This is a genomic window from Polaromonas aquatica (assembly GCF_042659145.1).
Lineage (GTDB): Bacteria > Pseudomonadota > Gammaproteobacteria > Burkholderiales > Burkholderiaceae_C > Polaromonas > Polaromonas aquatica.
On the sequence record NZ_JBHSRS010000013.1, the window covers coordinates 1 to 55,666 of the forward strand.

Sequence of the window (55,666 nt, forward strand, 5' to 3'; positions counted from 1 at the left end):
TGGAGTGAACCCCTTGGGCTGGACCACTGGGTTCATCAGAATTAAGCCGCCTCCTGAGCGAGTTGCAATTCAAATTCGTTGGGTGAACGGTAGCCGAGTGCTGAATGAAGCCGCTTGGCGTTGTAGACCTCTTCGATGAAGCGAGGCAACCGTGTTGCCACATCCGCGAAGGTCTCGTAGCCGGCCAAGTACACCTCCTCGACCTTGAGCGTCTTCATAAAGCTCTCAGCTTGAGCATTGTCATACGGATTGCCAGGCGAGCTCATTGAGCCGCGAAGCCCCGCCTCCTGCAGTGCTCGCCGGTATGTGTCGCTCGCGTATTGACAGCCGCGATCCGTGTGATGGATGCAACCCGGTGATGGTCGTCGGTTCTCAAGCGCGCAGCGTAACGCTGCCAACGCCAGTGGCGTGTCAATGCGGCGGGAGATCGCGTAGCCCACGACCTTGCGACTGCACGCATCTAGGATGGCCGCCAAGTAGCAGAAACCGGTCTCGATGCGGATGTACGTGAAGTCGGCGACCCACACCAGATCAGGGCGGCTCGGGATTACATTGCGATAGAGATTCGGGAAGATCAGCGAGTCGTGATTACTGTCGGTGGTGCGCACGAAGCGCCTGCGAGGCTTGATGCCCAGGCTGTGCGCCTTCATCAAGCGCGCCACGCGCTTGTGATTGACGACATGGCCACGTCGGTGCAACTCGTGCGTGACCCGTCGGTAGCCGTAACCGGGCATCTCGTCTTGAATGGTCTGAATGAGCTCAACCAACTGGTCATCTGCTAAGCCGGTGGTATTTGCCACGGCGCGGTAATAGAAGGTGCTGCGCGGTAGTTCCATCACTTGGCACCCCCGCCGGACGGAGCAGGCTTGGGGCCGGTGATGATGGAGGAGCGCTCGTTGTCGCTCACGAGGCGCAGGCGCGGAGTTTTTTTGACCAGTTCCAGCTCCATCGTGAGCTGCCCTACTTTGCGCTCCAGGGCGGCGATCTTGGCCTCGTACTCGGCAATGGCGTCCGCCTCAACCTCCTCGGTGCTGAGCTCACCGCGATCGAACTGCGTCAGCCACATCTGGATGAGATTGGCAGACAGTGCATACTTCTTCTGCGCGTCACGGCGCCCGAGCGCGCCTGAACGAATGTCGCTGCACAGCTGCAGCTTGAACTGCGCAGTGTGCCTGCGGTAGGGACCTCTTGATGACATGGACCTTCTCCTTTTATGAAGGCCCAGAAAGCGTATCAGTTCATCTGTTCCCAGTGGTCCAGCCCAAGGGGTTCACTCCACACGTAAATCCCACCTTGATTTCCGACTGAGCCAGAATAAACAGTCGTCCCGGCTGGTATTTTTATAGCGTAAACCACATTAATTGGTGAGGAACCTGTAATCTCGCCAGTTCTTGGATTTATCCATTGCGGCTTAACAGCGGTATCTATCCTTACTTGCGCTGCCGAGGTAGGAGGTGTCGTACTAAACCATTGCCCCAATGCCTTACCTTGTGAGTCACCCCCGCGATAGAAAATGACATCGTCCGTCAAGACAGAGGATGAATATTTTCCAGCAGGAAAATTTGAAGCTGGGTTGCCGGGCAAATAAGCCAATGGGCCAGGGTTACTCACCATATCGTAGGTTCCCTTAAGTTCACCTAGCGACTTGCCGCCATTTTGATTGGCATATACATTTTGCAAATCGGCGTTGATGTTGTTTACTATCTTCGTCTGCTCCACTTGCTTGGCCTGCGCCGCTTTGTAGGCCGCGTTCTCAATCAGGGCTGTAATTGAATTGTTGACCTTACCGATTGCGCGAATCTCTGCAGTCCCCGCGGCATCAAATGCAAACCCCATCGCGACGATTTCCTTGTCGGTCATCGTTGAGATATCAAAGTTGCCGCCGTTCATCGTCATAAAACCAACACGGATGGCGTTGTTGGCCGATGCGATCTGGTTGTCCACCACCCTGATCTGATTACCCAAGTCCGCCTTGATGTTGCTGTCAATGGCTTGCGCTTGTTGTCTCTGAAGGTCTTCTTTGTAAGTTCGCAAATCACCAATGTCGGCTGTGGCCGAGGTAATTGTTGACACGCAGGACTGCGCTGAGGAGAAGCAGGCGTTTTCTATGATGGCGCTGTTTTTCACGCCCGTGGTCTGCCGCTCCTTCACAGACTGACCCGGTTTTTGCAGGTCAGCCACTGTCAGGTAGTTGTTGACGGTGTCCGTGAAACCACTGATCGCGCCAGAGGTGCCACCCACTGCGGCGCCAATCGCGGTACCGATAGCGGCCGCCAACGTTTCTTTCAGCGCAATAGGCAAATCAGTTTGCGCAATCTGCTTGCCGATCTCATCTATGGTGGCTTGACTAATACCCGCACCCAAAGCACCCCCGACCCCGCCATTTAATGCTCCCGCCAGCGTATGCAGCAACACCCTGTATCTGCCACCTTCATCCCACGTGCCAGCTTCATCGAGAAGTGCCTGTTTTTTTGCAGGATCAGTCTCTGCGTTGGCCTGCGCTTTTAGATCAGCCATCTGGCCTGCCGAGAAGCTGGCTACCGCCTTGGGCGCTTCCTTCGTGAAAGCCTGCATGATCTGGACCTGCGCATTGATCTCAGCTTGAACCTTGGCCGTATCAAAGATCGGTTTGAGTCCAGTCTCTGCGTCACCCGTTCTGACCGCTGTGTTGCCCGCAATACCGCTGATGCCCGCCGTGGTCACGCTGCTGGCTTCTCCCTTGGCGCTACCGATACCAACGCCAACACCGTTAACCCCAGGCTTGTTGGGCTGCGTCCCCACATCCACACTGATGCCTGCCGCACTGCCGTTGAAGCTCGCGCTGTTCTGGATATCACTTGTCGTGAGCGTGCCACCAGTGGTGAAGCTGTTTTTGCTGTTATCCACCGCAGCCTGGGTGCTGGCAATCACACCACCCTTGAGGTCGGTGTTGTTATTGACACTGACCTGAAACCCCCCATCCCCGGCCTTGATACCGCTTTGCTGTCCCACACTTGCAAAGTTGCTGTCGATCTTGCTCTGGCTGGCGCTGATGCCTCCGCCGGCGATGTCTCCCGAGCCGAAACTGACTGAGCCGCCTGCGCTACTTTGCTGGCTCTTGTAGGTGCTGGTGTCCTGCAAACTCTCGATATTGAGGTTGCCGCCCACGTCGGCCCTGACGGTGTTGGCCGTAACGACTGCGCCCTTGAGGTTGGTGTCCCCACCGCTTTGCACGATGGCGGTGTTGCCTGCAACAACCTGGGTGTTGGTGTAGCTGGTGTCGCTTCCATTGGCTTGCCCCGAGCCTTTGCTGGCGCTGGCGTTAAAGCTCGGGCCGGCGCCGCCGGGGCCGACACCAAAGCTCACGCCCACGCTGCCCGAGCTACTGGAGTTGGTGCTGCTCTGGCTGGCGGTGTTCTGTGCGGCGAGCAGCTTGACCTGGTTGTCTGCGGCAAGNTAACCGGGTCAGTTTTCGACGGCATTCAACACGCAAAAAACATCGTGTCAGTTTTAACGTTGTGCTGACGCCGGCGAATGCCAATATTCGCGTTACCCGGCAGTGGTTGGCGAACAAGCTTGATGATGAAGAGCTGATGCTGGAGGTCGAGGGTGTTGTCTCGATCTACGATGACCAGACTTTGGCTGCCTCCGGCTATTGGGCCAAGGAGGACTACGAGCTGTTGCATCAGAGCATCGTTGACGGTTTTTCGGATGGGCAGGCCTTGATGTTTCGCAGCGTTTCTTCAAAGGCCATGGATTTCATTCAATCGCTCAAGAACCAGCGGCCATCCTCGGCGCTGGGTCAAAAATGCGGGATGGACGATCCACACCAGCTGGCGGTGGATCTGAAGGGCAATGTCATGACTTGCCAGAACACGGGGGCCAAGGGCAAACACAAGATCGGGCACGTCAGTGCCATGAAAGATGTGAGGCTGACGACTGCAACCCATTGGTCGCACAGGGAGAGTTGCCGTCATTGCCCGGTTCTTCAGCTTTGCAAAGGCTCATGCATGTTTTTGAATGATGACTTGTTTGCGCAGTCTTGTGAGAACGAATACCACTACAACATGGCTATTCTTGCGGGCGTGCTGCAGAGCGTCACGGGTTTGTGCCTCAAGTCGGTGACTGGTGACATACGCCGGCCAAAGCTAAAGCGAGTTATTAGGGTTGCGGCTGTTTAGCGCATTCGCTTTGCCGGGGTCAATTGATTTTGGAAATCCCCGAGGGCGATCGTTCCGGCGGCGTTCGATATTCCGGCTACTGCAACGCTTGTTTTGATAACGAGGCTCAGGCGGTACAGGCCTGATACGCGGGATGTTGTCTAGGCTTGGGAGGAGCTTGTTGGGTGCTGATTACTAGCCTCAAATTTCATAATTACGGGTAATTACTAGAAATAATGTGACTTTGCCCGTGTTAACGTGTGCTCTACAAGCCCAAAACAGCTAGCTTAATCATTTATCTTCCGTCAACCAGCTCTCAACCGGCCCGTACCATGCGTCTAGTCCAAAACTCATTGCATCAGGAAGTCGCCGATACCTTGCGTGAGCAGATCTTTGACGGTTTGCTGGCGCCGGGCAGTTTTGTGGATGAGGTGGCGCTGTGCGAGCGGCTGGAGATTTCGCGCACGCCTTTGCGTGAGGCGCTGAAGGTGCTGACGTCCGAGGGCTTGCTGCGCCATGAGCCGCGGCGGGGCTGTTTTGTCAATGAGGTGACGGAGCAGGACCTTGACGAGATTTTTCCGGTGATTGCGTTGCTGGAAGGGCGCTGTGCTTATGAGGCGGCGCGCAACGCGACGGATGCCGACCTGGTGGAGCTGACGGCGCTGCATGAGCGGCTTGATGCCCATGCGCAGGCTGGGCGCATCACGGACTACTACGCGACCAATTTTGCGATTCATGAGGCGATTATTTTGTTGGCCAACAACCGATGGCTGGCGCAGGCGATTGCCGATTTGCGCAAGATATTGAAGCTGTCGCGGCTGCAGTCGCTGGGTGCGCCTGGCCGGCTGGCGCAAAGCCTGTCGGAGCACATGACGGTGTTTGCGGCGCTGAAGAGCCGTGACAGTGAAGGCGCCGAGGCTGCCATGCGCACGCACCTCACGCGCCAGCGTGAAGCCCTGCGTGAACTGGCGCGCAGCCAGCGTTCGAGGTTTGCATCATGACGGGCCCGGGCTGGCTCAACCGCAGCGTTTCCCGCCTCGCGGGCGAGAAAAAAGAATCAAAAATGCCCGTGGCCGCCGTGGATGACGCACAGCATGCTCCTAAAAAGATAGTGAATTCGGCGCCGGCCGATGGTTTGCCGGTGGGCCGCTCGACGCGTGAGCGCCTGAATGCGACTTTGCGGAAAAAAGAAGAGGCACTCTCGCCGCGCGTTTTGCGCCGCACGCTCCTGGAGTTGCAGGCCATCGTCGATCCGCGGGTCAGCGAGGTGGAGGGCGGGCGCCGGGCCATGGGCGTGGCCGGCTGGTATGCGAAGGCCGCGCCCAACGAGCGGCGCGACATGTGGCTGCTGATGAGTGAGCAGTTTGTCGCGGATGCGCAAAAAACAAAGCTGGCGCAGGAGCAGTTTGCAGCTGCGGTGGGCACGCCTGACGAGGCGGCGGCCGAGGTGCGTTATCGCCGTGCCACGGTGTCGCCGCGCCGGCGTTTGCTGCAGCGCTTCAGCGCCTTCCCGGAGGGGATACGGTTTCTTGTGGATTTGCGCGCCGACATGCTGCCGCACCTCAAGGCCGACAAGCGCCTGCAGGCGCTGGATGTCGAGATGGAATACATGTTCTCAACCTGGTTTGACGTGGGTTTCCTTGACCTGCGCCGCATCAGCTGGGACTCGCCCGCGTCGCTGATTGAAAAGCTCATCAAGTACGAAGCGGTGCACGACATCAAGAGCTGGTCCGATGTGAAGAACCGGCTGGACTCGGACCGCCGTTGCTACGGGTTCTTTCACCCGCGCCTGCCCGATGACCCGCTGATTTTTGTGGAGGTGGCGCTGATTGACAAGATGGCCGGCAGCATCACTCCGCTGCTTGACGAGTCGGCGGATGCGGCGGATTTGAACAAAGCGACGACCGCGATTTTTTACTCCATCAGCAACACGCAAGGCGGTTTGCGCGGTGTGAGTTTTGGTGATTCTCTGATCAAGCGTGTGGTTGAGACGCTGAAAGATGAATTCCCCAAACTCAAGGTGTTTGCCACGCTGTCGCCTATCCCGGGCTTTCGCAGCTGGTTGAACAAAAATGCCGGCGCCATGTTGGACAAGCTGGATGACAAGGCGCGCTCGGCACTTGGCCGCGCCGTGGGTTTTGAGCCGCCGTCTGCCGGGCATTTTCTCAGTGCCGCCGACGATGCGCTGGCACTGCCCGAGAAGTCGCCTGTGCGTTTGATGCTGTTGCGTTGTGCGGCGCAGTACCTTGGGCATGTCTCGGACGATGCCAGGCCGGCCGATGCGGTGGCGCGCTTTCACCTTGGCAACGGTGCGCGGGTGGAGCGGCTCAACTGGGCTGGTGATCCTTCCGGCAAGGGGCTCAAGCAGTCGTACGGCTTGATGGTGAACTACCTGTACGACCTGAAGCGGCTGGACAAGCACCGGGCCCTGCTCGCGCAGGGGAAAATCCCCGTATCGGGGGAAATTGAAGATTTGTATATTTGATTCGCAGAGATCGAATGTATACGTAGTATTCGTGGCAGGTGGTGGTTTCGGTTTTCAATTTAATAACGACAGGAGACAAAAATGAATTTCAAGCTTGATATGACGGTGGGCCTGGTAGCCAGCCGGCGTGATGTGTTGCGCACGGGCGCAGCAGGGCTGGCGTTGCTTTCCATGGGCAGCTACGCGCAGTCCACCTGGCCGTCCAAGCCCGTGACGGTGATCGTGCCTTTTCCTGCTGGCGGCGGCACCGATGCATTTGCCCGGCCGCTGTCCGGTCAGTTTTCCAAGCTGACCGGCAAGCAGCTCATCATTGACAACCGTGGCGGGGCAGGCGGCACGCTGGGCGCCAGCATTGCGGCCAAGGCTGTGCCGGACGGCTATACCCTGTTCATGGGTGCGGTACACCACACCATTGCGCCGTCGATGTACCCGAAGCTGGACTACGACATCGAAAAGGATTTTGTGCCGCTGGCCCTGCTGGCCAATGTGCCGCAGGTGCTGGTGGTTAACCCAAAGAAAATGCCATTCGCGGATTTCAAGTCTTTTATCGAAGCGGTGCGCAAGGCTCCGGGCCAATACAACTACGGCTCTGCCGGCGCGGGTACCTCGCACCATCTGGCGGGCGAGCTGTTCAAGCAGCAGACAAAAACGTTTATCACGCACATTCCCTACCGCGGCGCTGGCCCGGCCTTGCAGGACTTGATCTCCGGCAACGTTGACATGATGTTTGACGGGCTGGGCTCGTCGGCCGCGCACATCAAGGGCGGCCGCATCAAGGCGCTGATGGTGTCCGGCACCAAACGCAACCCGGCTTTTCCCGATGTGCCTTGCGCTGCGGAAGTGGGCCTGCCCGACTACACCGTGACCACCTGGTACGGCATGTGGGCGCCCAAGGGCACGCCTGCCGATGTGCAGGGCCGCATCGTTGAAGATATTCGCAAGGCCGCAGCCACGGATGAGCTCAAGGCCATCTGGGCCAGCAACGGTGCGGAATTCGGCAACCTGACACCACAACAGTTTGGCGCCTTTGTGAGCGGTGAAGTCAAGCGCTGGACAGCGGTGGTAAAAACCTCCGGTGCCAAGCTGGAGTAACCTGGCGCCATTCCTTTTTACCGTTCTCCCTGAGCTTGTCGAAGGGCTTCGACAGGCTCAGCCTGAACGGGTTTTGAGTAATCTCTATTTCTGTAATGACTGCAACTGTTTCCCTGGATATTTCCGGCGCGCTTGCGCGTGTCACCCTTTCCCATACCGGCAAGTTCAACGCCATGTCGCGTGCGATGTGGGTGGAATTGCGCTCTGTTTTTTTGTCTATCCAGAACGACCCGGCAATTCGTTGTGTGCTGATAAAAGGCGAGGGCGGGCACTTTTGCGCGGGTGGCGACATTTCAGAATACGCCGGTTTCCGTTTTGCGGAAGCGTCCCTGCGCGATTTTCATGAAAACGATGTGTGGGGCGGCTTGCAGGCCATGCTGGATTGCGATGTACCCGTCGTGGCGCAGATAGAGGGCAACTGCATGGGTGCGGGCCTGGAGATTTCCAGCTGCTGCGATATCCGCATGGCCGCTGAGTCGGCCCGCTTTGGCGCACCGATTGCAAAGCTCGGTTTTCCGATGGCTCCGCGCGAGGCTGCGCTGGTCTTGCGTGCGGTGGGTGAGCTGACAGCGCGCGAGATGCTGCTGTCGGCCGCCGTGCTGGATGCGGCGGAGATGAAGCAGCGCGGCTTCCTGAACAGTGTTGTGGCCGACCCCGAACTTGCTGCGGCCGTGCATTCGTGTGCGGAGCGTATCGCCAGCCTGGCATCGGGCGCCGCACGCCTGAATAAACAGTCGTTCAGGGCCCTGGCCGGCGTATCGCCTGCGCAACCGGCTATAGATTTAATAGCAAATGCCTATGCTTATGCCGATGCACCGGAGCACCGCGAAGGCGTGAGGGCATTTATTGAAAAACGCCAGCCCCGTTTTGGGCGCTAGGCTTTTGTCTGAATTCTTTTTTTGCAGTTTGAATCATGAAAAACCATAACCTGTTTGCCGCGTTGCGTGCTGCCTTTCCCGCATCGCTGGATTCGATTGCCGTTGAAGCCGATAACGGCCTGAACTACTCCTGGCGCGACCTGGACCGCGCCACGGCCATGATGGCCAACCTGCTTGAATCGCTCAAGCTGCCTGCGGGCGCACGCGTGGCGGTGCAGGTTGAAAAGTCGGTCGAAGCCATGATGCTGTACCTGGCGACCTTGCGCGCGGGCTATGTGTTTCTGCCGCTCAACACCGCCTACCAAAGCGCCGAGATCGAATATTTCATAGGCAACGCCGAGCCGGCCGTGGTCGTGTGCAGCAGCAAGAACTTTGGCTGGATCAGCAAGATTGCCTTCAAGGCCGGCACACAAAACGTGTTCACGCTGGATGAGGACCGCACCGGCTCGCTCCTGGAGCGCGCCGCGCATTGCAGCGACAGACACGAGATGGCGGTGGTCGCGAACGGGGATGCGCTGGCCGCGATTCTCTACACCAGCGGTACCACCGGCCGCAGCAAGGGCGCCATGCTGTCGCATGCCAACCTGCTGAGCAATGCTTTGGTGCTCAAGGACTATTGGGGATGGAAACCCGGTGACGTGCTGATACACGCCTTGCCTATTTTTCATGTGCATGGCCTGTTTGTCGCGTTGCACGGTGCATTGATCAACGGTAGCAAGATGATCTGGCTGTCCAAATTCGACCCCCGGCGTGTGGTGCAGAAGTTGCCTGAAGCCACGGTTTTCATGGGCGTTCCCACGCTGTATGTGCGTTTGCTGGCAGAGCCTGGGCTGGACAAACATGCCTGCCGCAACATGCGCCTGTTTATTGCGGGCTCCGCGCCCCTGTTGATCGAAACCTTTACTGAATGGCAGCAGCGCACCGGCCACACCATCCTGGAGCGCTACGGCATGTCCGAGACCGCCATGCTGACGTCTAACCCCTATGCGGGCGCTGAGCGGCGCGGCGGCACCGTGGGTTTTGCGTTGCCGGGTGTGAGCCTGCGCGTGCAGGGTGATGATGGTCAAACCTTGCCGGTTGGCGAGATTGGCGGCATACAGGTCAAGGGCCCGAATGTTTTCAAGGGCTACTGGCGCATGCCTGAAAAAACCAAAGAAGAGTTCACCGCGGACGGCTATTTCAAAACAGGCGACGTCGGCAAGATCGACGAGCGCGGCTACATCACCATCGTGGGCCGCAGCAAGGATCTCATCATCAGCGGCGGCTACAACGTCTACCCGGCGGAGATCGAAGGCTACATCAACGACATGCCCGGCGTGGCCGAGAGCGCGCTGGTCGGTGTGCCGCACCCCGACTTTGGCGAGGTGGGTGTGGCCATCGTCATCGCCAAGCCGGGCATCACGCTGGATGCCGGCTCCATCGTCACCACGCTCAAGTCAAAGCTCGCCAATTTCAAGATCCCCAAGCAGTGTTTTGTGGCGGCAGAATTGCCACGCAACGCCATGGGGAAGGTGCAGAAAAATGCCTTGCGCGAGCAGTACAAAAATCTTTTTACCTGAATCAGCAGCCGCCAGCAGCGGGCTGGCGCTATTGATTCAGGAGCTGGTTGCGCGCGTTACCAAAGGGCTACAGGCAGATTTACCTTAAAACAAGCACCGGTATGTGCGAGTGCGTGAGCACATGCGTGGTCTCGCTGCCCATCAGTACCCGTTTGAGGCCGCGACGACCGTGTGAGGCCATGACGATCAAATCGCACTTGTGCTTTTTGGCCATGGCGATGATGGATTCGGCGATCAGGTCCGATACCTTGGTGACGGCCTTGGCCTTGACGCCCCGGGCCTCTGCGGTGGCCTTGACTTCCTCCACCACGGCAAGCGCGGATTCTGCCCATTGCTTTTCGATGGCGGCAATGTTCCTGTTGTTCGGATTCAGGGATGCGCTGCCTTCGAAATAACTTACCGGGTAACGCGGGATCACCTTGAGTGCAATCACTTGAGCGCCCGTGAGTGCCGCCAGCTCAAGGCCGGTGTCAACCGCCTGGCGGGAAAGCGTCGAGCCGTCGGTTGCAATAAGAATCCGCTGATACATGGCGAGTCTCCTGAAGTGGAAGGGAGTCTTGACTTTAAACCTGTTGATGGCTTCGCGCTTGATCCATATCAATGTGTGTTGCGCTTGCTGCCATTAGTCTTGCCGCATGCAAGCTGCTGCGCTTCCGTTTCCACCTGCTTTGGCGCAATCAGGGTCGTCCTGCGAACCTGACGCGGATCGACTGGCCCTGCTTGACAGCCCGGATGAGTGGGCCGTTTTCAGCCAGCCCTGCGAGCCGTCTGCAGAGTCCGCTCGGGAGCTTTGGGAGTCGCAGGTGGTAGTGCGGGGCATGCACTGCGCGGCTTGCTCCCTGACGCTGGAGCAGTCGCTGCTGGGCGTCAGGGGCGTTGTGCGCGCGCAGGTCAGCGCGGCGAGTGGGCGTGCCAGTGTTGTCTGGTCTGCAGCGCTGACCCGGCCCTCGGAGTGGATGGCCGTGCCGCAGGCGCTGGGCTACCGGCTTCTGCCGGCCTCCGATGCGTTTGCGCCTGACCATGGCCGAAAGGAAGCCCGCCTGGCGCTTTGGCGCTGGCTGGTGGCCGGGTTCTGCATGATGCAGGTCATGATGTATGCCTTCCCGGCCTACATCACGACCCCGGGAGAGATCACGCCGGACATTGAAAAGCTGTTGCGCTGGGCTTCATGGGTTCTGAGCCTGCCGCTTGTGTTCTTCTCAGGCGCGCCATTTTTCGGCAATGCCTGGCGTGACCTGAAGCACCGCAGCATCAGCATGGACTTGCCGGTGGCCCTGGGTATCCTGATCACGTTTGCGATCAGCAGCGCCGCGACCTTTGAACCCCAGGGCTGGTGGGGACGGGAGGTTTATTTTGACTCGCTGAGCATGTTTGTTTTCTTTTTGCTGACCGGGCGCTGGCTGGAGCGGCGCTTGCGCAACCGCACCGCAGGCGCCCTTGACAGCCTGATGCAGAGGCTGCCTGACAGCGTGGAGAGGCAGGGTCAGGATGGCCATTTCGAGCGGGTGGCTGTGCGCCGCCTGCGCGCCGGTGATGTCATCCGTGTGCTGCCGGGGGAGGCCTTCCCGGCGGATGGTCAAGTCATTTCCGGCAACACATTTGCTGATGAAGCGCTGTTGACGGGAGAGTCGCGGGCGGTGGCCCGTCCACAGGGGGCATCGGTGCTGGCGGGCAGCCACAATCTGTCCGCAGCGGTACAGGTGTGCATTGAGCAGGTCGGGCCGGCGACGCGTTACGCGCAGATTGTGTCCTTGATGCAGCGAGCCTCGGTGGACAAACCACGTCTGGCGCTGCTGGCGGACCGTGTCGCCAGGCCCTTTTTATGGTTTGTCTTGTTTGCGGCTTTTACGGCCGCGGTGTTCTGGTGGGGCACTGATCCGGCCCGGGCTCTGATGGCGGCGGTGGCCGTGCTGGTGGTAACCTGTCCATGCGCATTGTCCCTGGCAACACCGAGCGCCATGCTGACAACTGCCGGCCTGCTGGCGCGCAACGGTGTGCTGGTGCGTCGCCTGCAAGCCATTGAGTCGCTGGCGGCTGTCGATACGGTTATTTTCGACAAGACGGGCACCCTGACCGAGGCTCATATGGCCTTGCACAATGTGCAGGTCCGTGCGGGCGTCACTGCCGCGCAGGCCCTGCAGCTGGCCTCTGCCATGGCGCGGCATTCCCTGCACCCGGTATCGCGTGCGCTGGTGGCGCAGGCCGGCAAGTCCGGCCTGCCGGAGCCGGGGCCGGTACAGGTGACGGACGTGGTCGAGGTGATGGGGCAGGGTCTTGAAGGCAGGCTTGCGCCTTCCTCATCTTCGCCTGGGCCTTGCTGCATGGGGCACGTGCGGCTGGGATCAGCCCGGTTTTGCAACGTTGAAAGCCGGCCGGGCGAAGGCATGCTGGTGTATCTTGCGGACGGGCTGGGCTGGCTCGCCCGGTTTGAGTTTGGCGAAGCCGTTCGTGCAGATGCCGCGCTGGCTGTCGCTGCGCTGCAAGCCGTGGGCATGGATGTCCAGATGCTGTCGGGTGACAGGGAGGCCACTGCGCTGCGCATGGCTGTCCGCTTGGGCATTCGCCAAGCGCAGGGCGACTGCACCCCGCAAGCCAAGCTGGCTCACCTGCAGGCACTGCAGCAGCAGGGACGCAAGGTATTGATGGTGGGTGACGGCCTGAACGACGGCCCGGTGCTGGCCGGCGCGCATGTTTCCATCGCCATGGGCCTGGCTGCGCCGCTGGCGCAGGCGCAGTCTGATTTTGTGATCCCCGGCGGGCAACTGATGCTGCTGCCCGCCATGTTTGGCCAGGCCCGCCGCACCATGCGCGTCGTACGCCAGAACCTCCTGTGGGCCGCAGCCTACAACGCAGTTTGTGTGCCGATTGCCGTCGCCGGGTGGATGCCCGCATGGCTGGCCGGCCTGGGCATGGCACTGAGTTCACTGCTGGTTATCGCCAATGCAGCGCGCCTGGCGCACAGGATGCCGCAGGAAGCGGGAAGCTGATGGACATCCTGTTCCTCCTGGTTCCCCTGTCTGTGCTGCTGGCGCTGGCGGTGATGGCATTGCTGGCCTGGGCTGTCTGGTCAGGCCAGTTTGAAGGGCTGGAGAGCGAGGGCCAGCGCATCTTTCTGGAAGAAGAGTCCTTGAACCAGCGGAACGTGCCGGTTGACAAGGATGCTTGATCCACATCAATACAGGCGCGGGCCGTCATTGGCACACTGCGTTATCAGCTTGGACAACAGAGCAGAGGGTTTTTGATGAGTGCAGTACTTTCGACAACATCGACGCGGTTTCCCGCCATTCGGTGGGCGGCTTCGAGTGCCGGCGTATACAACGACAAGGTTGTGCGCCAATTTACCGTGATGGCGGTTGTGTGGGGCGTTGTCAGCATGCTGGTGGGCGTGTTCATTGCTGCGCAAATGGCGTGGCCGGAGCTGAACTTCGGCATCCCGTGGCTCTCGTTTGGCCGCTTGCGTCCCCTGCACACCAATGCCGCCATATTTGCATTTGGCGGTTGCGCGCTTTTTGCCACCAGTTACTACGTGGTCCAGCGAACCTGCCAGGTTCGCATCATCTCCGACAAGCTTGCGGCCTTTCACTTCTGGGGCTGGCAGGCCGTGATTGTGGCCGCTGCCATATCACTGCCCATGGGTTTTACGCGCGGCAAGGAATACGCCGAGCTTGAATGGCCTATCGCCATCCTGATTGCCCTGACCTGGGTTGCCTATGCGGTGGTTTTTTTCGGCACCATAGGGATTCGCAAGGTCCGGCATATTTATGTCGCCAACTGGTTTTATGGGGCTTTCATCATCGCCGTTGCGCTGCTGCACATCGTGAATGCCGCCGCCATACCCGCAGGCTGGATGAAATCGTATTCGGCCTATGCGGGTGTGCAGGATGCGATGGTCCAGTGGTGGTACGGCCACAATGCCGTGGGCTTCTTTCTCACGGCGGGCTTCCTCGGGATCGTCTATTACTTCATTCCCAAGCAGGCCGAGCGGCCGGTGTATTCATACCGCCTGTCCATCGTGCATTTCTGGGCGCTGATCTTCACCTACATGTGGGCTGGCCCGCACCATCTGCATTACACCGCGCTGCCGGACTGGACACAGTCCCTCGGCATGGTGTTTTCGCTCATCCTCCTGGCGCCAAGCTGGGGCGGCATGATCAACGGTGTGATGACCTTGTCCGGCGCATGGCACAAGCTGCGCGACGATCCCATCCTTCGTTTCATGATTGTGGCGCTGTCGTTTTACGGTATCGCTACCTTCGAAGGGCCGATGATGTCCATCAAGACCGTCAATGCGCTTTCGCATTACACGGATTGGGGCATTGCCCATGTGCATGGCGGCACGCTGGGCTGGGTGGGCTTTATTTCGATGGGAGCGCTGTATTACCTGGTGCCACGCATGTTCGGGCAGGCCAGGATGCACAGCATCAAGGCCATTGAGCTGCATTTCTGGATTGCCACCATGGGCATCGTGCTGTACATCGCTTCGATGTGGATTGCTGGCGTGATGCAGGGCCTGATGTGGCGCGCCATCAACCCGGACGGTTCCTTGACCTACACCTTTGTGGAAAGCGTCAAGGCCACCTTTCCGTTTTACATGGTTCGTTTTTTTGGCGGTCTGTTGTACCTGTCGGGCATGGTGTTGATGGCCTGGAATGTGTTCATGACCGCCCGGGCCGGAAAACCGGCTGAAACCGCCATCCCTGCCGCTTTGGCGCATGCCTGAAAGAAGAAGTCCGTCATGTCTTTCTCACACGAAAAAGTTGAAACCAACAACCTGCTGATGATTGTCCTGATCCTGTTTGTGGTGGCCGTAGGCGGCATGGTGGAGATCGTTCCGCTGTTCTTCCAGAAGTCCACGACGCAGCCGATCAAGGGCGTGGTGCCTGATTCGCCTCTGAGGCTCGCGGGCCGCGATATTTATGTGCGTGAGGGCTGCTACAACTGCCACTCGCAGATGATCCGGCCGCTGGTTGCGGAAACCCTGCGTTATGGCCACTATTCGGTGGCGGGCGAGTACGTCTACGACCGCCCGTTCCAGTGGGGCAGCAAGCGCACCGGCCCGGACCTGCACCGAGTGGGCGGAAAATACAGCGATGAATGGCAGCGCCTGCACCTGGTGAGTCCGCGCGACCTGGTTCCCGAGTCCATCATGCCGGCCTACCCATGGCTGGAAAAAACGCCAGCGGATGCGGGATCGATCCAGCAGCACATGCAGGCCTTGCGCGTGGCGGGTGTGCCCTATACCGATGCCGAAATCGCCGCAGCACCTGCACAGCTCAAGGACAAGACCGAGCTTGATGCGATGGTGGCTTACCTGCAGGGCCTGGGCCTCGCGCTCAAATAAGGGAGCTCATCAAATGGATATCAATGTACTGCGCAGCCTGGTGACCGTGGCTGCATTTGTTGTGTTCATCGGAATTCTGGTCTGGGCTTACCTCCCCTCCAGAAAAGAACAGTTTGAAGATGCGGCCCAACTGCCGTTCCGGTCTGAATAGGGGTTGTGGCGATGAGCGATTTCACGAACGGATTCTGGCCCTGGTATGTGGCGGCCATCAGCCTGGTGTCCATCCTGGCCTGTGCGTTGCTGCTGTGGCTTGCTGGCAAGGCGACCGTCAAGGTTCAAGCCGGCCAATCCAATGACAACACCACCGGCCACGTGTGGGACGGGGACTTGCGGGAATTGAACAACCCCCTGCCGCGCTGGTGGATGTGGCTGTTCATCCTGACCGTGGTGTTTGCGCTGGGCTACCTCGCCATCTTTCCGGGCCTGGGCAGCTTCAAGGGCTTGCTGAACTGGTCGGCGGACAGCGAACACAGCCAGGATGTCACGCAGTTTCGCGCGGAGGTTGCACCCCTGTATGCCGGGTTTTCCGCCCAGCCTGTCGAGGCGCTGGTAAAAGATGCACGCGCCCTGGCGGTGGGAGAGCGCCTGTTCATGAACAATTGTGCGCAGTGCCATGGCTCGGACGCCCGGGGCAGCAAGTCCTATCCCAACCTGACCAACGCAAATACGGCTTGGCTTGGCGAACGCAGCGCCGCACACATCGTGCAGACAGTGACCAATGGCCGCACCGGCGTGATGCCGCCCATGGCAGAGGCCGTAGGCGGGGAGGCCCAGATGAGCGAGTTGGCCAACTATGTTCTGTCGCTGTCCGGCAGTCCCCACAACGAAATCAAGGCATTCAGCGGCAAGGCCAGGTTTTCGGCCTGTGCTGCATGCCATGGTATCGACGGCAAGGGCAACAAGACCCTGGGCGCACCAAATCTGACGGATGACTACTGGCTACACGGCTGGGGGGAGGCCGCCATTGTCAACATGATCAAAAACGGCAAAACCAATGTCATGCCGGCTCAGGCGCCCAAGCTGACGGCTGACCAGATCCATGTGGTGGCGGCCTATGTGCTGAGCCTTTCCGGCAGCAGTTTCCCTGCACCTGCGGCCACCCCTAAACCCTGAAAATACAGCGTCGCGTGGCACCTCATTCAGACAGATTTTCCCCGGGACAGCCAGTCATTCCGATAGCGGCCGTGAGTAGCCGGGATGCGGCAGTCGCGGCAGATGACTCCTCCGGCATCGTGTCGCTGTACCAGTCAGAAAAGAAGATCTACGCAAAAGGCGTTTCGGGCTGGTTTAACCAATGGCGCTGGGCCATGGTCTGGGCCACGCAACTGGTGTTTTACGGCTTGCCCTGGCTGACTATCAACGATCGGCAGGCCATGCTGTTTGATCTGGGGGCGCGCCGGTTTTATATCTTCAACCTGGTGCTTTACCCGCAGGACCTGATTTACCTGACAGGCCTGCTGGTTATCAGCGCGCTGTCGCTCTTCCTGTTCACGGCGGTGGCGGGCCGGCTTTGGTGTGGCTACGCCTGCCCACAAACGGTTTATACCGAAATTTTCATGTGGGTGGAGCGCAGGATTGAAGGTGACAGGATAGCCCGGATGCGCCTGGATAAGGGCCCCTGGAGTATTGCCAAAATTTTCCGCAAGACTGCCAAGCATGCGGTCTGGATAACGATTGGCTTGTGGACGGGCTTTACGTTTGTCGGTTATTTCACGCCGATTCGCGAGCTGCTGGGCGCGGTTGGAAGCTGGGCTCTGGGGCCGTGGGAATTGTTCTGGGTGCTTTTCTACGGCTTTGCGACTTATGGCAATGCCGGCTGGATGCGCGAGCAGGTGTGCAAATACATGTGCCCTTATGCCCGCTTCCAGAGCGCGATGTTTGACCGCGACACGCTGATCGTTACCTACGACGGCGCGCGGGGCGAGCACCGGGGCTCACGTCGGCGCAGCGAAGCACTGGCCCAGTACCGCGCCAAAGGTCTGGGAGACTGCATTGACTGCGGCCTGTGCGTGCAGGTTTGCCCCACGGGCATAGACATTCGTGATGGCCTGCAATATGAATGCATCAGCTGCTCGGCCTGCATCGACGTGTGCGACAGTGTCATGGAAAAAATGAACTACCCGCGCGGGCTGATCCGCTACAGCACACAGAACGGCATGGACCAGAAACTGTCCCGTTCCGCGATGTTTCGCCGGGTGCGGCGGCCCCGGGTTCTTGTGTACACGGCGGTGCTGGTGGCCATCGGTACGGGGATGCTGTGGGCCTTGCTGGTTCGGCCTTCGTTCAAGGTGGACGTGGTGCGCGACCGTGGCGCGATGGCCCGCCAGGTGGGCCAGGGTCAGATTGAAAATGTTTACGGCCTGCAGATCATGAATGCAACCGAGCATGATCAGCAGTATGTGCTCAAGGTGGAGGGGATGGCGGGAGCCCGGATTGTGTCCGACGCGCAGGTGGTGGTCGACGCCGCCGGTGCGCGCTGGGTTCCGGTGCGGGTGCAGGTGCCGCCCGATGCCGTGGCTGCGGGCTCTCATCCCATTACCTTTGTGATTTCGAAGCAGGGCGCTTCGCAGGATGAAGTCGTCGAAAAATCGGTTTTCCTGGTACCGCGTTAAGGTGTTTTCCTAATATCCTTGTGGAGGACTTTTTCATGAACCCCGCCAGTAGAGACAGTGCAAACATGCTGCATTCGCCTGAAGTCCGCCCATGGTGGAAAGAGCCCTATGTCTGGATGGTGATTGCCGGGCCGCTGTCGGCGGTGCTGGCCTGTATCGTCACTGCGTTCTACATCATGCAGGGGCCGGACGCCGTTGTATCAGAGGACTCTTACCGTGAGGGGCTTGAGATCAGCCGGGAGGTGAATGCGGCAAAACCGCTGATGCAGCCGGCCCAGACGGGCCGCAACCACAGCGCAACCGGGGGAAAAAGCAATGAAAAACCATGACCAGCCTGAAGCCCAGGGTCTCAAACGCTGGGGACTCATCATCTGGCCGGCCTTTTTGGCGGCCTGCCTGCTTGAAGTGCTGGTTTTTTCGATGATTGACCCTGGCGAGATTCATTGGCCAGGCCTTGAGCTGCAGGCAAGCCGCAAGGGCGTTTATACGGTGGCTTTTTTTATGTTTTGGTTTATCGCTGTGATCAGCAATGGCCTGGTGTTATGGCTTGCCGAGCCTGACGCCATCAATCAATGACACTGGGGCACATTGACAATGCGCTTTAGCGCATCGGCGTCCAGGATGTGGATGTTGCGCTGCTTTACCGCAATCACGCCATCATCGGCAAATTTTGAAAACGTGCGGCTCACGGTTTCGAGTTTCATGCCCAGGTAGCTGCCGATTTCCTCGCGTGTCATGCGCAACACCAGTTCGGATTTCGAAAAACCACGTGCCTGCAGGCGCTGCACCAGGTTGAGCAGGAAGGCGGCCAGCCGCTCTTCGGCCCGCATGCTCCCGAGCAGCAGCATCACGCCGTGGTCCCGCACGATTTCCCGGCTCATGATCTTGTGCACGTGGTGCTGGAGGGCATTGACCTCCCTTGAGATTTCCTCAATGCGGTCGAAGGGCATCACGCACACCTCGGCGTCTTCAAGCGCCACGGCATCGCAGGTGTGCTGCTCGTTGACGATGCCATCCAGGCCGATGATTTCACCGGCCATCTGAAAGCCGGTGACCTGGTCCCGTCCGTCTTCAGTCGTGATGCCGGTTTTGAAGAAGCCGCTGCGAATGGCATACAGCGAGGTGAATTTTTCCCCCGTGTGGAAAAGTGCCGCGCCGCGCTTGACGGTCCGCCGGGTTGCCACCAGTTCGTCAACACGGATCAGCTCCTGGGTGTTTAGGCCAACAGGCATGCACAGTTCGCGCAGATTACAACTCGAACAGGCTACTTTGATGGTTTCTTTGAGCATTTGGGGGCAGTGTGAACAGTCCGGTTGGTGTTTAGGTCGTTTTTCCGTGAAAGAGGCGGCATCCGTCGCGAACGCAACGAATCCATGATGTAGATCAGATTATGCCGATGTGGGACTGCGGAGGGTTTGATACAGGTCAAGGCGAGGGCTGATATTTGGCGGCACAGTGTGCATTCTTCCAAGGAAATCAGTTCATGAGTGTTGTTTCGCCCGACCTGCTGCGCAGATTTGACCTGAACGGGCCGCGTTATACCTCCTATCCGACAGCGGACCGCTTTGTCGAGGCCTTTGCTGCGGATGACTATGCACAGGCGCTGTCGCAACGCCATGGCGGCGCCGCAGCCATGGCGTTGCCGCTGTCCCTGTACGTCCACATTCCGTTTTGCGAGTCCCTGTGTTACTACTGCGCATGCAACAAGATCATCACCAGGCATCACGGCAAGGCCGATGAATACCTGCGTTACCTGGGCCGCGAAATCGATTTGCAAGTGGCCCATGCAGGTATTGGTCAGGTCGTGAGCCAGCTGCATCTGGGTGGAGGCACGCCGACTTTCCTGAACGACATGCAGCTCAGGGCATTGATGGCCCTGTTGCGCCGCAGTTTTTCATTTACCCCGGGTGGTGAGTATTCGATTGAAATTGATCCGCGAACCGTCGATGAGGCCCGGCTTGCAGTGCTGGCCGAACTGGGGTTCAACCGGCTGAGCTTTGGCGTGCAGGATTTTGATCCGGCCGTACAGCGGGCAGTGCACCGTGTCCAGCCAGCGGAGCAGGTGTTCGGCCTGGTTGACGCTGCCCGTTCGAAAGGTTTTGAGTCCATCAATGTTGACCTGATTTATGGCCTGCCCATGCAGACGCCGGAATCATTTGACCGGACACTTGAGCAAGTGACGGCATTGCGGCCTGACCGGGTTGCGCTTTATGCCTATGCGCACCTGCCGGAACGTTTCAAGCCGCAGCGCCGCATTGCAACGGCTGAATTGCCCGATGCCTCCGCCAAGATGGCCATGTTTTCCCGTTCACTGGCGGCGTTTGACGCTGCCGGCTATGTTTATGTGGGCATGGATCATTTCGCCTTGCCCGGCGATGCGCTGGCTGTTGCCAAACGGCAGGGCCGCTTGCACCGAAATTTCCAGGGCTACAGTACCCAGCCCGACTGCGACCTGATTGCGCTGGGCGTTTCCGCCATAGGCCGCGTTGGTGCCACCTACAGCCAGAATGCCAAGACGCTGGAAGAGTATTACGACCATCTCGATCAGGGGCGCCTGCCGGTTGTTCGCGGCCTGGCCCTGTCGCGCGATGATCTGCTCAGGCGCGCCGTCATCATGGCATTGATGTGCCAGGGGCAACTGCAGTTTGAGTCCATTGAGCTGGCTTACCTGGTTGATTTCCGGAGTTACTTTGCGGCAGAGATGGAGGCGCTCGCAGCGCTTGCCGATCAGGGACTGGTTCGTTTGAGTGATTCCGGTATCGAGGTAAGTGCCCAGGGCTGGTTTTTTGTGCGCGCTGTCGCCATGGTGTTTGACCGCTATTTGCAGGCTGACCGCAACCGCGCCAGGTTTTCGAAAATCATTTGATGTCTGCGACCCTTCTAGCCACGGCCTTGCTGATGGGGCTTGCCGGAGGGCCTCACTGCGTGGTGATGTGCGGTGCGGCTTGCGCGGGTATGGGACGTGCTGGCGGTGGGGCCAGCACACTGGCCATCTGGGGTTTTCAGGCGGGCAGGGTTGTGGGGTATTCCACCCTGGGCGGCCTGGCTGCTGCATCAATGCAGGGGCTGGGCTGGCTCAGCATTCATTCCGCGGCCCTCAGGCCCGTCTGGACGCTTTTTCATGTGGCTGCGGCCCTGCTGGGGCTGATGCTGCTCTGGCGGGCGCGCCAGCCTGCGTGGCTTGAGGATTCTGCGCGCGCGGTCTGGGGCCGGGTGCGTTCCATTGCGGGCGGCCAAACCGGAAGGGCTGGGCTTGGTGCGCCGATCCTGCTGGGTGCATTGTGGTCCTTGCTGCCTTGTGGTTTGCTCTACTCGGCCTTGCTGGTGGCTGCGCTGGGCAGCAGCATGCAGGAAGGCGCTGCCGTCATGGCACTGTTTGCCCTGGGCAGCGGTGTTTCCCTGATGGCCGGGCCATGGCTGTGGCTTCGGCTGCGCGGGCAGGGTTCGGGGCAGTGGGCCATCCGGCTGGCCGGCCTGGCGCTGTTCGTGACCTCCCTGGGCGCGCTGTGGATGGGCCTGGTGAACAACACGGCACCCTGGTGTCTGACGCCTTAGAGATGCACCAATCGCGTGCGGCGACACAGCAGGACGTGGCCGCAAGAAGGCCAGAAATAGCTCTTACAATCCGTTTTCCCGGGTGAAGTACAAAGCCCCGGGCGTCTGTTTTCTGACATTCTTCACGGATTTAAAAAGACATTATGAAAAAGCAGTTGTGGTGTTTTGCGTTCTCGGCCATCGCATTGGTAGCTTGCGGCAAGAAGGATGAAGCACCCGCAGCTGCGGCGCCGGCGACGGCCGGCAGTGCACCTGCCGTAGTCGCCAACGCCGAAGATAAAGTTCTCAATATCTACAACTGGCCCGACTACATCGCCAAAGACATGGTGGCGAATTTCGAGAAAGAAGCGGGCATCAAGGTCAACTACCAGACCTTTGAAAACAATGAAGCCCTGCAGGCCAAACTGGTGGCGGGCAACACGGGCTATGACATCGTGGTGCCCGGCGCGGTATTTGCCAAGCCGCAGATTGACGCCGGGCTGCTGCAGAAGCTGGACAAAACCAAACTGGCCAACTACGGCAACCTGGACCCAGCGCTCATGAGCAAGCTGGACGCCATTGACCCGGGGAATGCGTATCTGGTGCCCTGGGCCTGGAGTTTTGTCACGGTAGGCATCAACAAGGCCAAAGTGGCCAAGGCGCTGGGTGACACGCCCATGCCGGGCAATGCCTGGGAACTGGTCTTCAACCCGGTGTACACGGCCAAACTCAAATCCTGCGGCATTGCCTACCTTGATTCCCCGACCGAGGTGATTCCGCCGGCCATGCACTATCTCGGCAAAAATGCCTATTCCAATGATCCTGAGGACCACAAGGCTGCCGGTGAAATGCTCGCCAAGGTGCGCCCGCATATCCGCCTGTTCTCCAGCACCATGATTGACGACCTGGCGGCCGGGAAGGCCTGCGTTGCACTGGGTTGGGCCGGTGACATCAACATCGCGCGCGGCCGTGCCATGGAGAACAACAACGGCAACGAGGTGGAAGCCCTGCTGCCCAGTACCGGTGGGCTGATCTTCTTTGACAACCTGGCCATCCCCAAGGACGCCAAACACCCCAATAATGCGCTGGCCTTTATCAACTACTTCCTGCGGCCAGAAGTATCCGCGTCGCTGACCAATGAACTGGGCTACGCAACGGCCAACAAGGCCAGCCTGGCCAACGTCAAACCCGAGATAGTCAAGGACCAGGCGGTGTTTCCTGATGCCGCGAATTTACAGAAGATGGTGCCGCCTGCGAGCTTCAGCAATGAAGCTCGCCAGTCCATGAGCAACGTCTTCACCCTGTTCAAAAAAGGCGCCTGAGTGACAGGGGGGTTGCCGGTGGACGGCTTTTTGCGGACTGAGCAGCTGGTCAAGCGTTTCGACGGCGTCGCCGCCGTTGATGACGTCTCGCTGTCCATCAACAAAGGCGAGATTTTTGCATTGCTGGGCAGCTCTGGCTGCGGCAAGTCCACTTTGCTGCGCATGCTGGCCGGGTTCGAAAAACCCACCTCGGGCGCGGTGGTGCTGGATGGCGTGGATATCGCCTCGATGCCGCCCTACGAGCGGCCGATCAACATGATGTTCCAGTCGTATGCGCTGTTTCCGCACCTGAACATCTGGGACAACATTGCTTTCGGCCTCAAGCGCGAAGGCATGCCCAAAGACCAGATCGCTGCGCGGGTTGAAGAAATGCTCAAGCTTGTGCAACTGGAAGCCTTTGCCAAACGCAAGCCGCAGCAGCTTTCGGGCGGGCAGCAACAGCGTGTGGCGCTGGCCCGCAGCCTGGCGAAAAAACCGCAGTTGCTGCTGCTCGACGAGCCCCTGGGCGCGCTGGATAAAAAGCTGCGTGAACGTACACAGTTCGAGTTGGTCAATATCCTGGAGTCGGTGGGTGTGACCTGCGTCATGGTGACGCATGACCAGGAGGAAGCCATGGCCATGGCCTCGCGCATCGCGGTCATGAGCCACGGCCGCGTACTGCAGGTAGGTACGCCAAAGGAGATTTACGAGCACCCGAACTGCCGTTTTGTGGCTGACTTTATCGGTAACGTCAATCTGTTCGAGGGCGAGTTGACCGTCGACCAGGCAGACCGCTGCGAAGTAACGACCGCGCACGGCATCGTGAATGTGGGGCACGGCATCAGCGGCGCGCTGGGCATGGCCGCAGCGATTGCGGTGCGGCCAGAGAAAATCCATATCTCCAGGTCAAAGCCTGCAGGAGTGACTGGCAACCTGTTCACCGGCAAGGTCCGGGAGATTGCCTACTTCGGCAGCTACAACACTTTTATCGTCGAAATGGCGGGCGAGCGGACCGTGAAGATCACGGAGACCAACACCACCCGGCACGACAGCAGCGTGATTACCTGGGACGACCAGGTGTTTTTCTGGTGGGACGACACCGCGCCCGTGGTGTTGACCCAATAAGGCCAGCATGAAGATAGCAGCAGGTTTGCGGTTCACTCCGGGGCGGCGTTTTGTCATTGCCGTGCCGTATGTCTGGCTGCTGGTGTTTTTTGTGCTGCCTTTTTTGATCCTGTTGCGCATCAGCGTGACGGACATGGGCAGCGGGGTGGACCCTTTTGCGCCACTCATCGAGGCAGCGTCGGGCTCCTGGCGCATCATGCTAAAGCACGACAACTACCTTTCCATCTTCAGTGATGGCGCGCAGGGGGCTGGCGGTTTCGGCGGCACCATTTACGTGGATGCCTATAAAACTTCCCTGAAATACGCCTTGCTGACGACTTTGTCCTGCCTGCTGATCGGTTACCCGTTTGCGTATTTCCTGGCCCGCTCGCGGCCGTCTATCCGGCCGGCCTTGCTGATGCTGGTGATGTTGCCGTTCTGGACATCATTTTTACTGAGGGTGTATGCGTGGAAAGGCATCCTTGCAGACCAGGGCGTGCTGAACAACCTGCTGTTGTCGCTGGGCATCATCCATGAGCCGCTGGTGATGCTGTACACCGATGTGTCCATGCTGGTGGGCATGACATACGTGTACTGCCCCTTCATGATCCTGCCGTTGTATGCCAACCTGGTGAAGATGGACGTGCGCCTGCTGGAGGCCGCGCATGACCTGGGCGCGAGTGCGTGGAAGGCGTTTTGGCTGGTGACGGTGCCGCTGAGCAAGTCCGGCATCATCGCCGGCTCCATGCTGGTGTTTATTCCTGCCGTCGGCGAGTTTGTGATTCCTTCGCTGCTGGGCGGTGCGGAAAACATCATGATAGGCCGCGTGGTGTGGGACGAGATGTTCAGCAGCAACAACTGGCCGCGTGCAGCGGCATTGTCGGTGGTGATGATCGTCGCCATCCTGGTGCCGCTGGCCTGGTATTACCGCTCCAGCGCCGGGCGCGACACCCGGGCAGAGGCTGGGCACTGAGATGAAACGCCCGGGCCGCGCCATCGCGACTTCTGTTTCGCGCTTTGCAGAAAACCATGTTGGCCGGCTCTGGCTGGTGATGGTCTTCCTGTTCCTTTACATACCGCTGTTTTTCCTGATTATTTTTTCTTTCAACAGCACCCGGCAGGATGGCGTGTTCACAGGCTTTTCATTGCGCTGGTACCAGGCGCTGCTGGACGATCCACGGTTGGTGGAGGGGTTCTTTTTATCGCTCAAGGTGGCGCTGATCACCGGAACGCTGTCTGTCGTGCTGGGCAGCTTTGCCGCTTTTGTGCTGGTGCGCTACAGGCGCTTTTCGGGCCGCACCTTGTTTTATGGGCTGGTCAACGCGCCTCTGGTCATGCCGGAAGTCATTATTGGCCTGTCCCTGCTGTTGCTGACAGTGGCCGTGCAGCGTACGTTCGGCTTTCCCGAGCGCGGCTTCATCACCATTGTGCTGGGCCATACGCTGCTGGGCATGGCCTATGCGACGGTGGTGATCCAGTCGCGTCTGAGCGAGATGGACCGCTCCATCGAAGAGGCCGCCATGGACCTGGGCTGCCGGCCCATGCAGGTGTTTTTCCTGGTGACCCTGCCCAATATCGCGCCGGCACTGGTGTCCGCCTGGCTGCTGACGTTCACGCTGTCGTTTGACGATGTCGTGATTTCGGAGTTTTTGTCCGGCCCTGGCGTGACGACCTTGCCGCAGGTGATCTTCAGTTATGCGCGGCGGGGCGTGAACCCGTCGATCTACGCGGCCGCGACCATTCTTATTGCTGTGGTTTCGCTGGGCATCATCAGCTACAGCGTGTTCATGATGCGGCGGCAAAAACGCCTGGACAAAGAATTACGCTAACAGGCCCTAGTGCGGCAGCACGCTCTGGCCCGTCCCCGGCCGGCCCCGCTGCGGCAAGGTAGCCAACACCACCCCGACCAGTGCAATGGCAAAGGCGCCGATTTGTGTGCCATTGAGCTTTTCCCCCAGCACGATCACACCCGCGGCGGCGGCACTGACAGGCAGCAGCACGGTAAAAACACCGGCCTGGTTGGCGGGAACGGTTTTCAGCCCGGTCATCCACAGCCATACCGTCCACACGCTGGCCGCGAGCGAGTAAAACAGCAACAGCAGCCAGCTTGAGCCTGCAACCGCCCGGAAGTCAAAGCCCCAGGCCATCCACAAACCGAGCGGTGTGACCAGCACAAAACCCCACAGGTTGATGAGCGCGGTGATACGCTTGGGGCTCAGGGCGCCCGTGAGTTTTTTGCCTATCACTGCGTAGGCGGCCTCACACAACACGGCGCCGACCAGCAACAGATTGCCCAGCCAGGCATTTTTTGAAGCCAAATCGGCCCCTGGCCCACTGATAATGGGCGCTACCGGCTCCTGTTTTGATAGCGATACCAATGCCACGCCGAGCACGGCGCAGGCGACGGCCAGCCAGACGCGCAGGCTGATGCGCTCACGCAGGAAAAGCCAGCTCATGACAGCCACCGCAGCCGGAATGGACGCCATGATGACACCGGCGGCGACTGCGCTGGTCAGGCTCACGCCAAACAACATGCAGATTGAAAACAGGAAGTTGCCCAGGAATGACTCCAGGAACAGCAGGCGTTTTGTCTGGGAGCTCATGGGCGCTTCAAACGCGGGTTTTTTTAGCCAATGCAGCATGGCGGCCCCGCCTATGCCGAAGCGCAGCCACGCCAGCAAAAAGACGGGCAGGGCGGCCACCAGCGGTTTGGAGAGTGCTACATAGCTGCCTACCAAAGTCATGCTGAGCGCGAGGCAGGCATAGGCCACAATGCGGTTCATTCGGCTGGCTTTTCCATGGCGTCGGCGCTGCGGCCGACATGTTTGTTGCTTTACTTGTATTTGCCGGCCTGAGGGACGGGCGCAGGTTTAAATGATGCCTTACTTTGGGTTTTAAGAGATGTCCTTGTCACCCGCCCGTCATGTCTTTGTCTACGGCACCCTGCGCCGGGGTGAGCAGCGCGACATCAACTTGCTGCAACCGGCCCCCGAGTGGGTCGGACAGGCAAGCCTGCCAGGTGTTCTGTACGACCTGGGCACCTATCCCGGCATCTTGCTGGGCGGGGATAGCCTGGTGCACGGTGAGGTGTACCGCATCAGCCGGGCACTGGAGCTGCAACTCGATGAGATTGAGGAAGTCTGGCCCCAGCAGACCGGTGAATACGCGAGGCGCGAAGCCGAGGTCAGGCTGGACCCGCAGCGGCCTCCCGGCGCCGGGATTGAGCCGGACGCGGTGACTTGCCTCGTCTATGAAATAGCGTCCCGGCGTACACAAGGCAAGCCCGTCATTGGCTGTGGCGACTGGGTGCAGTACCGCTTGTCCAGGGGTTCCTGAGGCGCGACACTCCATCGCTTTGCGCTGGCAGGGGGGGATGGCGCTTTGGATTTCATAATCCAATATTTATATTCCTTAATATGAAATGTTGAATTGCTGCGCTGCAAGAATATTTCTCAATACAAGAAATTAAATTTCATATTGCGGTTTAATTTTAATAAGTCTTTGATTTAATTGATATTTAAATTTTGTCTTATATAAGACATAAGAGATGTTTAGGTCTTGTACAAGACTTAAACTGGCGTCAGTTCTTTTAACGCTACTTCTCTTTAATTCTCTTTAACCACCGGAGCTCACCATGCCACAAAGCCTCACAGAACAACTCAGCCGCGAACAGCAGATCAGTGCCCTGGAAAAAGACTGGGCCACCAACCCACGCTGGAAAGGCGTCAAGCGCGGTTACAGCGCCGCCGACGTGGTGCGCCTGCGTGGCTCGCTGCCGATTGAGCACACCCTGGCCAGGCGCGGCGCTGAAAAGCTGTGGGACAAGATCAACGGCAGCGCCAAGAAGGGCTATGTGAATGCGTTCGGTGCGATCTCTGCGGGCCAGGCCATGCAGCAAGCCAAGGCCGGCCTGGAAGCCGTGTACCTGTCCGGCTGGCAAGTCGCCGCTGACGGCAACACCTCCGAAACCATGTACCCCGACCAGTCGCTGTACGCCTACGATTCGGTGCCCACCATGGTGCGCCGCATCAACAACACCTTCAAGCGCGCTGACGAAATCCAGTGGGGCCGTGGCGTCGAGCCAGGCAGCAAGGAGTTCATCGACTACTTCCTGCCTATCGTTGCCGATGCAGAAGCCGGTTTCGGCGGCGTGCTGAATGCGTTCGAGCTGATGAAGAACATGATCACAGCTGGCGCTGCCGGCGTGCACTTCGAAGACCAGCTGGCCGCCGTCAAGAAATGCGGCCACATGGGCGGCAAGGTGCTGGTGCCCACGCAGGAAGCCTGCGAAAAGCTGATCTCGGCCCGTTTTGCCGCTGACGTCATGGGTGTGTCCACCATCGTGCTGGCCCGTACCGACGCCGAAGCCGCCAACCTGATCACGTCCAACCATGATGCCAACGACCAGCGTTTCCTGACGGGTGAACGTACGCCAGAAGGCTTCTACCGCGTCAAGAACGGCCTGGAGCAGTCCATCAGCCGTGGCGTGGCTTACGCTCCCTATGCCGACCTGGTGTGGTGCGAAACCGGCGTGCCTGACATCGGCTTTGCCCGTGAATTCGCCCAGGCCGTGCATGCCGCCTGCCCTGGCAAGCTGCTGTCGTACAACTGCTCGCCTTCCTTCAACTGGAAGAAGAACCTCAACGATTCGCAAATCGCTTCGTTCCAGGAAGACCTGTCGGCTCTGGGTTACAAATTCCAGTTCATCACACTGGCCGGCATCCACATCAACTGGTTCAACACCTTCAAGTTTGCCCACGCCTACGCCAACGGCGAAGGCATGAAGCACTACGTGAACATGGTGCAGGAGCCCGAGTTTGCTGCGCGCGAGCAAGGCTACACCTTCGTGTCGCACCAGCAAGAAGTGGGCGCTGGTTACTTTGACGACGTGACCACGGTGATCCAGGGGGGTTCGTCCAGCGTCAAGGCGCTGACCGGCTCGACCGAAGAAGAGCAGTTCCACTGAATCGTGCGTTGAAGCGGCGGCCGGGGCTTCGTCAGAAGCCCCAGGCCGACAAGCCCGGGCAGGCCCTTACAGGTTTGCCCGGGCTTTTTTGTGGGCCGGTTTTCACGTAGAGTGCCGACTGCCTCATACAAAAACTGACCACTTGGATGTGGAGGAGACCGCGATGTCTGACTTGACGGTGGGTTTCAAGCGGATTCCCTGTTCCGATTGCAATGGCACGGGGGAGTTGCGCATTGAAAGCGAAAACATCAACGAGAATTTCGATGTCGAAAAGCAGACCGTCATCACCGAGTGCCCGCTTTGCCTGGGGCTGGGTTTTATGCTGCCGGCAGGCCCGCAGTAGTTGTTTGGCGGGCCACAGGCGAATGCTTGCCGACCTGCCGTAAAATAAAGCCATGCAATCCATCAAACTGAACAACCAGGAAACAGGAAGGATAGTTCGGGTTATGACACCGCGAACTACGACCTCGTCCGTTTTCTGGAGTCATTCAGGGCGCTAGTCCGCATCCCCCGGTGACTGATAGCTATTGATTCCATAGCGTCCATCCATATTCCCCAGATCAAAGCGCGGCAGGTTCCGCGCTTTTTGTTTTTCAGTCCATTTATAAAAAAGTCGTTCCCATGATTCAAATCACGCTCCCCGATGCTTCAAAGCGCGAATTTCCCCAGGCGGTGACGGTTGCCGAGGTTGCTGCATCCATAGGCGCAGGCCTTGCCAAGGCGGCCCTGGGTGGCAAGGTGGACGGCAAGGTGGTCGATACCAGCTATCTGATTGAAAAAGACAGCAACCTTGCCATCATCACGGCCAGGGATGCCGATGGCCTGGACCTGATCCGCCACTCCACGGCCCATTTGCTCGCGTATGCGGTCAAGGAGCTTTTCCCGGATGCGCAGGTCACCATCGGGCCGGTGATTGAAAACGGCTTTTATTACGACTTCGCTTACAAACGTCCGTTTACGCCGGAAGACCTGGTCGCTATTGAAAAGCGCATGACGGAGCTGGCTGCCAAGGACGAGGTGGTGACGCGCCGTGTGCTGCCGCGCGATGAGGCCGTGGCGCATTTCAAGAGCATTGGCGAGTTGTACAAGGCCGAGATCATTGCCAGCATCCCCGCGGACCAGGATGTGTCGCTGTATCGTGAAGGCAATTTTGAGGACTTGTGTCGCGGCCCGCACGTGCCCAGCACGGGCAAGCTGAAATTCTTCAAGCTCATGAAAGTCGCAGGCGCCTACTGGCGCGGTGACCATCGCAATGAAATGCTGCAACGCGTTTATGGCACGGCCTGGGCGACGAAAGACGAGCTGCAGCAGTACCTGACCATGCTGGAAGAGGCTGAAAAGCGCGATCACCGCAAGCTCGGCAAGGAGCTGGACCTGTTCCACATTGATGACCACGCACCCGGACTGGTGTTCTGGCATCCCAAGGGCTGGACGGTCTGGCAGGGCGTTGAACAGTACATGCGCAAGGTCTACCAGCACAATGGCTACCAGGAAGTGAAGGGGCCACAAATCCTGGACAAAACGCTCTGGGAAAAGACCGGCCACTGGGACAAGTACCGTGACAACATGTTCACGACCGAGAGCGAAAAGCGCGAATACGCGCTCAAACCAATGAACTGCCCCGGCCACATCCTGATCTTCAAGCAGGGCATCAAGAGCTACCGCGACCTGCCGCTGCGTTACGGCGAGTTCGGCCAGTGTCACCGCAACGAGCCGACGGGTGGCTTGCACGGCATCATGCGTGTGCGCGGCTTCACGCAGGATGACGGCCACATTTTCTGTACTGAAGAGCAGATTCTGAAAGAGTGTGTCGACTACACGACCCTGCTGCAAAAGGTTTATACCGACTTCGGCTTTAAAAACATCATCTACAAGGTAGCCACGCGGCCCGAGGCGCGTATCGGCTCCGACGAAAGCTGGGACAAGGCCGAGCATGCATTGATCGAGAGCCTGCGCGCTTCCGGTTGCGAGTACGAGATTTCCCCCGGCGAAGGTGCGTTCTACGGCCCGAAAATCGAATACACGCTGAAAGATGCGATTGGCCGGCAGTGGCAGTGCGGAACCATCCAGGTCGATTTCTCCATGCCCGAGCGCCTGGACGCCGAATATGTGGGCGAAGACGGCAACCGCCACCGCCCGGTAATGCTGCACCGCGCGATTGTGGGCAGCCTGGAGCGTTTTATCGGGATTTTGATCGAGGAACATGCCGGCGCACTGCCGACATGGCTCGCGCCCGAGCAGGTTTCGGTCCTCAATATCACCGATTCCCAGGCGGATTACGCCCGGGAAGTGGCCAAAACGCTGCAAAATCAAGGGCTTAGGGTCAACCTCGACCTGCGCAATGAGAAAATTACGTATAAAATACGGGAGCACTCATTGCAGAAGCTGCCTTATATCCTTGTTGTTGGCGACAAAGAGAAGGCCGCCGGAGCTGTTGCAGTGCGCGCCCGGGGTAACAAAGACCTTGGAGTGATGTCCCTCGAAGCATTTGCCTCGCAAATTGCCTCTGACATTGCTCAAAAAGCCTGATTTTTGACTCTTTTGTTGATGATTTTGGCCTCTCGTCCTTGTCAGGCGGGCGCAAGCCGCTATAGCTTTTATAGCAAGCATTGAAGGATATTGACCATCGCTACTGAATTTCGTGACCGCCGTCACCGCGAAGAACGCAAGCATCGCTTGAACCGTGAAATCATGGCCCCTGAAGTACGTCTGTCAGGGCCTGACAATGAGCCTTTGGGCATTGTCAGCCTCATGGAGGCCTTGCGCCTCGCCGGTGAAGCGGATGTGGATCTTGTTGAAATCTCCCCCACGGCGGTTCCGCCGGTGTGCCGGTTGATGGATTACGGCAAGTTCAAGTATGCCGAGCAGAAAAAGGCGGCGGAAGCGAAATCCAAGCAAAAAGTGATCGAGATCAAGGAAATCAAATTCCGGCCCGGCACTGACGATGGTGACTACAACATCAAATTGCGCAATATCAAGCGCTTTTTGGAAGAGGGCGACAAGTGCAAGATTACCCTGCGCTTTCGCGGTCGCGAGATTACGCACCAGGAACTGGGTTTGGCCCTGCTGGCGCGGATTCGCGATGAACTGGCTGATTTGATCGTGGTGGAGCAGTTCCCCAAGCTTGAAGGCAGGCAGATGGTCATGATGATCGCACCGGGCCGTAAAAAGCCAGGGGCAAAACCGGCCGCAGAAGCTGCGCCGGCCGCTGCGACCTAAGTCGCAGTAAAAGTTTCAGGGGATGCCGCAAGGCGCTCCGGTGAAGGCAGGTGACAAGCCAGCTTTCCAAAAGTGAAGGGGTTAAACCCTTTGCGCACCGGCGGCAAATTTAATTATTGGCAACCGGTAAGTGGTGGAGTTAATAACTCGCCACTAAAAAGTGGCTCGGGGCCATCAAGTCTGCGGAAGGTTCGCGGCGCCTCACGAGCACAAATGAAAAGGAGCATTTATATGCCCAAAATGAAGACCAAGAGCAGCGCGAAAAAACGTTTCCGCGTTCGTCCGGGTGGCACCGTCAAGCGCGGTCAAGCCTTCAAACGTCACATCCTGACCAAGAAGACCACCAAAAACAAACGCCATTTGCGTGGTGCAGTGACTGTTCATGAGACCAATATGGGTCACATGGCACAGATGCTGCCAGGCCGTGGCATTTAATTAACGACGAACAAGGAGTACTCACATGCCTCGCGTCAAACGTGGTGTAACGGCTCGCGCCCGCCACAAAAAAGTTTTAGCCCTTGCAAAAGGTTTCCGCGGCCGCCGCGGCAATGTCTTCCGTATCGCCAAAGAAGCGGTAATGAAGGCCGGGCAATATGCCTACCGTGACCGCCGTACCAAGAAGCGCGTGTTCCGCCGTCTGTGGATCACCCGTATCAATGCTGCAAGCCGCGCCTGCGGCCTGACCTACAGCCAGTTTGCCAATGGCCTGAAAAAGGCTGGTATCGAGATCGACCGCAAGGTGCTGTCCGATATGGCCATCCATGACAGCGCTGCTTTCGGCGCTATCGTGGAGCAGGTCAAGGCCAAGCTGGCTGCCTGATTTTCAGGGCATGATGCTATTAAATTAGTAGCTGATTGCGCACGAAAATAAAGGGCTGGAGCTTGAAAAGGCTCTGGCCCTTTTTTATGGCCCTTTTCCCGGCCCTTTCTGCAGCGCTGATTTGACGAGAGTGTTGCCGAAAGCGCCCGAGCTGTTTTGTATTTTGAACAAGAGAATGTATGAACCAACCTGATGCCCTCAATGAACTGGTCAGCAGCGCCAAGGCCAGTTTTGAGCAAGCCGTGACACCGGCCGACCTGGAAAACGCCAAGGCGCTGTTTCTGGGGAAATCAGGCAAGGTCACCGAGTTGATGAAGGGCATGGCAGCTCTTAGCGTGGATGAGAAGAAATCCCGCGGTGCCGCCATCAATCTGGCCAAGCAAGCCATCGAAGCCGCGCTGAGCGAGCGCCGCCAGGCGCTGGCCGATGCCGAACTTGAAAAGCAGCTCAAGGCCGAGGCGCTCGATGTCAGCCTGCCCGGCCGTCAGCGCACGCAAGGCGGCCTGCACCCCGTGTCCCTTACGCTGGAACGTATCGAGGCGATATTTGGCTCCATGGGTTTTGATGTGGCCCAGGGTCCGGAGATTGAAACCGACTGGTTCAATTTCACCGCGCTCAATACGCCCGAAGACCATCCGGCGCGGTCCATGCACGACACCTTTTATGTCGAAGGCGGCACCGAGGCCGCCCCCAATTTGCTGCGTACCCACACCAGCCCCATGCAGATCCGCTATGCGGTCCAGCATGTCAAAAAACACCGCGCCCTGATTGATGCAGGTGGCCGCATGCCCGAGATCCGCGTCATTGCGCCAGGCCGCACCTACCGTGTCGACAGCGATGCCACCCACTCGCCGATGTTCCACCAGTGCGAAGGCCTGTGGATTGGCGAGAACGTGAGCTTCAAGGATTTGAAGTTCGTGTTCACCGATTTCTGCCGCACATTTTTTGAGAGCGATGACCTTGTGCTTCGCTTTCGGCCCAGTTTTTTCCCGTTCACGGAGCCCAGTGCCGAGATTGACATCCAGTTCCAGACCGGACCGCTCGCCGGCCGCTGGCTGGAAGTGGCGGGCTCCGGGCAGGTGCACCCGAACGTGGTGCGCAACATGGGCCTGGACCCTGAAAAGTACATCGGCTTTGCTTTTGGCATGGGGCCGGACCGCCTGACGATGCTGCGTTACGGCGTGAACGACCTGCGCCTGTTTTTTGACTGCGATATCCGCTTTCTTTCGCAATTCCAGTCATAAAAATAACAAGAACAACAAGGTAAGACCATGCAATTCCCAGAATCCTGGTTGCGCGAATTCTGCAACCCGTCGCTCACAACCGAGCAACTCGCCGAAACACTGACCATGGCCGGGCTTGAAGTTGAAGAACTCAAGCCGGTGGCGCCACCGTTCACCAAAATCGTTGTCGGCGAAATCAGGGAAGCTGTTCAGCATCCCAATGCCGATCGCCTGCGCGTATGCCAGGTGGACGTAGGGCAGGGCAGCATGCTCAATATTGTTTGCGGCGCGCCGAATGCCCGCGTGGGTATCAAGGTGCCTTGCGCGATGGTGGGAGCCGAGCTGCCCCCTGGCGAAGACGGCAAACCCTTTCTCATCAAGGTCGGCAAACTGCGCGGTGTGGAAAGCCAGGGCATGCTGTGCTCGGCACGCGAACTCAAACTCTCGGAAGACCATGGCGGCCTGCTGGAGCTGGCCGCTGATGCGCCACTGGGCCAGGACATCCGCGAACATCTGCAGCTTGACGACACGCTGTTCACACTCAAGCTCACGCCGAATCTGGCGCACTGCCTGAGCGTTTATGGCGTTGCACGTGAAGTCGCAGCATTGACAGGTGCGCCGCTAAAAGCACAGGCATTTCCCGCTGTGGCCGTAGCTGATGCGACGCGCTTGCCCGTCAGGATCAGCGCCCCGGATTTATGCGGACGTTTCTCGGGCCGTGTGGTGCGCAATGTCAACACCAAAGCAGTCACGCCGCAGTGGATGGTGGATCGCCTGGCCCGTTGCGGCCAGCGCAGTGTGACGGCGCTGGTTGATATTTCCAATTACGTGATGTTTGAGCTGGGCCGTCCCTCGCACATCTTTGACCTTGACAAGATCCACGGCGGCCTCGATGTCCGTTGGGGCAAGCCCGGCGAGACGCTCAAGCTGCTCAATGGCAACACCGTGACGGTAGACGAGAAGGTTGGCGTGATCGCCGATGACGTCCAGGTTGAGTCGCTGGCCGGCATCATGGGTGGCGACGCCACAGCCGTGTCTGACGACACGAAGCATGTTTACGTCGAAGCCGCCTTCTGGTGGCCCAAGGCCATTGCTGGCCGTTCGCGCCGCTACAACTTCTCCACTGACGCCGGCCACCGCTTTGAACGGGGCGTGGACCCGGGCCAGACCGTTGAGCACATAGAACGCATCACCCAGCTGATCATCGACATCTGCGGCACTACTGAAACCGTATGCGGCCCGATGGACGACCAGCAGGGCAATCTGCCCAAGGCTACGCCTGTTACCCTGCGTGTTGCGCGCGCAGCCAAGGTGATCGGCATGCCGCTCACACCGCCGCAGTGCCTCGATGCACTCCAGCGTCTCGGTTTGCCTGTGACCCAGGGTGAAGGCACCCTGACGGTAACGCCGCCCAGCTACCGCTTTGATCTGCAGATCGAAGAAGACCTCATTGAAGAGGTGGTGCGCATGGTGGGCTACAACGAATTGCCCGAAACGCCGCCGCTGGCGCCCATTACCGCAAGGATTCGCGCCGAGGCCGAGCGCAGCCCGTTTGCCGTGCGCCGCGCGCTGGCCGCATTGGGCTACCAGGAAACCATCAACTTCAGTTTTGTTGAAGAGCGCTGGGAGCACGAGCTTGCCGGCAATCCGAACCCTATCAAGCTGCTGAACCCGATCGCCAGCCAGATGAGCGTGATGCGTTCCTCACTGCTGGGCTCGCTGCTGCAGGTGCTCAAGTTCAACCTGGACCGCAAGGCGCCCCGTGTCAATGTGTTTGAGCTGGGCCGTGTATTTTTGCGCGATGCGCAAAGCCAGAACACGGACACCACGGTGGCCGGGTTTAACCAGCCCATGCGTGTGGCCGGCCTGGCCTATGGTCCGCGTGCCGCACTGCACTGGGGCCAGTCCGACAAGGTGGTGGACTTTTTTGACATCAAGGGTGACGTTGAAGCCCTGCTGGCACCGCTGCAGGCTGTGTTTGCGCCCGCCAGCCACCCCGCCATGCACCCTGGCCGTTGCGCCAGTGTTTCTGTGAACGGCAAGCAGATTGGGCATGTTGGTGAGTTGCATCCGCAGTGGCGGCAGGGCTATGAGCTGGTGCAGGCACCCCTGTTGTTTGAGCTGGAACTGGATGCAGTGTTGCAGCGCAAGGTACCGGTCTTTGCGCCGGTCAGCAAACTCCAGCCTGTCGAGCGCGACATTGCCGTGATCGTGCCCGAGGGCGCGACGCACGCCGCTCTGATGGCTGCGATTTATGGCGCCGACACCCGGGGCCTGCTCAAAGGCGCCATACTGTTTGACGTCTACCGGCCGCAGGCGGGGAACACCAGCATGCAGCAGGGCGAGAAAAGCCTTGCCGTGCGCTTGGTGCTTTCCAGCGACGCCGCTACACTGACCGATGAAGACATCGACGCGGCGGTCCAGGCAGTGCTGGCCCATCTCCAGCTTCAATTGCAGGCCCGTTTGCGCGCCTGATGTTTTCCAAAAAAGAATAGCTACCTGGAGGAGCATGCGCATGGAATTTTCTATTGAGAGCCTGGAAACCCCGGCGCTGACCAAGGCGCACCTGGCCGAGCTGCTGTTTGAGCAAATCGGGCTTAATAAACGCGAGTCGAAAGACATGATCGACGCATTTTTTGACCTCGTCTCGGACAGCCTTGTCGACGGCAATGACGTGAAAATTTCCGGTTTCGGCAACTTCCAGATACGCACCAAGGCGCCGCGCCCTGGCCGTAACCCGCGTACCGGCGAGGCCATCCCCATCCAGGCCCGCCGTGTGGTGACCTTTCATGCCAGCCACAAACTCAAGGACCAGATACAGGGCCACGGTATCGCTTCTGTCGAGTGAGGCGGAGTACAGCCGTAGCCGTCTGGCCGCCGCACCCGGCGAGTTGCAAATTGTCAGGGCGTGTTAAATGTGTGAGGGCGCAACACATTTCAAAAAAATATGGCAACCCTTTGCGCTAAGTTTCGACTTAGAGTAGATTTAGAGCTTTCCCTTTTAGCGCATTGATTTAATTGGAGAAATCCCTCCCTCCCATTCCAGCCAAACGTTACTTCACCATCGGTGAGGTGAGTGATTTGTGCGGCGTCAAACCTCACGTGCTCCGTTATTGGGAGCAAGAGTTCACGCAGCTGCGCCCGATGAAACGTCGCGGCAATCGCCGCTACTACCAGCACCATGAGGTGCTGATGATCCGACGGATCAGGGATTTGCTGTACGACCAGGGTTTTACGATCAGCGGTGCGCGCAACAAACTGCATGAGATCGTGCAAACCGAAGCAGACAAGCGCCGCAACGGCGAAGTCATGCTGGAAGGTGTGGACGTGATTGACGGGGCAGATTCCGGGCTCGGCGATTTTCCTGATTCGGCTGACTTTGAAGACAGTGAGCCGGTCAATGAAGGCGCAGACCTGCCCAGCGGCAGCCTGGCCCAGCAACGGTTGCAACTGGTTCGCCGGGAGTTGTACGAAATTCGGGACTTGCTGAGCGCGAGCTACTAAGAACGGGCGTTGGGCGCGTTATAATCTAAGGCTTGTCGGTGTGTGGCGCAGCCTGGTAGCGCACTTGCATGGGGTGCAAGGGGTCGAAGGTTCGAATCCTTTCACACCGACCATTACTCCAGTGAAAAGCCCGTGATTTTTATCACGGGCTTTTTTATTGCCAAAACCGTTGTGCTTTTGTATGGCGCTGTTTCGCGCGATGTGTGTCTGGGGCTGATTGCTATCAGGACGATAGCGCTTCAGATGCGATCTTCTTCCACTGCATGGCAAGCGATCTTCACGCCCTGAATGCTCAGGAGCTGTGGTCGCTCGTTGCGGCAACGTTCGTCGGCATGCGGGCAGCGCGGATGAAAAGTGCAGCCGGTCGGCGGGTTCAGGGGATTGGGAACTTCGCCCTGTACCGGCGTGCGGGCCTTGCCGCTGTCGTGCATCTTCGGAATCGCGTCCAGCAGCATGCGGGTGTAGGGATGGCGCGGGCTGGCGAACAATGTTTGTTTGTCGGCCAGCTCCACCAGCCGCCCCAGGTACATCACACCGACCTGGTCGCTGACGTGGCGCACCACGGCCAGGTTGTGCGAGATGAACAAATACGTCAGACCCCGCTCGCGCTGCAGGTCTTTCATGATGTTGAGCACCTGGGCCTGCACGCTCACGTCCAGCGCCGAAGTCGGCTCGTCGCACACCAGGAACTCCGGCTCGGTGGCCAGCGCGCGTGCAATCGAGATACGTTGGCGCTGCCCGCCCGAGAACTGGTGCGGGTACTTCGACATGTCCAGCGGGGACAGACCCACCGACTTGAGCAGTTCGCCCACGCGGGTTTTGAGTTCTTCCTCGTCGGTGATCAGGCCGTGTTCCTTCAGCGGCTCACCAACAATGTCCTCGACGATCCAGCGCGGGTTCAGGCTGGCGTACGGGTCCTGGAAAATCATCTGGATGCGGCGCCGCAGTTGCCGGCCTTGCGGCGTCCTGAACGCGGCATGCGCATCCTGGCCATTGAAGTTCATCCCGCCATGGGTGGGCTCGTACAAACCCACCAGCAATTTGGCGACCGTGCTTTTGCCGCAACCGGACTCGCCGACCAGCGCCAGCGTTTTGCCTTTTTCAATCTCGAAACTGACGCCGTCCACGGCCTTGAGCATGAGTTTGGGCTTGCGTTCAATCACGCGGTTCAGCCAGGGTGGCGACACATCAAAGGTCTTGGCCAGGTCGCGAGCCTGAACAAGCGGCGCCCCCACGCTCGGGATTTCGTTCATAGCGCACTCCCGGCATGCAACCAGCAGGCAGCGCGCGTCGCGCCGGCGGCCAGCAGATCGGGCCGCTCCTGCTTGCAGCGGTCAAACACCTTGGGACAGCGCGGGTTGTAGGCACAACCGGTCGGGATGGCATTCAAGCGGGGCATGGCACCGTCAATCTGGTTGAGCCGTTCACGGTCCAGGGTGATGTCGGGAATCGCCGCCATCAGGCCTTCGGTGTAGGGATGGGACGGGCGGTTGATCACTTCGTGAACGGGGCCGATCTCGGCGATCCGCCCGGCATACATCACCGCGACGCGGTCGCAGGTTTCGGCAATCACCCCCATGTCGTGGGTGATCAACATCACGGCGGCGCCGCGCTTTTTGCAAACGCTTTTGAGCAGGGTGATGATTTGCGCCTGGATGGACACATCCAGTGCGGTGGTCGGTTCGTCGGCGACGATCAGCTTGGGTTCGGCGGCTAACGCCAGGGCAATCACCACACGCTGGCGCATGCCGCCCGAGAACTGGTGTGGGTAATGCTCGATGCGTTGCTCGGCCGCCGGAATGCCGGTGTCCTGCAACAGCGAAATGGCACGCCGGCGTGCCTCCGCCGCACTGACCGGCAAATGGGTTTGTATGGTTTCTATCAGTTGCCGGCCCACCGTGTACAGCGGATTCAGCGAGGTCAGCGGATCCTGAAAAATCGCGCCTATCTTGCGCCCGCGGATGTGGCGCATCTGCTCGTAAGGCAGGTTGTCGATACGCTGGCCTTCGAGCAATATCTGGCCGCTGCCTATACGCCCGGGCGGCTCCAGCAGACCGATGATGGCGGCGCCGGTCAGCGACTTGCCGGCCCCGGATTCACCGACCACACCGAGAATCTCCCCCGGTGCGATCTCAAAGGAAATGTCGTCCAGCGCACGCAACGTGCCGTGCCGGCCTGGAAACTCGACAACCAGGTTCTTGACTTGTAGGAGGCTCATGGGGAATTATTTTTCCATTCAGCGCCGCGGCATGTGTCTCAGGACGGTTTAGCGCAGACGCGGATTCAATGCATCGCGCAGCCAGTCGCCCAGCAGATTGACCGACAGAGCGATCAGCACCAGGACCAGGCCGGGAAACACGGTGATCCACCAGTTGCCGGAAAAAAGAAACTTGTTGCCCACCTGGATCAAGGTGCCCAGCGAGGGCGAAGTCGGCGGCACACCCACCCCCAGAAAAGACAAGGTTGCCTCGGTGATGATGGCCGTGGCCACCTGGATGGTGGCCAGCACCATGACCGGCCCCATCACATTGGGCAACACATGGCGGCGCATGATGCGCATGGGCGTCACGCCGGTGACGCGAGCGGCCTGCACATATTCCTTGTTGCGCTCGACTAGGGTCACGCCGCGCACCGTGCGTGCATATTGAACCCAGCCGGACTGGCCCATGGAAATCGACAAGACCAGCACACCCAGCGCGACCCAATGGCCCGCATCCGGAAACACCGCCTTGCCCACACCGGCAATCAGCAAGGCTACCAGAATGGGCGGGAAGGAGGACATGACGTCGCAGATGCGCATCAGGGTGGCGTCTATCCAGCCGCCGCGAAAGCCGGCCAGCAGGCCCAGCGACACGCCGGCCGCCACCGACAGGGCCACCGAGGCAAACCCCACCAGCAGCGAAATGCGCGCACCATACATCAGGGCCGACAGGATGTCGCGCCCCTGGTCGTCCGTGCCCAGCCAATATTTGGGATTGCCGCCTTCCATCCAGGAGGGCGGCAAAAAAGCATCCGACAACTCCAGCGTGGCCAGGTCCATCGGATTGTGCGGCGCCACCCAACCGGCAAACACCGCACAGAAGACACAGACAAAAGCGATCACGGCCGCCACTACCGCCATCGGGGATGTGCGAAAGCTGTAGCCGACGTCGCTTTGCCAGGCCCGATGGGCCCAGTTTCCAGTCAGGCTTGTCATCACTTGACGGTCACGTATCTCCACATCATGCCGTTATCCGGCCACTGGACCAGGTCAACGTTTTTCTTCGCGCCCCAGTTCAGGGTCTGCGCATGCAGCGGCAGGTGGCCGATGTCGTCCTGGTGGATCTTGATGGCCTCGTGGATCATGTCGTTGCGTTTTTTGATATCGGTTTCCGAGGCAATCTTGTCGGTCAGTTCATCGAACCTGGCATTGCTGTAAGCCCCCAGGTTGAATTGCCCGCGGCCGCCGTCACCCGGCGTGGACATGATGGCGTAGAGCACGTTATGGGCGTCCACGGTGCTGGAAGTCCAGCCCAGCATGTAGAAGCTGGTGTCGCGGCGCAAAATCTTGGGGAAATAGGTGCCCTTGGTCTCGACCTCGAGCTTGATCTTCACACCGACGCGGGCCATGTTGGCGGCCACCGCCTGGCAGATCGCACCGTCATTGACGTAACGATCGTTCGGACAGTTCATGGTGACTTCAAAACCGTTGGGGTAACCAGCTTCGGCCAGCAGCTTCTTCGAAGCTTCCGGGTCGTAAGGCAGGCGTTTTTCCAGGTCTGGCGCATAACCGCTGACCTGTGCCGGGAACATCTGGGCAATCGGCACGGACGCGCCGCGCATCACCGTGCGCTTGATGCCTTCGATGTCTATGGCCTGGTAAAAGGCCTGGCGAACACGTTTGTCCTTGAAGGGGTTTTTGCCCTTGATGTTGGAGAATTGCAGTTCGTCACGCTTCTGGTCCATGCCCAGAAAAATGACACGCAGCTCGGGGCCTTGCAAGACCTTGAGGTTCGACGCTGCCTTGATGCGACCCACGTCCTGTACAGGGATCGGCTCCATCGCGTCGATCTCGCCGGAGATCAGCGCGGCGACGCGGGTAGCGTCGTTGCCAATCACGTTGAAGATGACTTCATCCACGTTGCCTTCGATCTTGCCCCAGTAGTTGCCGTTGCGTACATAGGTGGTGCGCACATTCGGCTGGCGCTCGCGCAAGCGATAGGGACCGGTGCCGTTGGCGCGGAAGGAGGCCGCATTTTCAATGCCCTTGCGGCGGTCCACCGGCTTGGTGGCCTGGTTGGTTTCACACCACTTCTTGCTCATGATGTTGAAGTGTGTGAACAGCTCGGGCAAGATGGGAAAGGGGGCTATGGTGATGATGTCTATGGAATGATCATTGAGCTTTTTTATCTCCTTGATCTGGCCGACATAGGTTTTCATGTCGGAGCCGTCGCTCTTGGCGCGCTCGTAGCTGAAGATCACGTCATCGGCAGTGAATGGCGTGCCGTCGTGAAACTGCACACCCTTGCGCAGCTCAAACCGCCAGACCGTGGGCGAGGTTTGCTTCCAGCTGGTCGCCAGCGCGGGGGCGAGTTTGTAGTCACGGCCCCGTGTGACCAGTGGTTCGTAGACGTTTTCATTGACGCTGATCTGCAGCGACTCGTTGAGCGAATGCGGGTCCATCGATAAGGCATCACCCTGGTTGCCGACCCGCAAGGTGACCGCCGACGCTACCAAACTTGTAGCTGCCAGCGCAGTTCCTGCCATGGCTAGGGCTGCTTTTTTCTTGAAGTTCATGAAGTTCTCCTGTTGAAATGGAAAGGGCTGGCGTTAAGTGGACAAAGGCATGGACTGCTCCACCAGGCCCGCATGCAAAGCGGCGCCCAGCGGCAAGATGTCGTCGTTGAAGTCGTAACGGGTGTTGTGCAGAAAGCAGCTGCCGACGCCGTTCTCGGCGCCCTGGCCGATGCGCATGTAGGCGCCTGGCTTGACCTGCAGCATGAAGGAGAAATCTTCTGCGCCCATGCTGGGTGCCATGTCGCGTACCACGTGGTCGGCACCCACCAGGGTTTCGGCCACATGGGTGGCGAACCTGGTTTCGTCGTACGAGTTGATGGTGGCCGGATAAATGCGTTCGTAGTTGATGCTGGCTGTCGCGCCAAAACCCAGCGCCACGGCACTGCACAACTCACCCAGGCGGCGCTCGACCATGTCCTGCACATCCTGGCTGAAGGTGCGCACGGTGCCGACCAGCGTGGCCTTGCCGGGCACCACACTCATGGCACCCAGGTCGCCGGCCTGCATGGCGCAAATACTGATCACAGCGCTGTCAATCGGATTGGCGTTGCGCGACACAATGCTTTGCACCGCGGTGATGATGTGTGCAGCCACCAGCACCGGATCGACTGTCATGTAGGCATGAGCGCCATGGCCGCCGCGTCCGGTGATGTCGATGGTGATGCGGTCCGCCGCCGCCATCATGGGCCCCGGCCGGATGCCTACGGTGCCCGGCCGCATGGCCGGCCAGTTGTGCATGCCGTACACCGCTTGCACCGGGAAACGGTCAAACAGGCCGTCCTCGATCATGATGCGGGCGCCGGCGAAACCTTCTTCACCTGGCTGAAAAATCAGCACGGCCGTGCCGTCGAAGTTGCGCGTGGCGGCCAGATAGCGTGCGGCACCGACCAGCATGGCGGTGTGGCCATCGTGGCCGCAGCCATGCATCAGGCCGGTTTTGGAGGACTTCCAGGCAAACTCGTTGTGCTCCGTCATGGGCAGCGCGTCCATGTCGGCGCGCAGACCAATCATCTTGCCGCTGTTGTTGCGCTGCCCCTTGATGACAGCCACCAGGCCGGTCCTGCCAATGCCTGTGTGTATCTCGTCCACGCCGCAGCGCTGCAGGGCTTCCTTGACCCGCGCGCCGGTATACAACTCTTCAAAACCAAGCTCGGGATGCGCATGCAGGTCGCGCCGAAAAGCTGTCAACTCCGGGTGGAATTCGCTGATCTGGGCAAAGGCCCGGCCATTGGCTTTCAGGGTAGGTGTAGGGCGAGACGCTTGCATCAATGGCCTCCCGCGTTGCTCACGCGCAAGCGCGGATCGACGGCGAAATACAGCATATCGACCACCAGGTTGATCACCACGAAGATCAGCGCAATCAGGCACAAATACGCGGCCATCACAGGGATGTCGGCAAAGGTCACGGCCTGGATAAACAGCAAACCCATGCCTGGCCACTGAAACACGGTTTCGGTGATGATTGCAAACGCGATCAGCCCGCCCAATTGCAAACCGGTGATGGTCATCACCGGCACCAGGGTGTTTTTCAGTGCATGGCCAAAATGGATGGCGCGGTTGGAGAGGCCGCGCGCGCGCGCGAACTTGATGTAGTCGGTGCGCAGCACTTCGAGCATTTCCGCCCGCACCAGCCGCATGATCAAGGTCAGCTGGAAAATCGCCAGCGTGATCGCCGGCAACACAATGTGATACCAGCCATCAACGGTCAGCAGGCCGCTGCTCCACCAGCCCAGTTGAACCACGTCGCCGCGCCCGAAGCTGGGGAACCAGCCCAGGCCCACCGAGAAAAACAGGATCAACAAAATGCCGATCAGAAAGGTCGGCAGCGACACCCCCAACAGCGAGATGGTCATCAGCACCTGGCTCATGAAACTGCCGCGGCGCAAGGCCGCATATACCCCCATGGGAATACCGACCACCAGGGCCAGTACGGCCGCGACCAGCGCGAGCTCCATGGTGGCGGGAAGGCGTTCGGCAATCAGGCGGGAGACCTTGGCGCCCTGGCGCAGGCTCAAGCCAAACTCACCCTGGACGGCGTTGATCAGGAAATGCAAGAACTGTACAAAGAATGGCTGGTCGAGCCCCAGGCTTGTGCGCAGCTGGCTGATTTGCGCGGGCGTTGCATCCTGTCCGAGCAGGAACACCACCGGATCGCCTACATATTGAAACAACATGAAGGCTATCAGGGCAACCACGACCATGACGATCATGGCTTGAATGAGGCGGCGCAGAATAAATGCAAGCATCAGTCAAAAGATGAGTGTCGGGAAATGCTAGCAGAGCAAAGTCCTTGCCGACACAGGGATTTCCTATGGATGTTATTAAACGGTTAAGGGGTCAAAATACGCCGCGGACAAGCCCTTGGCCCGGCATGCACGGGGTGTTTCCCATGACAGTGTGCCGTACAAATCTGGCAGACTACGCTTGGTACAAAGGGCAAACCCGGGCTCGCCCAGCTTCTGCGAACTAGCAGGGCGGCAGGCCCGACTTTTCAGAGGTTTTCATGAAAGTCATTGATTCCATCGTCACCCAGGCCGCGGGCATTGCCGCCGTGCGCCGGGACATTCACGCGCATCCCGAGCTGTGTTTTGAAGAAGTGCGAACCGCCGATGTCGTGGCGCAAAAACTCACCGAATGGGGCATCCCCATGCACCGGGGCATGGGCACCACGGGTGTGGTTGGCATCATCAAAAATGGTGCCTCGAACCGCGCCATCGGCCTGCGCGCCGACATGGATGCCTTGCCCATGCAGGAGTTCAATACCTTCGACCATGCCAGCAAACACCCCGGCAAGATGCACGCCTGCGGCCACGACGGCCACACGGCGATGTTGCTGGCGGCCGCGCAACACCTGGCGAAAAATCGCAATTTCGACGGCACGGTGTACCTGATTTTCCAGCCGGCGGAAGAGGGCGGTGGAGGTGCGCGCGAAATGATCAAGGACGGCCTGTTCGACAAATTCCCCATGGATGCCGTGTTCGGCATGCACAACTGGCCGGGCATGCCGGTCGGCACCTTTGCCGCCAGCCCGGGCCCGGTGATGGCCTCGACCAGCGAGTTCAAGATCACGATTCGCGGCAAGGGCGGCCACGCGGCGCTGCCGCACAATGGCATCGACCCGGTGCCGGTGGCTTGCCAGATGGTGCAGGCCTTCCAGACCATCATCAGCCGCAACAAAAAGCCGGTGGATGCCGGCGTGATTTCGGTCACCATGATCCATGCCGGTGAGGCCACCAATGTGATCCCCGACAGCTGCGAGCTGCAGGGCACGGTGCGCACCTTCACGATGGAGGTGCTGGACATGATCGAGCAACGCATGAAGCAGGTGGCCGAACATGTGTGCGCCGCGCATGACGCCGAATGTGAGTTTGCGTTCAAGCGCAACTACCCGCCCACCGTCAATCACCCCAAGGAAACCGCGTTTGCGCGCGAGGTGATGGCCGGCATCGTCGGCGCCGCACAGGTGGTGGACCAGGAGCCGACCATGGGCGCGGAAGATTTCTCCTACATGTTGCAGGTCAAGCCCGGTGCTTATGTGTTCATTGCCAATGGCGATGGCACACACCGCGAGATGGGCCATGGCGGCGGGCCGTGCATGTTGCACAACCCGAGTTATGACTTCAACGACGACCTGATTCCGCTGGGTGCCACCTTCTGGGTGCAACTGGCTGAAGGTTGGTTTGCCAGGGACGCCGCATGATAGGCGTGACTCAGGCGTTTTCCAAAAGTTATGCCGAAGCCCGTGTCAAGTTCCTGGAGGCCGCAGCCACCGCCGGCTTGGCCGTGGAGTCGCAGTTGCATCCTGAAGCCGGACGTGACGGCGAGGTCCTGGCCATGGACGTGGTGCGCGACGGCCCGGCCGATGCCCGTTCGCTGCTGATTGTCAGCAGCGCCTGCCACGGCGTGGAAGGTTATTGCGGCTCCGGTGTGCAGGTGTTTGCGCTGCATGACGCCGAGTGGCGTGCCAAGGCCGAGGCACAAGGCGTCGCGGTGTTGTATGTCCATGCGCTCAACCCCTACGGTTTTTCGCATGTCCGGCGCACCACGCATGAAAACGTGGACCTGAACCGCAACTTCCAGGACTTCTCGCAGCCGCTGCCGGTCAACGAGGCTTACCGCGAGTTGCAGCCGCTGCTGCTGCCCGACGAATGGCCTCCGACCGAGGCCAATGCGGCGGCCACCGGCCGTTACATCAGCGAAAAAGGCATGGAAGCCTATCAGGCCGCGATCACGCGGGGCCAGCATGAGTTTCCCGAAGGCCTGTTTTTCGGTGGTACGGCGCCGACCTGGAGCAATCGGACCTTGCGCAAGGTCTTGCAGACCTACGGCAAAAACGCCAGTCGTGTGGCCTGGATAGACATCCACACCGGCCTGGGCCCCAGCGGCATCGGCGAACGTATTTGCGCCTGCCGCGACGACAAGGCGGCTTTGGCGCGGGCCCGGGCCTGGTGGGACAACGGCGGGACCACACCGGTCACCTCGATTTACGACGGTTCGTCCAGCTCGGCCTTTTTGACCGGCCTGATGTGGAATTCCATTTACGAGGAATGCCCGCAGGCCGAATACACCGGCATCGCGATGGAATACGGCACCTTGCCACCCTTCGAGATGATGCAGGCGCTGCGCGGTGAGCATTGGCTGAACATCCACCGTGATGCACCGCCAGCGTTGGCCGCGCAGATCAAGACGCAAATGATGGATGCGTTTTACGTCGATACCGATGCCTGGAAGGGCCAGATCATCAGCCAGGCGCGGCAATCGCTGTTCCAGGCGGTGGATGGCCTGGGTTCCTGAAACATGAAGGCTGCGGCCCTCCCGGTTAACTTTCAATAAACGGTTTTTTCCCGGTGTCCATGGAGCTGCCGGGAGGGGCTTCTGTTTGCGGTGTCGATTCACCCCCGACCATTTCACCGCCCAATGCTTCCAGCAGGTCAGGGATCAGGGCCGACAGCTCGCCTGTCACGATGGCTGCATCGGTGTCGAAACCGTCGTCGTCCTTGCCCTTGTCCTGTACGCCGTCCAGCACCACGTCGAGCAGCTTGATCTTCTTCACCTGGCTCATGTCGGTGAGGACAAACGACACGCGGTCGTTCCAGGTCATGGCCAGCTGCGTGGGCACCTTGCCGGAAGCAATGTGCTGCGCGACTTCGTCGATCTCCAGTGTGTGGCGCGAGTAGCGGACGGTCGACTTCTGGTCGTCCGGCATCTTGAGTTCGCAGTCGCGGTCCACAGTGAAGCCAACTGGTGCATCGCGGCTGGAGAGCCAGTGCGCCATGGCCGTCGCGGCCGACATCGCGGTCTGCACGGGCCTGGCCATGATGCCCGGGCCGGAGGACTGGATTTCGCTCAGCGCCTCCACAAGAGCGCTCACCACCTTGTCGGCACCGGCAAGGCTGCCCGAGTCCACCGCGAGGATTTTGTTGACCGGGTCTATCCACAGTGTGGTTGCCGATTTTTTGGTGAAGGCCCGCGGCAGCAGGTCGAGGATGGCTTCTTCCTTGATTTCCTTTTTGACCTTGGAGCTGACACGCTCGTAGCCGGTTTCCTGCTTGTACCTTTCAATACGCTCCTCGACAGCGGCCTTGACGGCGGATGCCGGCAACGGGCGGCGCTCGGTGCACAGGCGCATGATGGCCTGGCGGCCCACGGCTTCGACGAGGACGGTGCTCTTGTTGCCGCGCGGGGGAACCCAGCCGCTGGACTCGGGTTGTGTGGCGCCGCAGGGCAGGAATTGGGCCTTCTGCAGGGCTTCTTCAAGCGCCTCGACGGGCGGCAGGACAAAGTCTTCGGCAATGCGGAAAAAGGTCGCAGTTTTGAACATGAATGGCGGGAGTGTTGGAAAAAACGAAACGGGGGGTGAGGAAAGAGCGGATGGCCGTGCGCCTGGAGAGGCTGGCAGGGCTGGTGAATCACAAGGCCGGCGCCTGAAATTCTAAGGGGCGTTTACGGCCCGCGTTGCAACGGTTTACCTTGAGGCCGGAAGCCGTTCACACGATGTCGACTTCATGGAAACCAAAGCGCCCCTGGCGGCGGTCGGCGAAGTACCGCTCCAGTGTTTCCTTGACGGTTTTGAAGGCGATTTCATCCCAGGGGATTTCTGATTCGGTGAAGAGCCTGGCTTCTATGGTTTCATGGCCGGGGTTGAACTCCGTGCCCAGCAGCCGGGCGCGGTAAAACAGATGAACCTGCCCGACGCGGACCACATTCATGACGGCAAACAGTCCCTGCATTTCGAACCGGGCGCCGGCTTCCTCGTCGGTTTCGCGGGCAGCCCCCTGTGCGGCGGTTTCGCCCAGCTCCATGAACCCGGCGGGCAGGGTCCATTTGCCCCAGCGCGGTTCGATATTGCGCTTGCAGAGCAGCACCTGGCCGCCGTCATCGCCCCACACAGGAACCGTGCCGACCACATTCAATGGGTTCTCGTAATGCACCGTGTTGCAGGCCGGGCAGACGGCGCGCAGTTTGGTGTCACCGTCATCCGGCAAGCGGTAAACGACAGCGGTACCGCAGACGCGGCAGTGTTTTAGCGGTGGACGATGCATCCGGCAAGTGTAGCGGCTTTGGTTTTCCGGATGCCCGGTACGGATGGCTGGATTTGTTTCTGGGTTGCTATTAAATATATAGCTGGTTGCGCGCTTGTATATTGGGCTACAGGCTTAAAGAGCGCAAAAAAAACCGGCGAAAGGCCGGTTTTTTCAAGGGGCACCGCAGAAAGACCTTCTGATGCCTCCCCATGGTTGGTGCTGATGCCGGAGCGAAGTCCTTTCAGGAAACCTTGACAGTCAACGTACCCAGGCCTGCAACGCCGCCAACCATGGTGTCTCCCGACACCACGGCAGCCACGCCTTCAGGCGTGCCGGTGTAAATCAGGTCGCCGGGTTGCAGTTCCCAGGCGGCCGACAGGTGTTCAATGGTCTCGGCAATGTTCCAGATCAGCTTGGAGACATTGCTTCTCTGGCGGTCCTTGCCGTCCACCTGGACATAAAGCTCGGCGTTGTTCACGTCGCCGGCCTGGGCCACGGGTGTGATGGGGCCAATCGGCGCGGAGTGGTCGTAGGCCTTGCCTATGCACCAGGGGCGGCCGGCTTTTTTCATCTCGTTTTGCAGGTCGCGGCGCGTCATGTCCAGGCCCACGGCATAACCGTAGATGTGCTTGTGCGCGTCTGCGGCCTTGATGTTTTTGCCGCCGGTGCCTATGGCCACCACCAGCTCGATCTCATGGTGCAGGTTTTTGGTCAGGCTGGGGTAGGGGATGCTGCCCGTGCTGCCGGCATCGACGACCACGATGGCGTCGGCTGGTTTCAGGAAGAAAAACGGCGGCTCGCGGCCGGTGAAGCCCATTTCCTTGGCGTGCTCTTCGTAGTTGCGGCCCACGCAGTAAATGCGGTGAACCGGGAAACGCTCTTTCAGGCCCACAACGGGGACCGAGACGGCGGCGGGAGGGGTGACTACAAAACTCATGACAACCTTTCTTCTCTGTGTATACCCAGTGCCTGATGCACCGGACGGTCTGAAAAACTGAACAGCACACAACCTGGCTGCGAACGCAGCTGTGCAGTGTGCCATGACGGGATCACAAAATGGTCGCGCGGGCCGAAATCGAAAGTCCAGGCCTTGCCGTCGCGCTCAATGCGCACGCTGCCCGAGCCCTCGACCACGCTGAACACCGCGCCATCGGTCTGGCGCCAGGGCTTGCCTGCAAAGCCGGCGGGCAGGCGCTGCATGAAGGTGGCCATGGTCGGCATGGGGGAGCCGCCTGTGGCCGGATTCACATAACGCAGCTTGACGCCGTCCCATGCATCGATGTCGGCATGGGTTTCCAGCTCGTGCAGGGTTTCGCGTGTGCGCTCATACGGGTAGCTGAAGATGGGTGAGGTCTGGCCGAACGGTGCGTCATAACGCATGGGCAGCATGTTGGCGCCGTAGCGGTGGCGGCTGATGTCCTGGGGCTTGGTCACGGCCTGGGATTTTTCGCTGCCGTTTTCGGCAAAACCGGCGTCAAAGAACTTCAGCATCGGAATGTCCAGGCCATCGAGCCAGACAACCGGTGCATCGGATTCGACCTGCCCATGGTGGCCATGGTCATGCCAGGTCCAGCTGGGGGTGATGATGAAGTCACCGGGCTTCATCTGGGTGCGCTCGCCGTCTACCGCGGTGTAGGCGCCATGGCCTTCAACGACAAAACGCAGCGCGCTTTGGGTATGGCGGTGGCTGGGTGCAATTTCGCCCGGCATGATGACCTGCAGCCCGGCATAAAGCGACTGCGTGATGCACGACTGGCCGCGCAGCGCGGGGTTTTCCAGGATCAGCACGCGGCGCACGGCCTCTTCGGCGGTGATGAGCTGGCCTGACTGCATCAGGTAGGGGTGCACGTCGGCGTATTTCCACAGCGCGGGCAGGCAGGGTGTGTTGGGCGACTGCGGCACCAGTGCGTGCAGCACTTCCCACAGCGGCGTCAAACTGTGCGTAGCGATGGCGTCGTAAAAAGCCTTGCGTGCTGCGCTGTCCGTGGCTGCCGTATGGCTGGCCTGGGGTGGGGGTGTCATGTCCATATGAGCTTTTTATGCCTTGTCATCGTCGAGGTAAACGCCGTCCTGCTGTAAGACCTGTTGCAGCAGGCGAACATCCGTATCTGCAAATGTCTGGCCGGCGGAAAGCTGTGCTGCCGCCGTACCTGCGGCCTGGCCCATCACAAAACAGCCGCCGCTGACGCGTGCCGCAGACTGGCCTTCGTGCGTCATGGAGGCGCAGCGTCCGGCCACCAGCAGGTTGTTGACGCCTGTGGGAACCAGCATGCGCCAGGGCAGGTCGTTGTAAACGCGGCCCTGCGTGGTGTCCCAGTTGCGCGGAAACTGCCAGTCGATGCGGCCTGCGGCGTGCAGTTCCATGGGCCAGGCGTTGATGCCTATGCTGTCGTCAAAACGGGCCGATGACAGGATGTCCTCGCCTGTCAGCACATACTCGCCCCGGATGCGGCGGGTTTCGCGTATGCCTATCTGTGCGGCGATGTCCACGATGGCCGATTGTTTAAAGCCCGGAACCTCATGCCGCAAAAAGCTGAAATACTCGGCGATCTGGCGCCGGCCTTCCCGCTCGCCGTCACTGAGCTGGCGTGCGTCGGTGGCATCCATGGCAGTGCCGCCGGCATTGCTTATCTGCGTGACGTTGGCGCGCCATTCGGTCGGATTCTTTTGCGGCCTGAGGATGGCGCCTTCGCGCGGGAAGTTGTAGCGGCCCGGCTCGCGCGCCTGGCTTTGTGCCATGAAGGTATTGATGGCCTTGAATTCGCCCACAGCGGCCAGTGCCTCGGGTGCGTCGACATGCCCGACACGAAACATGGTGGTCGGGAAAAGCCCGCTGCCGTGGCCGTCGCCCAACTCAAATGGCACGCCGGCAAAATGGGCGACGTCGGCATCGCCGGAGCAATCAATAAAGCGCTGTGCGCGTATTGCCTGCCGGCCGGACTTGGTCTCGACAATCAGCGCCGCTATCTTCGGGCCCTGCATGAGCACGGCCGCTGCCCAGGCGTGAAACAGCATTTCCACACCCGCAGCCGCCAGCAACTGGTCGGCACCGCATTTGAATGCAGAGACGTCGTAGGAGCGCACGCGGATACGGCCCTGCATGCCATCCTGCGGGGCATTAAGGCCGCCCAATGCATCTATGCGCTCCAGCAACTCGTCCACCACACCATGCACCACCTGCCGCATCTCGCCGTTCTTGCGGCCATACAGGCCCGCGAAGTTGGTCACACCGCCGGCGGTGCCCATGCCACCCAGGAAGCCGTAGCGCTCCACCAAAAGGACTTTTGCGCCATGTCTTGCCGCGCTGACACTGGCAGCCAGCCCGGACGGGCCGCCGCCCACGACCACCACGTCAAATTCGCCGTAGACGGGCAGGGTGCGTGCGGGTTCGGTGATGGTGTTCAAGTGGGATGAGGCGAGCATGCGAGTTAATCCAGTGAGCGAACGCGGGGGCACCATTACTCTATTTTTATGCCACGCATCGCAATGATGCCGCCCATGATGGCGGTTTCGCTGCGGATGCGGCTGAGCAGGCCGTCAGGCGAGGTGCCCACGGCCTGCCAACCCTGGTTGAACAGTTTCTGGCGGGTATCGTTGTCGCGGATGATTTTTGAGACTTCCTGGTTCAGGCGTGCCTTGGCTGCCTTGGACAGGTTGGCCGGGCCTATCAGCGCGGTCCAGACTTCCAGGTTGAAGTTGCGTACGTTGGCATCAGCCAGCGGCGGGATTTCCGGCGCCAGGGGGCTGCGTCCGCTGGTCAAGCCGATGGCCTTGAGTTTGCCTGCCTTGATCTGCGGCAATGCAATGCCGGGCGGGATCAACGCCATCTGGATCTGGCCGCCCAGCAAGGCGGTGACGACCTGCGGGTTGCCCTGATAGGGGATGTGCACGGCTGCGAGGTCGCCAGCCTTGGTCTTGAGCAGTTCCATGCCCAGGTGCCCGACCGAGCCGTTGCCGACCGAGCCGTAGTTCCATTTGTCACCCGCGTTGCGCGCTGCGTCAAAAAACGCAGTGCCGGAGGGCAGGTCGGGCGGTGCGACCAGCACCAGCGGCGCCGTGGCGATCAGTGAGATCGGTGTGAAGTCCTTGGCCGGGTCGTAAGGCAGCTTGGCGTATAGCAGTTTGGCGGAAGTCAGGTTGCCGTTGATGACGACACCCAGGGTGTGGTCGTCGGTGGCCTTGGCGACCTGGTCGGCTGCGATATTGCCGGACGCGCCGGGCTTGTTTTCAATGATGACCGGCTGCCCCAGCACCCTGGACAGGGGCTCTGCCAGCGTGCGTGCGGCCATGTCGGGCGTCGAGCCGCCGGGGAAGCCCACCAGGATACGGACGGGTTTGGTGGGCCAGGCAGCGGCTGTTTCCTGGTTTTTTGAGCCTTTTTGGGCTGAGGCCGCCAGCGGGAGCGCGCAGGCAGCTATTAAAACAGTAGCGTTCAGGGCGTTTCCCAGCATGCTGCGGCGTGTGGCGGGGGACAGTCGGGACGGTTTTTTCATGGAATTCTCCGGGTCTGTGGAATGAACCCGTTATTGGAACAGTTTTGACGGCTCGATGCCGTCGTACATCCACTTCAGCTCGGTATTAATGATAAGTATACTTATCATTAATAGCCTTGGTACATACCCTGAGCGCCCGGCAAATTCAGGGGAGGAGCCTGAAAGCGGTGCCGGGGTACCCTTAAACTACCCAGCCTATGGCAAAAAGTTTTAATTTCGTCGAATCCCCGGGGCACCTGATCCGCCGGGCTCAACAGCTCGCTGTCGCCATCTTCATGGACGAGACAGCAGGTTTTGACGTGACGCCCGTGCAGTTTGCCATCCTGAATGCCCTGATGGACGACCCCGGCGAGGACCAGATCACGCTGTCAGGCAGGGTCGCTTTTGACCCGGCCACCTTTGGCTCGGTGATTGGCCGGCTGGAGGCCAAGGGCTGGGTCAAGCGGGAGGCCGACCCGGGCGACAAGCGGCGCAAGCTGCTGTGGACCACCCCTGAGGGCGAGCAGGTTGCGCTGAAGATGAAACGTGCCGTGGGCCGCGCCCAGCTGCGCATCATGGGCCCGCTGGAGGGCGACGAAAAGGCTCAGTTGATGCTGCTGCTCGGCAAGCTGGTCAATGGGCTTGAAAAGGCCGATCCGCTGGCTTGATCGGCCGCGCCTGCCTGCTCAGGCTGATTTGGCCAGCAGGCTGAAATGTTCCACGGTGGGCGGACCCGCAAAAAACGGCCCAACGATGGCGCGCCAGTCGGCAAACGCCGGCGACTGGCGAAAATCGATGGTGTGGTTTTCCAGTGTCTCCCAGAAGATTTGCAGAACGTAACGCTCAGGGCTTTCAATGCCCTTGTTGACCTTGTAGCCCTGAAAGCCTTTGGCCTTGGAAATCACCTCCCTGACGCCGCGCTGTATGGCTTCATCAAAAGCGGCCTGCTGGCCAGGGTGAATGCGGATGTCGGCGAGTTCGAGAATCATGGGCTTTCCTGTGTGGCTGTATCGGTAGGGGCTGGTATTTTCCAATACCGGCCGGATGCCAACTCTACCGCCAAATCGTCCGGTGCCGCCGCTGGCCAGGCCTTGTAAGCCTGGCCTTACCTTTGGTGAGGCGCTTATCCCGCAGTTCTCAAAACAATGCCGGACTATGGTGAAGGTTCAACTTTCCAAAGGAGAAACCCCATGCCTCTTATCGCCTGGTTGCTCGGAGTTCCGCTCAGCGTCGTATTGATTTTGATGTTGCTGGGTGTCTTTTGACATATCGCTGAAACCCGGCTATTCAAGCGGGCGCAAGCCGGGCGCCCTTGGGCTTTTTATGGCCATCAGCACTTGGCGCAAGCCGTCAAGTGCTGTTTTTTTGGATCGTGCCCAGCACATCCTGCTGCGCTCATGCGGGTCTGCGCGATTTGGGTCTGTGATAGGGCAGGTGCGTGCGGGGGCCATGGTGACTGGCGACTAGAATTGCGCCTTCCCAAAATTCCCGCAACCGAGTGACCACGCATTGACCGACGCCCGCACCCCGCCGCCAGAAATATCGTCTGGTGTTTCTTCCTCCCCTACCGGCGACGCCAGAATCCAGGAAGCACGCCTGTGGTGCGGTGACGGCTGGACGGCCAAAGTCATCAAGAACGAGGACGACGACGGCTGGGCCGTGGCCATGATCAAGGACGGCGAGCCCGAGCCTGCCCTGGTGGGCCCCTGGACCATGGGACGCGATAAAAAGAATCCCAAGCCGCTGGACGGCAATGCCTTCAGCACGCTGGTCAAAACCGCATCCGAATTCGTGCGCAGGCATGAGCAGCAACTGCATGCGACGCTGCACCAGAGCATCACGGTGAGCACAAAATCAGAAGAGCGGGTCACCGTCTCGCTGGATATTGTTCCTGATGAAGACAACCCCCACGCGCTCCTTGGCGCGCAGGGCAATGATGGCGAACAGCTCGCGCAGGTGCGCGTGGCGCCGTCCTTCAAGCTCAACCGCGCCAGCGCGACGGCCTGGGTTGAGGGCGGCTTCGCAAAACCTGCTGAACGTGGTTAAACAGTGAGCGTACCAGCCGCCGCATGCGGGATTGACTTCGGCACTTCCAACTCCACCGCAGGCTGGAGCCG

General features: G+C 59.6%; 53 protein-coding genes, 1 tRNA gene and 3 pseudogenes (1 of these 57 cut by a window edge). 38 read left to right on the forward strand and 19 right to left on the reverse strand.

The annotated features are described in order from the left end of the window. Positions 1-41 precede the first annotated feature (41 nt). The 3 genes and pseudogenes from ACFQND_RS04135 to ACFQND_RS04145 form a co-directional block, all read right to left on the reverse strand. Positions 42-851 (reverse strand): annotated as a pseudogene (locus ACFQND_RS04135) (IS3 family transposase); the annotation flags it as partial. Next, on the reverse strand, positions 836-1,198 hold the full coding sequence (locus ACFQND_RS04140) for a transposase (RefSeq protein ID WP_377412438.1): 363 nt from the start codon (positions 1,196-1,198) through the stop codon (positions 836-838). The pseudogene ACFQND_RS04135 and the gene ACFQND_RS04140, both read right to left, overlap by 16 nt. Positions 1,199-1,233: 35 nt before the next feature. Beyond that, positions 1,234-3,423 (reverse strand): annotated as a pseudogene (locus ACFQND_RS04145) (hemagglutinin repeat-containing protein); the annotation flags it as partial. Between the two features lie 74 nt (positions 3,424-3,497). On the opposite strand from ACFQND_RS04145, the gene ACFQND_RS04150 reads away from it, so the two are divergent. The 6 genes from ACFQND_RS04150 to ACFQND_RS04175 all read left to right on the forward strand — a co-directional run bounded on the left by ACFQND_RS04150 (position 3,498) and on the right by ACFQND_RS04175 (position 10,153). Continuing rightward, the gene (locus ACFQND_RS04150) at positions 3,498-4,160 is read left to right on the forward strand and encodes an SPASM domain-containing protein (RefSeq protein WP_377412441.1); all 663 of its coding nucleotides are present in this window, start codon (positions 3,498-3,500) and stop codon (positions 4,158-4,160) included. 311 nt (positions 4,161-4,471) lie between these two features. Then, positions 4,472-5,140 (forward strand): GntR family transcriptional regulator, encoded by a 669-nt coding sequence (locus tag ACFQND_RS04155; protein WP_371437932.1) that lies wholly within the window; start codon positions 4,472-4,474, stop codon positions 5,138-5,140. Beyond that, entirely contained in the window at positions 5,137-6,624 is a 1,488-nt protein-coding gene (locus tag ACFQND_RS04160; RefSeq protein WP_371437931.1) for a malonyl-CoA decarboxylase, read from the forward strand. The genes ACFQND_RS04155 and ACFQND_RS04160 overlap by 4 nt, the downstream gene beginning before the upstream one ends. 81 nt (positions 6,625-6,705) lie before the next feature. Continuing rightward, positions 6,706-7,716, forward strand: a complete 1,011-nt coding sequence (locus ACFQND_RS04165; RefSeq protein ID WP_371437930.1) for a Bug family tripartite tricarboxylate transporter substrate binding protein — start codon at positions 6,706-6,708, stop codon at positions 7,714-7,716. A 95-nt stretch (positions 7,717-7,811) separates the two neighbouring features. After that, entirely contained in the window at positions 7,812-8,594 is a 783-nt protein-coding gene (locus tag ACFQND_RS04170; protein WP_371437929.1) for an enoyl-CoA hydratase/isomerase family protein, read from the forward strand. A 35-nt stretch (positions 8,595-8,629) separates the two neighbouring features. Then, the gene (locus tag ACFQND_RS04175) at positions 8,630-10,153 is read left to right on the forward strand and encodes a malonate--CoA ligase (RefSeq protein ID WP_371437928.1); all 1,524 of its coding nucleotides are present in this window, start codon (positions 8,630-8,632) and stop codon (positions 10,151-10,153) included. A 79-nt stretch (positions 10,154-10,232) separates the two neighbouring features. Here ACFQND_RS04175 and ACFQND_RS04180 read toward each other — a convergent pair whose 3' ends face one another. Continuing rightward, positions 10,233-10,682, reverse strand: a complete 450-nt coding sequence (locus tag ACFQND_RS04180) for a universal stress protein (RefSeq protein WP_371437927.1) — start codon at positions 10,680-10,682, stop codon at positions 10,233-10,235. A gap of 106 nt (positions 10,683-10,788) precedes the next feature. Between ACFQND_RS04180 and ACFQND_RS04185 the strand changes: the two genes are divergently transcribed. The 9 genes and pseudogenes from ACFQND_RS04185 (at position 10,789) to ACFQND_RS04225 (ending at position 18,682) form a co-directional block, all read left to right on the forward strand. After that, entirely contained in the window at positions 10,789-13,140 is a 2,352-nt protein-coding gene (locus tag ACFQND_RS04185; RefSeq protein ID WP_371437926.1) for a heavy metal translocating P-type ATPase, read from the forward strand. Further along, positions 13,140-13,265: pseudogene (gene ccoS, locus ACFQND_RS04190) on the forward strand (cbb3-type cytochrome oxidase assembly protein CcoS); the annotation flags it as partial. The gene ACFQND_RS04185 and the pseudogene ccoS, both read left to right, overlap by 1 nt. Before the next feature lie 129 nt (positions 13,266-13,394). Next, positions 13,395-14,873 (forward strand): cytochrome-c oxidase, cbb3-type subunit I, encoded by a 1,479-nt coding sequence (gene ccoN / locus ACFQND_RS04195; RefSeq protein WP_371437925.1) that lies wholly within the window; start codon positions 13,395-13,397, stop codon positions 14,871-14,873. Between the two features lie 15 nt (positions 14,874-14,888). Beyond that, a complete protein-coding gene (gene ccoO, locus ACFQND_RS04200; RefSeq protein WP_371437924.1) occupies positions 14,889-15,494 on the forward strand; it encodes a cytochrome-c oxidase, cbb3-type subunit II in 606 nt (201 codons plus the stop codon). 13 nt (positions 15,495-15,507) lie between these two features. Then, on the forward strand, positions 15,508-15,645 hold the full coding sequence (locus ACFQND_RS04205; RefSeq protein WP_371437923.1) for a cbb3-type cytochrome oxidase subunit 3: 138 nt from the start codon (positions 15,508-15,510) through the stop codon (positions 15,643-15,645). An 11-nt stretch (positions 15,646-15,656) separates the two neighbouring features. Beyond that, entirely contained in the window at positions 15,657-16,607 is a 951-nt protein-coding gene (gene ccoP, locus ACFQND_RS04210) for a cytochrome-c oxidase, cbb3-type subunit III (protein ID WP_371437922.1), read from the forward strand. Positions 16,608-16,678: 71 nt separating this feature from the next. Further along, positions 16,679-18,106 (forward strand): cytochrome c oxidase accessory protein CcoG, encoded by a 1,428-nt coding sequence (ccoG, locus tag ACFQND_RS04215; RefSeq protein WP_371437921.1) that lies wholly within the window; start codon positions 16,679-16,681, stop codon positions 18,104-18,106. Positions 18,107-18,141: 35 nt separating this feature from the next. Continuing rightward, complete coding sequence (locus ACFQND_RS04220) at positions 18,142-18,435, forward strand: FixH family protein (RefSeq protein WP_371437920.1); 294 nt, start codon at positions 18,142-18,144, stop codon at positions 18,433-18,435. Beyond that, positions 18,422-18,682, forward strand: a complete 261-nt coding sequence (locus ACFQND_RS04225) for a hypothetical protein (RefSeq protein ID WP_371437919.1) — start codon at positions 18,422-18,424, stop codon at positions 18,680-18,682. Before ACFQND_RS04220 ends, ACFQND_RS04225 begins: the two co-directional genes overlap by 14 nt. Here the strand turns inward: ACFQND_RS04225 and fnr are convergent. Continuing rightward, positions 18,676-19,395, reverse strand: a complete 720-nt coding sequence (gene fnr, locus ACFQND_RS04230) for a fumarate/nitrate reduction transcriptional regulator Fnr (protein WP_371437918.1) — start codon at positions 19,393-19,395, stop codon at positions 18,676-18,678. The genes ACFQND_RS04225 and fnr overlap by 7 nt on opposite strands. 194 nt (positions 19,396-19,589) lie before the next feature. Between fnr and hemN the strand changes: the two genes are divergently transcribed. The 6 genes from hemN to ACFQND_RS04260 all read left to right on the forward strand — a co-directional run bounded on the left by hemN (position 19,590) and on the right by ACFQND_RS04260 (position 25,874). Beyond that, positions 19,590-20,972 carry an oxygen-independent coproporphyrinogen III oxidase gene (gene hemN / locus ACFQND_RS04235; protein WP_371437917.1) on the forward strand — a complete coding sequence of 461 codons (1,383 nt, stop codon included), beginning with the start codon at positions 19,590-19,592 and terminating at the stop codon, positions 20,970-20,972. After that, positions 20,972-21,661 (forward strand): sulfite exporter TauE/SafE family protein, encoded by a 690-nt coding sequence (locus tag ACFQND_RS04240; RefSeq protein WP_371437916.1) that lies wholly within the window; start codon positions 20,972-20,974, stop codon positions 21,659-21,661. Before hemN ends, ACFQND_RS04240 begins: the two co-directional genes overlap by 1 nt. 143 nt (positions 21,662-21,804) lie before the next feature. Then, positions 21,805-22,962 (forward strand): extracellular solute-binding protein, encoded by a 1,158-nt coding sequence (locus ACFQND_RS04245; RefSeq protein ID WP_371437915.1) that lies wholly within the window; start codon positions 21,805-21,807, stop codon positions 22,960-22,962. Next, the gene (locus tag ACFQND_RS04250) at positions 22,963-24,066 is read left to right on the forward strand and encodes an ABC transporter ATP-binding protein (protein WP_371437914.1); all 1,104 of its coding nucleotides are present in this window, start codon (positions 22,963-22,965) and stop codon (positions 24,064-24,066) included. Positions 24,067-24,073: 7 nt separating this feature from the next. Beyond that, a complete protein-coding gene (locus tag ACFQND_RS04255) occupies positions 24,074-25,018 on the forward strand; it encodes an ABC transporter permease subunit (RefSeq protein ID WP_371437913.1) in 945 nt (314 codons plus the stop codon). A 1-nt stretch (position 25,019) separates the two neighbouring features. Beyond that, positions 25,020-25,874: an ABC transporter permease gene (locus tag ACFQND_RS04260; RefSeq protein WP_371437912.1), complete on the forward strand. Its 855-nt coding sequence runs from the start codon at positions 25,020-25,022 to the stop codon at positions 25,872-25,874. A 6-nt stretch (positions 25,875-25,880) separates the two neighbouring features. Here the strand turns inward: ACFQND_RS04260 and ACFQND_RS04265 are convergent, their stop codons facing one another. Beyond that, on the reverse strand, positions 25,881-26,828 hold the full coding sequence (locus ACFQND_RS04265) for a DMT family transporter (protein ID WP_371437911.1): 948 nt from the start codon (positions 26,826-26,828) through the stop codon (positions 25,881-25,883). Positions 26,829-26,946: 118 nt separating this feature from the next. Here ACFQND_RS04265 and ACFQND_RS04270 point away from each other — a divergent pair, with 118 nt between their 5' ends. The 12 genes from ACFQND_RS04270 to ACFQND_RS04325 all read left to right on the forward strand — a co-directional run bounded on the left by ACFQND_RS04270 (position 26,947) and on the right by ACFQND_RS04325 (position 37,890). Continuing rightward, positions 26,947-27,381, forward strand: a complete 435-nt coding sequence (locus ACFQND_RS04270; protein ID WP_371437910.1) for a gamma-glutamylcyclotransferase family protein — start codon at positions 26,947-26,949, stop codon at positions 27,379-27,381. Between the two features lie 298 nt (positions 27,382-27,679). Then, entirely contained in the window at positions 27,680-29,011 is a 1,332-nt protein-coding gene (aceA, locus tag ACFQND_RS04275) for an isocitrate lyase (protein ID WP_371437909.1), read from the forward strand. Positions 29,012-29,174: 163 nt separating this feature from the next. Further along, positions 29,175-29,354, forward strand: coding sequence for a hypothetical protein (locus tag ACFQND_RS04280; RefSeq protein WP_371437908.1), 180 nt, complete (start codon positions 29,175-29,177; stop codon positions 29,352-29,354). Positions 29,355-29,632: 278 nt separating this feature from the next. Continuing rightward, complete coding sequence (gene thrS, locus ACFQND_RS04285) at positions 29,633-31,540, forward strand: threonine--tRNA ligase (RefSeq protein ID WP_371437907.1); 1,908 nt, start codon at positions 29,633-29,635, stop codon at positions 31,538-31,540. Positions 31,541-31,627: 87 nt separating this feature from the next. Next, entirely contained in the window at positions 31,628-32,230 is a 603-nt protein-coding gene (gene infC / locus ACFQND_RS04290; RefSeq protein WP_371437945.1) for a translation initiation factor IF-3, read from the forward strand. A 231-nt stretch (positions 32,231-32,461) separates the two neighbouring features. Beyond that, positions 32,462-32,665 (forward strand): 50S ribosomal protein L35, encoded by a 204-nt coding sequence (gene rpmI, locus ACFQND_RS04295; RefSeq protein WP_371437906.1) that lies wholly within the window; start codon positions 32,462-32,464, stop codon positions 32,663-32,665. Between the two features lie 25 nt (positions 32,666-32,690). Beyond that, positions 32,691-33,050, forward strand: coding sequence for a 50S ribosomal protein L20 (gene rplT / locus ACFQND_RS04300; RefSeq protein WP_371437905.1), 360 nt, complete (start codon positions 32,691-32,693; stop codon positions 33,048-33,050). A 179-nt stretch (positions 33,051-33,229) separates the two neighbouring features. Next, positions 33,230-34,294, forward strand: a complete 1,065-nt coding sequence (pheS, locus tag ACFQND_RS04305; RefSeq protein WP_371437904.1) for a phenylalanine--tRNA ligase subunit alpha — start codon at positions 33,230-33,232, stop codon at positions 34,292-34,294. A 27-nt stretch (positions 34,295-34,321) separates the two neighbouring features. Then, complete coding sequence (gene pheT / locus ACFQND_RS04310; RefSeq protein ID WP_371437903.1) at positions 34,322-36,748, forward strand: phenylalanine--tRNA ligase subunit beta; 2,427 nt, start codon at positions 34,322-34,324, stop codon at positions 36,746-36,748. A 40-nt stretch (positions 36,749-36,788) separates the two neighbouring features. Next, positions 36,789-37,121 (forward strand): integration host factor subunit alpha, encoded by a 333-nt coding sequence (locus ACFQND_RS04315; RefSeq protein ID WP_371437902.1) that lies wholly within the window; start codon positions 36,789-36,791, stop codon positions 37,119-37,121. 170 nt (positions 37,122-37,291) lie between these two features. Further along, on the forward strand, positions 37,292-37,777 hold the full coding sequence (locus tag ACFQND_RS04320) for a MerR family transcriptional regulator (protein ID WP_371437901.1): 486 nt from the start codon (positions 37,292-37,294) through the stop codon (positions 37,775-37,777). A gap of 36 nt (positions 37,778-37,813) precedes the next feature. Then, a tRNA-Pro gene (locus ACFQND_RS04325) sits at positions 37,814-37,890 on the forward strand. 126 nt (positions 37,891-38,016) lie between these two features. Here the strand turns inward: ACFQND_RS04325 and ACFQND_RS04330 are convergent. Genes ACFQND_RS04330 through ACFQND_RS04355 form a run of 6 tightly spaced genes read right to left on the reverse strand, consistent with a single transcriptional unit; the run spans position 38,017 to position 44,799 of the window. Beyond that, on the reverse strand, positions 38,017-39,030 hold the full coding sequence (locus ACFQND_RS04330; protein ID WP_371437900.1) for an ABC transporter ATP-binding protein: 1,014 nt from the start codon (positions 39,028-39,030) through the stop codon (positions 38,017-38,019). Next, a complete protein-coding gene (locus tag ACFQND_RS04335) occupies positions 39,027-39,995 on the reverse strand; it encodes an ABC transporter ATP-binding protein (protein WP_371437899.1) in 969 nt (322 codons plus the stop codon). The genes ACFQND_RS04330 and ACFQND_RS04335 overlap by 4 nt, the downstream gene beginning before the upstream one ends. Before the next feature lie 48 nt (positions 39,996-40,043). Then, complete coding sequence (locus tag ACFQND_RS04340) at positions 40,044-40,973, reverse strand: ABC transporter permease (RefSeq protein ID WP_371437898.1); 930 nt, start codon at positions 40,971-40,973, stop codon at positions 40,044-40,046. Continuing rightward, positions 40,973-42,553 (reverse strand): ABC transporter substrate-binding protein, encoded by a 1,581-nt coding sequence (locus ACFQND_RS04345; protein ID WP_371437897.1) that lies wholly within the window; start codon positions 42,551-42,553, stop codon positions 40,973-40,975. The genes ACFQND_RS04340 and ACFQND_RS04345 overlap by 1 nt, the downstream gene beginning before the upstream one ends. A 33-nt stretch (positions 42,554-42,586) precedes the next feature. Then, positions 42,587-43,819, reverse strand: coding sequence for a M20 aminoacylase family protein (locus tag ACFQND_RS04350; protein ID WP_371437896.1), 1,233 nt, complete (start codon positions 43,817-43,819; stop codon positions 42,587-42,589). Continuing rightward, positions 43,819-44,799, reverse strand: a complete 981-nt coding sequence (locus ACFQND_RS04355) for an ABC transporter permease (RefSeq protein WP_371437895.1) — start codon at positions 44,797-44,799, stop codon at positions 43,819-43,821. Before ACFQND_RS04355 ends, ACFQND_RS04350 begins: the two co-directional genes overlap by 1 nt. Positions 44,800-45,056: 257 nt before the next feature. Between ACFQND_RS04355 and ACFQND_RS04360 the strand changes: the two genes are divergently transcribed. Together ACFQND_RS04360 and ACFQND_RS04365 are read left to right on the forward strand one after the other, a co-directional pair. Beyond that, the gene (locus ACFQND_RS04360) at positions 45,057-46,253 is read left to right on the forward strand and encodes a M20 aminoacylase family protein (RefSeq protein ID WP_371437894.1); all 1,197 of its coding nucleotides are present in this window, start codon (positions 45,057-45,059) and stop codon (positions 46,251-46,253) included. Beyond that, entirely contained in the window at positions 46,250-47,347 is a 1,098-nt protein-coding gene (locus ACFQND_RS04365; protein ID WP_371437893.1) for a M14 family metallopeptidase, read from the forward strand. The genes ACFQND_RS04360 and ACFQND_RS04365 overlap by 4 nt, the downstream gene beginning before the upstream one ends. Positions 47,348-47,372: 25 nt before the next feature. Here ACFQND_RS04365 and ACFQND_RS04370 read toward each other — a convergent pair whose 3' ends face one another. The 6 genes from ACFQND_RS04370 to ACFQND_RS04395 form a co-directional block, all read right to left on the reverse strand. Beyond that, on the reverse strand, positions 47,373-48,374 hold the full coding sequence (locus ACFQND_RS04370) for a recombination-associated protein RdgC (protein WP_371437892.1): 1,002 nt from the start codon (positions 48,372-48,374) through the stop codon (positions 47,373-47,375). Between the two features lie 166 nt (positions 48,375-48,540). Beyond that, positions 48,541-49,095 (reverse strand): NUDIX hydrolase, encoded by a 555-nt coding sequence (locus ACFQND_RS04375; RefSeq protein ID WP_371437891.1) that lies wholly within the window; start codon positions 49,093-49,095, stop codon positions 48,541-48,543. Between the two features lie 223 nt (positions 49,096-49,318). Then, positions 49,319-50,014 (reverse strand): fumarylacetoacetate hydrolase family protein, encoded by a 696-nt coding sequence (locus ACFQND_RS04380; protein ID WP_371437890.1) that lies wholly within the window; start codon positions 50,012-50,014, stop codon positions 49,319-49,321. Beyond that, positions 50,011-51,105 (reverse strand): gentisate 1,2-dioxygenase, encoded by a 1,095-nt coding sequence (gene gtdA, locus ACFQND_RS04385; protein ID WP_371437889.1) that lies wholly within the window; start codon positions 51,103-51,105, stop codon positions 50,011-50,013. The genes ACFQND_RS04380 and gtdA overlap by 4 nt, the downstream gene beginning before the upstream one ends. 9 nt (positions 51,106-51,114) lie before the next feature. After that, on the reverse strand, positions 51,115-52,500 hold the full coding sequence (locus tag ACFQND_RS04390; RefSeq protein ID WP_371437888.1) for an FAD-dependent oxidoreductase: 1,386 nt from the start codon (positions 52,498-52,500) through the stop codon (positions 51,115-51,117). A gap of 35 nt (positions 52,501-52,535) precedes the next feature. Continuing rightward, the gene (locus ACFQND_RS04395) at positions 52,536-53,570 is read right to left on the reverse strand and encodes a Bug family tripartite tricarboxylate transporter substrate binding protein (RefSeq protein ID WP_371437887.1); all 1,035 of its coding nucleotides are present in this window, start codon (positions 53,568-53,570) and stop codon (positions 52,536-52,538) included. Between the two features lie 197 nt (positions 53,571-53,767). On the opposite strand from ACFQND_RS04395, the gene ACFQND_RS04400 reads away from it, so the two are divergent. Further along, positions 53,768-54,217, forward strand: a complete 450-nt coding sequence (locus ACFQND_RS04400; protein ID WP_371437886.1) for a MarR family winged helix-turn-helix transcriptional regulator — start codon at positions 53,768-53,770, stop codon at positions 54,215-54,217. Positions 54,218-54,235: 18 nt separating this feature from the next. Here the strand turns inward: ACFQND_RS04400 and ACFQND_RS04405 are convergent, their stop codons facing one another. Beyond that, on the reverse strand, positions 54,236-54,538 hold the full coding sequence (locus ACFQND_RS04405; protein ID WP_371437885.1) for an antibiotic biosynthesis monooxygenase family protein: 303 nt from the start codon (positions 54,536-54,538) through the stop codon (positions 54,236-54,238). A 520-nt stretch (positions 54,539-55,058) separates the two neighbouring features. Between ACFQND_RS04405 and ACFQND_RS04410 the strand changes: the two genes are divergently transcribed. Together ACFQND_RS04410 and ACFQND_RS04415 are read left to right on the forward strand one after the other, a co-directional pair. Further along, positions 55,059-55,595: a hypothetical protein gene (locus ACFQND_RS04410; protein ID WP_371437884.1), complete on the forward strand. Its 537-nt coding sequence runs from the start codon at positions 55,059-55,061 to the stop codon at positions 55,593-55,595. A gap of 3 nt (positions 55,596-55,598) precedes the next feature. Next, positions 55,599-55,666, forward strand: the 5' end (the start) of a protein-coding gene (locus ACFQND_RS04415; protein ID WP_371437883.1) for an Hsp70 family protein. The gene runs 1,213 nt beyond the window's last position; 68 of the gene's 1,281 nt are visible here — the first part of the coding sequence; it begins with the start codon at positions 55,599-55,601; its stop codon lies off the right edge, out of view.

Excerpts from the sequence above, each read along its gene's own strand:
- ACFQND_RS04355 (WP_371437895.1), bottom strand. The coding sequence starts at position 44,799 with ATGCTTGCATTTATTCTGCGCCGCCTCATTCAAGCCATGATCGTCATG.
- ACFQND_RS04140 (WP_377412438.1), bottom strand. The coding sequence starts at position 1,198 with ATGTCATCAAGAGGTCCCTACCGCAGGCACACTGCGCAGTTCAAGCTG.
- hemN (WP_371437917.1), top strand. The coding sequence starts at position 19,590 with ATGAGTGTTGTTTCGCCCGACCTGCTGCGCAGATTTGACCTGAACGGG.
- ACFQND_RS04330 (WP_371437900.1), bottom strand. The coding sequence starts at position 39,030 with ATGAACGAAATCCCGAGCGTGGGGGCGCCGCTTGTTCAGGCTCGCGAC.
- ACFQND_RS04370 (WP_371437892.1), bottom strand. The coding sequence starts at position 48,374 with ATGTTCAAAACTGCGACCTTTTTCCGCATTGCCGAAGACTTTGTCCTG.
- fnr (WP_371437918.1), bottom strand. The coding sequence starts at position 19,395 with ATGCTCAAAGAAACCATCAAAGTAGCCTGTTCGAGTTGTAATCTGCGC.
- ACFQND_RS04400 (WP_371437886.1), top strand. The coding sequence starts at position 53,768 with ATGGCAAAAAGTTTTAATTTCGTCGAATCCCCGGGGCACCTGATCCGC.
- ACFQND_RS04255 (WP_371437913.1), top strand. The coding sequence starts at position 24,074 with ATGAAGATAGCAGCAGGTTTGCGGTTCACTCCGGGGCGGCGTTTTGTC.
- ACFQND_RS04265 (WP_371437911.1), bottom strand. The coding sequence starts at position 26,828 with ATGAACCGCATTGTGGCCTATGCCTGCCTCGCGCTCAGCATGACTTTG.
- ACFQND_RS04390 (WP_371437888.1), bottom strand. The coding sequence starts at position 52,500 with ATGCTCGCCTCATCCCACTTGAACACCATCACCGAACCCGCACGCACC.
- ccoN (WP_371437925.1), top strand. The coding sequence starts at position 13,395 with ATGAGTGCAGTACTTTCGACAACATCGACGCGGTTTCCCGCCATTCGG.
- ACFQND_RS04180 (WP_371437927.1), bottom strand. The coding sequence starts at position 10,682 with ATGTATCAGCGGATTCTTATTGCAACCGACGGCTCGACGCTTTCCCGC.
- ccoP (WP_371437922.1), top strand. The coding sequence starts at position 15,657 with ATGAGCGATTTCACGAACGGATTCTGGCCCTGGTATGTGGCGGCCATC.
- ACFQND_RS04335 (WP_371437899.1), bottom strand. The coding sequence starts at position 39,995 with ATGAGCCTCCTACAAGTCAAGAACCTGGTTGTCGAGTTTCCAGGCCGG.
- ACFQND_RS04175 (WP_371437928.1), top strand. The coding sequence starts at position 8,630 with ATGAAAAACCATAACCTGTTTGCCGCGTTGCGTGCTGCCTTTCCCGCA.
- ACFQND_RS04350 (WP_371437896.1), bottom strand. The coding sequence starts at position 43,819 with ATGCAAGCGTCTCGCCCTACACCTACCCTGAAAGCCAATGGCCGGGCC.
- ACFQND_RS04160 (WP_371437931.1), top strand. The coding sequence starts at position 5,137 with ATGACGGGCCCGGGCTGGCTCAACCGCAGCGTTTCCCGCCTCGCGGGC.
- ACFQND_RS04220 (WP_371437920.1), top strand. The coding sequence starts at position 18,142 with ATGAACCCCGCCAGTAGAGACAGTGCAAACATGCTGCATTCGCCTGAA.
- rplT (WP_371437905.1), top strand. The coding sequence starts at position 32,691 with ATGCCTCGCGTCAAACGTGGTGTAACGGCTCGCGCCCGCCACAAAAAA.
- ACFQND_RS04375 (WP_371437891.1), bottom strand. The coding sequence starts at position 49,095 with ATGCATCGTCCACCGCTAAAACACTGCCGCGTCTGCGGTACCGCTGTC.
- ACFQND_RS04185 (WP_371437926.1), top strand. The coding sequence starts at position 10,789 with ATGCAAGCTGCTGCGCTTCCGTTTCCACCTGCTTTGGCGCAATCAGGG.
- ACFQND_RS04205 (WP_371437923.1), top strand. The coding sequence starts at position 15,508 with ATGGATATCAATGTACTGCGCAGCCTGGTGACCGTGGCTGCATTTGTT.
- ACFQND_RS04170 (WP_371437929.1), top strand. The coding sequence starts at position 7,812 with ATGACTGCAACTGTTTCCCTGGATATTTCCGGCGCGCTTGCGCGTGTC.
- ACFQND_RS04260 (WP_371437912.1), top strand. The coding sequence starts at position 25,020 with ATGAAACGCCCGGGCCGCGCCATCGCGACTTCTGTTTCGCGCTTTGCA.
- ACFQND_RS04345 (WP_371437897.1), bottom strand. The coding sequence starts at position 42,553 with ATGAACTTCAAGAAAAAAGCAGCCCTAGCCATGGCAGGAACTGCGCTG.
- ACFQND_RS04360 (WP_371437894.1), top strand. The coding sequence starts at position 45,057 with ATGAAAGTCATTGATTCCATCGTCACCCAGGCCGCGGGCATTGCCGCC.
- ACFQND_RS04340 (WP_371437898.1), bottom strand. The coding sequence starts at position 40,973 with ATGACAAGCCTGACTGGAAACTGGGCCCATCGGGCCTGGCAAAGCGAC.
- thrS (WP_371437907.1), top strand. The coding sequence starts at position 29,633 with ATGATTCAAATCACGCTCCCCGATGCTTCAAAGCGCGAATTTCCCCAG.
- pheT (WP_371437903.1), top strand. The coding sequence starts at position 34,322 with ATGCAATTCCCAGAATCCTGGTTGCGCGAATTCTGCAACCCGTCGCTC.
- ACFQND_RS04405 (WP_371437885.1), bottom strand. The coding sequence starts at position 54,538 with ATGATTCTCGAACTCGCCGACATCCGCATTCACCCTGGCCAGCAGGCC.
- ACFQND_RS04315 (WP_371437902.1), top strand. The coding sequence starts at position 36,789 with ATGGAATTTTCTATTGAGAGCCTGGAAACCCCGGCGCTGACCAAGGCG.
- ACFQND_RS04395 (WP_371437887.1), bottom strand. The coding sequence starts at position 53,570 with ATGAAAAAACCGTCCCGACTGTCCCCCGCCACACGCCGCAGCATGCTG.
- ACFQND_RS04365 (WP_371437893.1), top strand. The coding sequence starts at position 46,250 with ATGATAGGCGTGACTCAGGCGTTTTCCAAAAGTTATGCCGAAGCCCGT.
- aceA (WP_371437909.1), top strand. The coding sequence starts at position 27,680 with ATGCCACAAAGCCTCACAGAACAACTCAGCCGCGAACAGCAGATCAGT.
- gtdA (WP_371437889.1), bottom strand. The coding sequence starts at position 51,105 with ATGGACATGACACCCCCACCCCAGGCCAGCCATACGGCAGCCACGGAC.
- ACFQND_RS04280 (WP_371437908.1), top strand. The coding sequence starts at position 29,175 with ATGTCTGACTTGACGGTGGGTTTCAAGCGGATTCCCTGTTCCGATTGC.
- ACFQND_RS04245 (WP_371437915.1), top strand. The coding sequence starts at position 21,805 with ATGAAAAAGCAGTTGTGGTGTTTTGCGTTCTCGGCCATCGCATTGGTA.
- ACFQND_RS04165 (WP_371437930.1), top strand. The coding sequence starts at position 6,706 with ATGAATTTCAAGCTTGATATGACGGTGGGCCTGGTAGCCAGCCGGCGT.
- ACFQND_RS04380 (WP_371437890.1), bottom strand. The coding sequence starts at position 50,014 with ATGAGTTTTGTAGTCACCCCTCCCGCCGCCGTCTCGGTCCCCGTTGTG.
- ACFQND_RS04225 (WP_371437919.1), top strand. The coding sequence starts at position 18,422 with ATGAAAAACCATGACCAGCCTGAAGCCCAGGGTCTCAAACGCTGGGGA.
- pheS (WP_371437904.1), top strand. The coding sequence starts at position 33,230 with ATGAACCAACCTGATGCCCTCAATGAACTGGTCAGCAGCGCCAAGGCC.
- ACFQND_RS04240 (WP_371437916.1), top strand. The coding sequence starts at position 20,972 with ATGTCTGCGACCCTTCTAGCCACGGCCTTGCTGATGGGGCTTGCCGGA.
- ccoO (WP_371437924.1), top strand. The coding sequence starts at position 14,889 with ATGTCTTTCTCACACGAAAAAGTTGAAACCAACAACCTGCTGATGATT.
- ACFQND_RS04270 (WP_371437910.1), top strand. The coding sequence starts at position 26,947 with ATGTCCTTGTCACCCGCCCGTCATGTCTTTGTCTACGGCACCCTGCGC.
- rpmI (WP_371437906.1), top strand. The coding sequence starts at position 32,462 with ATGCCCAAAATGAAGACCAAGAGCAGCGCGAAAAAACGTTTCCGCGTT.
- ACFQND_RS04155 (WP_371437932.1), top strand. The coding sequence starts at position 4,472 with ATGCGTCTAGTCCAAAACTCATTGCATCAGGAAGTCGCCGATACCTTG.